Raw genomic sequence first — 51,849 nt, 5'->3', positions numbered from 1 at the left:
GTACGGCGGTGAAAACCCGCCGATGAAACGCCTGGTCTGGCCGCTTATGCTGGCGGCATTGCTTGCAGGGTGCGCGGGCGAAAAAGGCATTGTCGATCGCGGCGATTATAAAGTGGATACCCGTCGGCAGGCGCAGGCGGCTTATCCTCGCGTGAAAGTGCTGGTGATCCACTACACAGCGGATGATTTTGACGCTTCGCTTGCCACGCTCACCGACCGCAACGTGAGTTCGCACTATCTTATTCCCGCCATTCCGCCGGAAAAAGGCGGCAAGCCGGTTATCTGGCAACTGGTGCCGGAGCGGGATCTTGCCTGGCATGCGGGCATCAGCTACTGGCGGGGCGCGACGCGTATCAACGATACCTCCGTCGGCATTGAGCTGGAAAACCGCGGCTGGCAAAACGTGGCGGGGCAAAAACGCTTTGCGCCTTTTAGCGCGCCGCAGATTGACGTGCTGGCGAAACTTGCCCGCGACATTATCCAGCGCTACCAGATCAAACCCGCGAACGTGGTGGCCCATTCGGACGTAGCGCCGCAGCGTAAAGACGACCCGGGGCCGCTCTTCCCCTGGCGGGCGCTTGCCGCGCAAGGCATTGGCGCATGGCCGGAGCCTGACCGCGTCGCGTTTTATCTGGCGGGACGCAGCGCTTACGCGCCGGTAGAAGAAGGTTCGCTGCTGACGTTGCTTGAACGTTACGGTTACGAAGTAAAACCGGAGATGACGGATGTGCAGCGCAAGCGGGTGATCAGCGCTTTTCAGATGCATTTCCGCCCGACGCGCTACGACGGGATAGCCGATGCTGAAACCGAAGCGATAGCGCAGGCGCTGCTGGAGAAATATGGCCAGGGGTGAGGGCCTGTTAACGATATGAGAAAGGCGGGTAAGCGCAGCGCCAGCGATCTGGCGCGCCCGCTACAGGGCTTATCCGCGGTGCAGCCTGCCGTGGTCCCGCAGCCAGAATGCGGTGCGCTCAATCCCTTCATCCAGCGAAACCACAGGCTGATAGCCCAGCTCCGCTTCAGCGCGGCTGATATCCACCGTAAAGTCAAAATTAAGCTTTGAGACGCCATAGTGCGTCAGCACCGGTTCTTTGGCCGCTTTGTTGCCCATGCGCTCCAGGCTTCTGGCGACTAAATCCAGCATCGGGTAAGGCACGGAGCGGATCCGACACGGGATGCCCAGCGAGTCAATAAGCTTCTGCACAATAGCGCGCAGCGGACGCGGCTCGCCGTTGGCAATGTTATAAGCCCGGCCGGAGGCAAGCTTGTCGCATTCGCTGCTGCTGGCGAGCCACATGGCGTGCACGGCATTTTCGTAATAGGTCATGTCTACCAGCGCTTCGCCGCCGCGCGGCAGCAGCACGCTGCCGTAATGGCGCATCATCTGCACCAGACGAGGAAAGAAGACGGTATCGTGCGGGCCAAACAGGCTTTGCGGGCGCAGAATAGTAAAGCGCGTCTGCGGGTTAGCCTGCGCCAGCAATTGAATGACTTCTTCGCTTGCCGCTTTGCTGCGGGCAAATTCGTTGGCGTAGCGCGCCGGACGGAAATCTTCCTGAATCGCCAGATGGTGGTGATAGTCGAAATAGAGCGCGGGAGAAGAGAGGTGCACAAAGTTGCGCACGCCCCAGGCGACCGCCCACTCGCCCAGACGGCGGGTAGCGCGCACGTTAGCAAGGTCAAACACCTCCTGGGTGCCCCAGGGCGCGGTGAAGCTGGAACAGTGCCAGAGCGTGTCGATGTCGGCCAGCATCACTTTCGCCTGCGAAGAGACCAGGTCTGTGAGATCCGCATGGACAAACTCTGCGCCCATTTTGGTCAGCAGTTTACCCATCGCTTCGTTGTTACCGGTAGCACGGACGGTGAGGCCTTTACGACGTAAAAACTCGACCGCGTTTCGGCCTAAACCGCTGGTGGCGCCCGTAACCAGTACCTTCATGTTAACTCACTGTGACGAAAAGATTGTGCCGCGCATTCTTCCGTTAAATGCGCTGCTATGCAATGGGATAAGCGCAAGAATCCGCGCGCAAGGCTATATTTCAGAAGTTATTCGCTCAGCCCGCCGCGCAATCTGCTGCGCCATGCCGCGAAAAATAAACAGGTGCGCCGGAAACATCGCCAGCCAGTATAGCAACCCTGCCATGCCGTGCGGGTGCCACCAGGCGCGTACGTCCAGCGTGCGGTAGCTGCCCTTATCGCGAAGCGTAAACACCAGTCGCCCCAGCCCGGGCGCTTTCATGCCAAAAAGCAACGTCAACTGGGCTTGCGGCTCCGCCACCAGCACCCGCCAGCTGTCAACGGCGTCGCCAACCTGTAAATAAGGACGCGAAGGACGCCCTCTGGCAAGCCGGTGTCCTGCCAGGCGATCCATCGCGGCGCGGATGCGCCAGAGCACGTTAGCAAAAAAGTAGCCCTCTTGCCCGCCGAGGCGGTTAACCACTTCCCACAAGGCGCTAAGGCTTGCGGCAGTATGCACCGTATGGCCCGCCTGTTTCGGGTAATAGCCATAGTCCGGGCGCCAGCGGGCGAACGCCTGCGGGTCGTTGCCCCAGTCGTCGCGGTTGGCCAGCTCCGCTTCTTTTTCGAGGGTGGCGCGCACGGCGTCGTCAAAGCTGATTAACGGCTGGGGTATTAACTCGCGCAGCGTCCGGTCATCCGCCAGCAGGTCATGTTTCAACCCCTGGATCAGCGCCCGGGCGACAGAGGGCGGAACGGAAGTTATGGCGTTGAGAAACCAGACGGAGATCCAGCTTGTCGGCAGCGGCAGGGGGATCAGCGGGCGACGCTTGCCGCTTAATGCCATAAAGCGTTCGAACTGTTGTTGATAACTCAGCACTTCCGGCCCGGCGGCTTCAAAAACCCGGTGGACAGCGGTGGGATGATGTAAAAGCTCAAGCAGATAGTGAAGCAGGTTCTCCAGCGCGATGGGCGTGGTGCGCGAACGAACCCAGCGCGGCGGCGTCAGTACCGGCAGGTTGTTAACCATATCGCGCATCACTTCAAAGGCGGCTGAACCCGCGCCGACGATAATGCCCGCGCGCAATTCCGTTACCGGCACGTCCGAATCGCGCAGAATGTCCGCCGTCATCTGGCGGGCGCGCAGGTGATCGGAAGGTATTGCGCCTGGCGGCGTTTGCAAAGCGCTTAAATAAATGACCTGGCGCACCGGCGTTTCGCGTAACGCATCGCGCACGTTCAGCGCCGCCTGGCGTTCATGGGCGATAAAAGCGTCGCCTTCGCCCATGCTGTGCACCAGATAGTAGAGCGTGTCGACGCCCGAGAGCAGGGCGGGAAGCCCTTCCGGCCACTGCAAATCCAGTGAGCGGCAGACGACGCCTGGCAGCGCGAGCTTCTCAAGCGGTTCGATATGCCGGGCCGCAGCGCGCACCGGATAGCCCGCCGCGCTCAGGCGGCGAGTCAGATGCTGGCCGACATAGCCGCTGGCGCCCAGCACCAGCACAGGCTGCGGCTCATGCATAGCGTTTCCTTAGCGGCTAAAAAAAGCCTGCCAGAGACGGACCACTTCGGCGAGCTGGTCGCGGTTGACATCAAGATGGGTCACCAGGCGTGTGACGGGCGCCGCGCTAATCAGCACGTCATGCGCTTTCATATACTGGCCCAGCTCCGCCGCTTTTTCCTGCGGCACGCGCACGAAAAGCATGTTGGTATCCTGACGACGCACGTCCGCGCCCGCTTCGCGCAACGCGCCGGCAAGCCAGGCGGCGTTGTCGTGATCCTCTTTCAGCCGCGCCACGTTGTGCTCCAGCGCATAGAGGCCCGCGGCGGCCAGAATGCCCGCCTGCCGCATGCCGCCGCCGGTCATTTTGCGCCAGCGGGTCGCGCGCTTGATGTAGTCACGGCTGCCAAGCAGCAGCGAACCTACCGGCGTGCCAAGACCTTTAGACAGGCAGATAGTAAACGTGTCGCAGTAGCGCGTAACTTCTTCCAGCGTACAGCCGTAATCCACAACGGCATTGAAAATACGGGCGCCGTCGACGTGCATCGCCAGGTTACGCTCGCGCGTAAATTCCCATGCCTGCTTCAGGTATTCACGGGGCAGCACTTTGCCGTTGTGGGTGTTCTCAAGGCTTAATAGCTTTGTGCGGGCGAAATGAATATCGTCCGGCTTGATTTTCATCGCCACTTTCTCCAGCGGCAATGTGCCGTCCGGGTCGGCTTCGATGGGTTGCGGCTGAATGCTGCCAAGCACCGCCGCGCCGCCCGCTTCATAAAGGTAATTATGGGCGAGCTGGCCGACAATGTACTCTTCGCCGCGCTCGCAATGGCTCAGCAGCGCCACCAGGTTGGCCTGGGTGCCGGTGGGCAAAAACAGCGCCGCCTCTTTGCCACTTAAACGCGCGGCATAATCCTGAAGTTCGTTAACGGTAGGGTCATCGCCATAAACGTCGTCCCCGACCGGAGCGGCCAGCATACGCTCCAGCATGGCGCGGCCCGGACGGGTGACGGTATCACTGCGTAAATCAATCACGGCATTTCCTTTTTAATGCAAGGGAGATGCCTCTCTTTTACCGGAACCAGTTGGTTTTAGCCAGTTCGACCACTTCATCGCCGCGACCGTTGATAATGGCGCGCAGCATGTAAAGGCTGAAGCCTTTGGCCTGCTCAAGCTTGATTTGCGGCGGCATAGCCAGCTCTTCTTTAGCGACGACCACGTCTACCAGCACAGGCCCATCGGTGGCGAACGCGCGTTGCAGGGCGTCGTCCACGTCTGCGGCTTTCTCAACGCGAATGCCGGTGATCCCGCAGGCCTCGGCGATGCGCGCGAAGTTTGTGCTGTGCAGTTCGGTGCCGTCCGTAAGATAGCCGCCCGCCTTCATTTCCATCGCGACAAACCCCAGCACGCTGTTGTTGAACACCACAATTTTTACCGGCAGGTTAAGCTGCGCCAGGGTAAGGAAGTCGCCCATCAGCATGCTGAAGCCGCCGTCGCCGCACATCGCCACTACCTGGCGGCCCGGCGCGGCGGCCTGGGCGCCAATGGACTGCGGCATCGCGTTGGCCATTGAGCCGTGGTTAAACGAACCGAGCAGGCGTCGCTTGCCGTTCATTTGCAGGTAGCGCGCCGCCCAGACCGTCGGCGTGCCGACGTCGCAGGTAAAAATAGCGTCGTCCGAAGCGTAATGGCTTATTTGCTGCGCCAGATATTGCGGGTGAATCGCTTTGTCGCCGGGTTTCGCCAGGTCATCAAGCCCTTCGCGCGCTTTACGATAATCTTCCAGCGCTTTGTCGAGGAAGCTGCGGTCTGTTTTCTCTTCCAGCAGCGGCAACAGCGCATTTAACGTCGCTTTTACGTCGCCCACCAGCGCCATGTCCACTTTGCTGTGGGCGCCGATGCTGCCGGGGTTGATGTCTATCTGGATAATTTTGGCGTCTGTCGGATAGAAAGCACGATAGGGGAACTGCGTGCCGAGCAGCACCAGCGTGTCGGCGTTCATCATGGTGTGAAAGCCAGAGGAGAAGCCGATAAGCCCGGTCATGCCCACATCATAAGGGTTGTCGTACTCGACATGCTCTTTGCCGCGTAGCGCGTGAACGATGGGCGCTTTCAGCGTTGAAGCAAACTGCACTAACTCCTGATGCGCGCCGGCACAGCCGCTGCCGCACATCAGCGCGATATTGCTGGAATAACGCAGCAGTTGCGCAAGCTTTTTCAGCTCGGTTTCTTCCGGCACGATAACCGGCTGCGGCGCGCTGTACCAGTGGGTGCTGGCGCCTTCAGGCGCGGGCTTGAGCGCCACGTCGCCCGGCAGCACCACCACCGACACGCCGCGGTTGATGATCGCTTTGCGCATGGCGATGGCAAGCACCTGCGGGATCTGCTCCGGCGTGCTTACCAGCTCGCAATAGTGGCTGCATTCACGAAATAACTCTTGCGGGTGCGTCTCCTGGAAATAACCGCTGCCGATTTCGCTTGAAGGAATATGGGCAGCGATGGCAAGCACCGGCACATGGTTACGCTGGCAGTCAAACAGGCCGTTTATCAAATGCAGGTTGCCGGGGCCGCAGGAGCCCGCGCAAACCGCCAGTTCGCCCGTCAACTGCGCTTCGGCGCCTGCCGCGAAGGCCGCGACCTCTTCATGGCGGGTGGGCATCCACTCGATAGTTTTCATACGGTTAAGGCTGTCGCTTAAGCCATTCAGCGAGTCGCCCGTTACGCCCCAGATACGTTTCACGCCCGCCTGTTCAAGCGTTTTTGCAATGTATGCAGCCACTGTCTGTTTCATCGTTACTCCCTGAAATGAATGTGATACCGCCTGAAAGCTTAGTTCATTTCGCTGGTAACTTTGGAATTAAAGCCTTATTTTTGCTGTGGTTATTCACAGCAATCGATTTGATAATGATAAATAAATTCAGGGGGATATATGTCTTCAGCGCTGGCGGCCTTTAACCGGGCCATGGATAAAAACGACGCGGGAAAGCTGCTGCTTCGCCTGGCGGTCGGCGGGCTTATGCTGTTTCACGGCTTGCATAAATTGTTTGACGGGGTCGGCGGCATTCAACATTTACTGGCGGCGCACGGTCTGCCGGAATTTATCGCTTACGGCACGCTCGCAGGCGAGGTCGTGGCGCCGCTGCTGATCGTCTTAGGCATCCTGACGCGTCCGGCAGCGTTGCTGGTGGCGTTTACCATGATTGTGGCCTGGCTGCTGGTGGGGATTGATAAAACCTGGATGCTGGATAAAACCGGCGCCTGGGCGATAGAAAACATCGTCTATTTCTTTATCGGGGCGCTGGCGGTGGCCTGTCTCGGCGCGGGGCGCTATTCAGTGGCGGGAAGTGCATGGCGGTAAAGAAAAGGCTCCTGACGGAGCCTTTTTATTCGCTATGGCGCGCTTTTGCCTCACCTTTCACACTCATTTGTTTACAGAGCGGGTAAGCGTTAGCGCTGCCCGCTCAACGTTACCCCTCAGGCCAGCACCAAATCGCTTTCAGGGTGACAAGAGCAGGCCAGCACATACCCCTCGGCAATTTCCGCCTCGGTGAGCGTCATGGTGCTTGTCACGCTGTAGTCGCCCGACATAACGCGCGTTTTGCAACAGCCGCAGACGCCTGCGCGGCAGGCAACGTTAACCGGCACCTTGTTGCTTTCCATCGCCTCAAGCAGCGTAGTGCCGACCGGGCCGTAAAACTCGCGCGCAGGCGTCAGCGTGGTGAACTTCAGCCCGCTGGTAGCGGCTTCGGCAACCGGCGTAAAGAATTTCTCTTTAAAGAACCGCGTTACGCCGAGCGCTTTCACCTGCTGCTCGACAAAATCCATATAGGGCGCCGGGCCGCAGGTCATTACCGTGCGCGAAGCGAGATCGGGCACCTGTTGCAGTATTTCCCGCGTCAGGCGTCCTTCGACAAAGCCCGGCACGCCTGCGCTTTCTGCAATCAGCGTCACCGGGTAATCGCGCCATTCATCAGCGAAAATCACATCCTGCGGCGTACGCACGTTATAAATGACGCGCACATCGGCATTCGGGCGGTATTTCGCCAGCCAGCGGCGCATCGACATAATCGGCGTTACGCCGCAGCCGCCCGCCAGCAGCAGGAAACGATCCTCCGCTTTGTCGGCGCAGGTAAATTCGCCCTGCGCGTCAGAGAGCCACAGGTAATCGCCGCGCTTCACTTCCCGCGTCAGCCAGTTTGAACCTTCGCCCTCGTGAATACGGCGCACCGTAAGCGTAATAAACGGGCTGACGCCAGGCGTTGACGAAATGGTATAGGCGCGAAGCTGGTCCGCGCGGTTGCGAATGCTCACCAGCGCGTACTGTCCGGCCTGATACGGGTAAAAATCATGGCACAGCAGCGACAGCGTCCAGACATCAGGCGTTTCCTGACGAATATGGTGCACCTGCATCCGCCATGGGCACTGAGGTGTTGGCATAGTCATTCTGTCTCCTCCTTATGCGCCCAACAGCGCGCGCATATCCTGCTCAACGGTCGTTACCTGGCGCAGGCCAAATTTCTCGTTCAGCACCGCCAGCAGGTCCGGCGTGAGGAAGCCCGGCGCGGTAGGCCCGGTGACAATATTGGTTACGCCAAGCGACAGCAGCGTCAGCAGAATAACAATCGCTTTCTGCTCAAACCAGGAGAGCACCAGCGACAGCGGCAGGTCGTTTACGCCGCAGCCCAGTTTTTCCGCCAGCGTCACGGCGAGAATAATCGCGGAGTAGGCGTCGTTGCACTGGCCTGCATCGATCAGACGCGGCAGCCCTTCGATGTTGCCGAAATCAAGTTTGTTGAAACGGTATTTACCGCAGGCGAGGGTGAGGATGAGGCAATCCTGCGGCACGCTGGCGGCGAAATCGGTGAAGTAGCTGCGTTCGCCGCGCGCGCCGTCACAGCCGCCCACAAGGAAAATGTGACGCAGCTTTTCCCGGCTTACCAGGTCTATCAGCGTATCGGCGGCGCCAAGCAGCGTCTGTCGTCCAAAGCCCACGGTGATAAGGTGCTCAATTTCGCTGTACGGGAAACCTGCCATTTGCTGCGCCTGAGCAATCACGGGCGCAAAATTATCCCCTTCCAGATGGCTTACGCCTGGCCAGCCGACAATGCTGCGGGTCCAGATGCGATCGTCGTAGCTGCCGACCGTCGGGTCGATAATGCAGTTAGACGTCATGACGATGGGGCCGGGGAAGCGGGCGAATTCCACCTGCTGGTTTTGCCAGCCGCTGCCATAGTTGCCCACCAGATGTGTAAACTTCCGCAGCTCCGGGTAACCATGCGCGGGCAACATTTCGCCGTGCGTGTAAACGTTCACGCCGGTGCCTTCGGTCTGCTCCAGCAGGTTATAAAGATCTTTCAGATCGTGACCGGAAATGAGTATGCATTTGCCGGCGACGGCTTTTACATTTACCTGGGTTGGCGTCGGGTGGCCATATTTGCTGGTTTCCCCCGCATCCAGAATGCTCATTACCTTGAAGTTCATCTGGCCGATTTCCATCGCGCATTCCAGCAGCGCATTCATGTCGGCAGGCCAGGTGCCAAGCCAGGCCATGATTTTGTGATACTGCCCGTAGATAGCGTTATCGTACTGGCCCAGCACATGGGCGTGTTCCATGTAAGCCGCCGCGCCTTTCAGGCCATACAGGCAGAGCAGGCGCAGCCCGAGAATATTTTCGCCAATCACGGCTTTGTCGACATTCGGGGCGAACGCGGCCGCCTGGCGCTGAAGGTCGCCCAGGTCGTCGCTGATAAGCTGCACATCCGCCATGGGGTTTTCCACGCAGGCGCTGGCGTCCAGGTTCAGGCATTGCTGTTTCAGCGCTTCGCGCAGGGCGATGGCTTCACGGGCGTAGCCGACAATGCGCGGGGAATCGAAGTTAACGTTGGTCAGAGTAGAGAAAAAGGCGCGCGGCGCGAAGCTGTCTACGTGATGGTCGATAATGCCAAGCTCCCGCGCTTTCACAGCCCATGCCGACAGCCCTTGCAGCGCGGCAATAAGCAGATCCTGTAAGTCTGAAGTCTGGGCGGTTTTCCCGCAGACGCCCTGCGCATAAGCGCAGCCGTTGCCTGCCGGAGTACGAATGGTTTGTTCACATTGCACGCAAAACATGGGTCACACCTTAAAGTTATATTTAATATGCATGTTTAAGGTTAGGCGTGTCCTACCGGGCTGAAAAGCGCTTTCTACGGCAACTTACAGGGAGATTGATTTAGCGCAATTTTGAAGATGAAAGGCTAACGCTTAAGAGGTAACTGAGGGTGAAAAGCGTCGTCGATCGCAAGAAGAGGCCCGGGAAACCCCGGGCCTGAAGAGCATTAATCCTGTTTTTCCAGCAGCGCGCGGTAAACAAAACCGCCCAGCACGCCGCCGATGGCTGGCATTAGCCAGAATAACCACAGCTGTTGCAGCGCCCAGCCGCCCTGGAAAATCGCAACGGCAGTGCTTCTCGCCGGGTTAACGGAAGTATTGGTCACCGGGATGCTGATCAGGTGAATTAACGTCAGCGCCAGGCCAATCGCAACAGGCGCAAAACCCGCCGCAGCGTTTTTATCCGTTGCGCCATGAATAATTAACAGGAAGAAAGCGGTAAGAATAATTTCGATAAGCGCGGCGGAAAGTAAAGAATAACCGTCCGGGGAGTGTTCACCATAGCCGTTAGAAGCAAAGCCGCTTATTTCAGCATCGAACCCTGTGTTGCCGCTGGCGATAATATAAAGCGCCGCCGCAGCCACAATACCGCCAATAACCTGTGCGGCGATATAGCCTGCGATCTCTTTAGCAGGAAAACGCCCGCCAGCCCACAATCCCAGCGTCACCGCCGGGTTAAAATGACCGCCGGAAATATGTCCTACGGCATAAGCCATCGTCAGTACGGTTAAACCGAACGCCAGCGAGACGCCGACAAAACCGATCCCCAGTTCCGGAAAGCCAGCCGCCAGCACGGCGCTGCCGCACCCGCCAAAGACCAGCCAGAACGTGCCGAAAAATTCGGCGGCTAATTTTTTATGCATAATTCCCTCTATATAAACTGAACACTAACTTTATTTATGATGAAACTAAATTAACTCGAAAACGCCTGGAAATGATAAGGCGCGTTATTCTAGGGATATTCTCTGCGGGAAACTATATGGATTAATTTGGCGGTAATGTTTTAAGAAAAGAGCTTTATTTATGTTGCTTATACAACTGGTTTAATTGTGTAAATATCACCAAATATTTTACAGACTAATCAGAAATGGAGTTATTGCTCCGTTTTATAGACAGAGAGTTATTTTTATTTAAGCATTGCGGCACGTTTCGCAAGAACAAAAATCTCAGGTCTGCCTGCCGTCTGGATTACCGCTATAATGCGGGTAGTCTGAAGGAAGCGCTGCAAAAGTCTGGAGGAGTCATGTTTCTTGAGCGGGTAGAAATTGTCGGTTTTCGCGGAATCAATCGCCTGTCGTTGATGCTCGAACATAATAACGTGCTGATAGGCGAAAATGCCTGGGGAAAATCGAGCCTGCTTGATGCGCTTACGCTTATTCTTTCGCCTGAAAACGCCCTCTATTCCTTCACCCGTAACGATTTCTGGTTTCCGGCTGGCGATATCAATGGCCGTGAGCGTCATTTACATATCATTCTCACTTTTTGCGAGTCGGCGCCTGGCCATCATCAGGGGCGGCGTTACCGCGCGCTTAATGGGCTATGGGTAAAAGGCGACGATGATTATCAGCGCATTTTTTACCGGCTGGAAGGCAGCCTGGCTGACGACGGAGCTGTGCTTACTTTACGCAGTTTTCTCAACGCGCAGGGTCAGGAGCTTGAGCTCGGCGATATCGACGAGCTTGCTCATCAGCTCACCCGGCTGATGCCCGTGCTGCGTCTGCGCGACGCCCGCTTCATGCGCCGTATTCGCGATAACGGGATACCGCCCGGGCCGGAAGTGGAGGCCACGGCGAGGCAACTTGATTTTCTGGCCCGCGAGCTGGTCGCCAGCCCGCAAAACCTGACAGACTCTCAGCTGCGCCAGGGGCTTACGGCGATGGTGCAACTGCTCGAGCACTACTTTTCAGAACAAAGCAGCGCCCAGGCGCGCCAGCGGTTGATGCGCCGACGCTCCCACGACGAGCAGCGCGGCTGGCGCTACCTCGACGTCATTAACCGTATGATCGACCGTCCCGGGACGCGCGCTTCACGAATCATTCTGCTGGGGCTGTTTTCCACGCTCTTGCAGGCCAAAGGCAGCGCGCCGCTTTCCCGCGACGCCCGTCCGCTCTTGCTGGTGGAAGATCCTGAAACGCGTCTGCACCCGATTATGCTTTCAGTGGCCTGGAATTTACTGAACCTGTTGCCGCTGCAAAAAGTGACCACCACCAACTCCGGCGAATTGCTTTCGCTTACGCCTGTTGAGCAAATCTGCCGACTGGTTCGCGATGGAGGCAAAGTCGCCGCGTGGCGGCTCGGCCCCGCTGGCATGAATGCGGAAGAGAGCCGGCGCATTGCGTTTCATATTCGCTTCAACCGTCCCTCTGCGCTGTTCGCTCGCTGCTGGCTGCTGGTGGAAGGCGAGACGGAAGTCTGGGTGATGAATGCGCTGGCGCGCCAGTGCGGCCACCATTTCGATGCCGAAGGGATAAAAATCATTGAGTTTGCGCAGACAGGCTTAAAGCCTTTAATTAAATTCGCCAGACGTATGGGCATTGAATGGCACGTGCTGGTGGATGGCGATGAAGCTGGAAAAAAATATGCCGCCACGGTGCGAAGCCTGGTGAATAACGACAGCGCGCAGGAGCGCGATCATTTAACCGCGCTGCCCGCGCCGGATATGGAACATTTTATGTATCGCGAAGGGTTTGCCGATGTCTACCACCGGGTCGCGCAACTGCCGGAAAATATTCATATGAAGCCGAGGCGCGTGATAATTAAAGCAATCCACCGCGCCTCTAAACCCGATCTGGCGATTGAAATAGCCATGGAAGCCCAACATCGCGGGGTGGAATCCATTCCGCCATTGCTGCGAAAAATGTTTTCCCGCGTCATCTGGCTGGCGCGCGGGCGGGCTGATTAGTTCTGCAACTGCGCTTCCAGGCTATCGAGCAGTTCATAGCGGCGACGGTATTCGGCGCGCTTTTTGCTGGCGATATCTTCCATCGGTTTACGTGGAATAGCCCCCGGCAGCCTGAAAAAACCTGAGCTCTCCTGCTGTGCGCCCAGCGAAAGCCAGAAGCTATCGTAGTCGGCATGCAGCTTCTCTTTTTTCTTTTTCTCATAGCGCCAGCTGCGGTAAACATGCGTGCTGTTGCCTACGGCAAGGCATTGTTCAACGTCCCACTTTTGCGCCAGCTGGCAGACGCTCTCCAGCAACAGTCGTTTGGGAAAGAGCCCGTGGCAGGCCTTGGTTGCCTGCTGAATAAGATCATGCTCGACCCAGGCTTTAGCGCCCTGCAAGCCGCCAATAAATATCGTTTTTTTGCCTTTGTATAAACACAGCGTGAAGGTGAGCTCGGCCAGGGTTACGTTCTGCTCATTACGAAACAGCAGGGTGGCTTCGCCTTCTTTATCCAGATCCGCCACGGCGCCCAGATAAATGCTATACAGCTCGCCGTTTTTGCCGGACAGCGTCGCCAGCAGCGCGCTCTGGCGCGACATGCAAGCGGCGAAGCGCGTGGGCGTCAAAAGGCTGGAAAGCGATGCGTAATGGAACGTAATGGCTTGCAGCGCATCACGGCGGGAAAAAGCCGGCGTCAGCCAGGGCCGGTGCAGGCGGCACGGCAACCCTGGCTGAGCGTGCAAAAGCGATTCCAGCTGCGGCTGGCGCGCCAGCGCGCTAAGCAATTGCCAGGTACGAAATGGCGTAGCCAGCGAGCGTGCCATAAACTTCCGGCGGTAGCGCGGGTTTTCCCAGGCGCGGCCTGGCGTCCAGCGGCCGCGTGAAAGTTGCTGGAAAAGTTGCCAGGCGTTGCGCGGCCGGGCTTCGGCGGTAAATTCGGCGAGTGCGGACATAATTAAGGCCCCTGTATGACATAGCCTTTATTTCACCCCGCGCTCCCTCAACGTAATATCAATGCGCCAGCAACCTGATTAAGCAGGTAGGGTTTCGTTGAGATTCTGTTTAAAATTACACGGCAAAGTGCGATAGCCCGTTCAGACGATCAGGACGCTTATGAAAATTAAGGGAAAAGTAAAAAAACGCTATCTGCTGCTGGTGCTGGCATTGCTGATCGCAGGCATCTGGCTCTGGCGGACGCTCAACGCGCCGCTGCCGCAGTACCAGACCATGATTGTGCGCAAGGGCGATCTGGCGCAGAGCGTGCTTGCTACCGGCAAGCTGGATGCGTTGCGTAAAGTGGATGTCGGCGCGCAGGTCAGCGGGCAGCTCAAAACGCTGTCGGTCAGCATTGGCGATAAAGTGAAAAAGGATCAGTTGCTGGGCGTTATCGACCCGGAACAGGCGGAGAACCAGATTAAGGAAGTGGAAGCGACCCTGATGGAGCTGCGCGCGCAGCGGCGCCAGGCTGCGGCGGAACTGAAGCTTGCGCAAGTGACGCTTGCCCGCCAGCGGCGTCTGGCCCAGACGCAGGCGGTTTCACAACAGGATTTGGATACGGCGGCAACGGAACTGGCGGTTAAAGAAGCGCAGGCCGGCACCATCGACGCGCAAATTAAGCGCAACCAGGCTTCGCTGGATACCGCGAAAACCAACCTCGACTATACGCGTATTACCGCGCCTATCACGGGTGAAGTGACCCAGATAACCACGTTACAGGGCCAGACGGTTATTGCAGCGCAGCAGGCACCAAACATTCTTACCCTGGCCGATCTCAGCACGATGCTGGTAAAAGCGCAGGTTTCTGAAGCAGACGTTATTCATCTCAGGCCCGGGCAGAAGGCCTGGTTTACCGTGCTGGGCGACCCGCTAACCCGTTATGAAGGCACGCTGAAAGATATTCTGCCGACGCCGGAAAAAATCAACGACGCCATTTTCTACTATGCCCGCTTCGAAGTACCGAACCCGCAGGGCGTGCTGCGCCTTGAGATGACCGCGCAGGTGCATATTCAACTGGGCGGCGTTAAAAACGTGCTGACTATTCCGCTGGCGGCGCTGGGCGATCCGACAGGCGATAATCGCTATAAAGTTACGCTGCTGCGTAATGGCGAAACCCGGGAGCGCGAGGTGACCATCGGCGCCCGCAACGATACGCAAGTGGAAGTGGCGAAAGGCCTGGAGGAAGGGGATGAGGTCGTTACCGGCCGCGCCGCCGAAGGGAGTGCGCCATGAGCGCATTGCTTGAGCTAAATGGCATTCGCCGAAGCTACCCTTCCGCAGAAGAGCAGGTTGAAGTGCTGAAAGGGATCTCTCTTTCTATTGAAGCAGGCGAAATGGTGGCGATTGTCGGCGCTTCCGGTTCCGGCAAGTCGACGCTAATGAATATTCTCGGCTGTCTTGATAACCCCACCAGCGGCAGCTATCGGGTTGCAGGCGTTGATGTATCGACCTTAAGCGGCGATGAGCTGGCGCGGCTGCGGCGCGAACATTTTGGTTTTATCTTCCAGCGTTATCATTTGCTTTCACACCTGACGGCGACGCAAAACGTAGAAGTGCCGGCGATTTATGCCGGCATTGGGCGCAAACAGCGCCAGCAGCGCGCCCGGGACCTGCTCGCCCGGCTGGGTCTTGCTGAGCGTGTGGATTATCAGCCTTCGCAGCTCTCCGGCGGGCAGCAGCAGCGCGTGAGTATTGCCCGCGCGCTGATGAACGGCGGCCAGGTTATCCTGGCCGATGAGCCTACCGGCGCCCTCGACAGCCATTCCGGCGAAGAGGTAATGGCGACGCTGAAACAACTGCGCGATCGCGGCCATACGGTGATTATCGTCACGCATGACCCAACCGTCGCCGCGCAGGCAGAGCGCGTTATTGAAATTCGCGACGGCGAAATCATCAGCAACCCGCCGCCGCGCCAGACTGGCACGCGTCATAAAGCGCTGAACGAAGCGGCTCAGGCAAGCGGCGCATGGCAGCAGTTCGTCAGCAGCTTTCGCGAGGCGTTAACCATGGCCTGGCTTGCGATGGCCGCCAATAAAATGCGCACGCTGCTTACTATGCTCGGCATCATCATCGGCATCGCCTCGGTGGTGTCCATTGTGGTGGTGGGCGATGCGGCCAAACAGCTTGTACTTCAGGATATCCGCTCGATAGGGACGAACACGATTGATGTCTATCCCGGGAAAGATTTTGGCGATGACGACCCGCAGTATCAGCAAGCGCTGAAATATGAAGATTTAACGGCGATAGAGAAACAGCCCTGGGTGCGCTCCGCAACGCCTGCACTTTCACAAAACCTGCGCCTGCGTTATGGCAATGTCGATGTGGCGGCCAGCGCTAACGGCGTAAGCGGGCAATATTTTAATGTCTACGGCATGACCTTCAGCGAAGGCAACACATTTAATGATGAACAACTAAAAGGACGCGCTCAGGTTGTGGTGCTGGATCAAAACGCCCGCCGCCAGCTTTTTCCCAATAAAGTGAATGTGGTAGGGGAAATTATCCTGGTCGGCAATATGCCAGCGACAGTGATTGGCGTAGCGCAAGAGAAGCAGTCTATGTTCGGCAGCAGCAAAATCCTGCGCGCCTGGTTGCCCTATAACACCATGGCCGGGCGCATGATGGGGCAGTCTTGGCTGAACTCGATTACCGTTCGGGTAAATGAAGGCTATGACAGCACGCAGGCGGAGCAGCAGCTCACCCGCTTGCTGGCGTTGCGCCACGGCAAGAAAGATTTTTTCACCATGAATATGGATGGGCTGTTGAAAACGGCGGAAAAGACCACACGTACTCTTCAGCTCTTTCTTACGCTGGTCGCGGTCATTTCTTTGCTGGTGGGCGGCATTGGCGTTATGAATATCATGCTGGTATCGGTAACCGAGCGCACGCGTGAAATCGGGATTCGCATGGCGGTCGGGGCGAGAGCGGCCGATGTCTTGCAGCAATTTCTGATAGAAGCGGTGTTGGTTTGTCTTGTTGGCGGCGCGCTCGGCATCGCGCTTTCGCTCTTAATCGCGTTTCTGCTGCAACTGGTTTTACCCGGCTGGGAAATTGGTTTTTCGCCGCTTGCGCTGGCGACCGCTTTTCTTTGCTCTACCGCGACGGGCGTAATATTTGGTTGGTTGCCGGCGCGTAACGCCGCACGGCTTAACCCTGTCGACGCTCTGGCAAGAGAGTAAAGAAAAATGCCAGTCATCCGGACTGGCATTTTAAGAGCGGGATGTACACAATGAAACAGAAGAGTTACGCAACCGATTCTGCTTCGTAGGGCACGATCAGGCTGGCATGGTTGCCTTTTGGGCCCTGATGTACATCAAACCTGACCATTTGTCCGGCTTTAAGCGTTCTGTAACCGTCCATCTGAATAGTGGAATAATGCGCGAAGATATCTTCGCCGCCGCCTTCAGGACAGATGAAACCAAAGCCTTTGGCGTTATTGAACCATTTAACTGTACCCGTCTCCATGCTTCGACATCCTTCATAAGTCTTATTGAGTAAGATGGAATGAACCGGTGGGTAAGGGCGGGCTGTTCAAAACCTCGCCAACTCACGCTTGTACAATTTAGAGAAATCAACCATCGCGTCAAGCGTATGCAGGGGTGAGCCGGGCAAAAATGAGTCAAAAATTTGAAGCAGTTAACGCTATTTCCGTTAATGTGACAGAGCTCGCGAATAGCAGTAATAGGGGATTATTATCGGGCTGCTAAGGTAGATTCGGGGTGCGTATTCCCTCCACCAGAACCGTCAGGCAACGCCTGGCAAACCGTAACCACATCATGACGACTGGCAATGGGTAAAGCGAAAGGTTGGTTGGATTTTTACCAGTTGGCGGAAGATGAACTGCGCGAAGCGCTAAAACCGCCATCTATGTATAAAGTTATATTAATGAACGATGATTACACGCCAATGGAATTTGTTATTGACGTGCTACAAAAGTTCTTTTCTTATGATGTAGAACGTGCAACGCAACTGATGCTGACAGTTCACTATCAGGGAAAAGCCATCTGCGGCGTTTTCACCGCAGAAGTCGCGGAGACGAAAGTGGCCTTGGTGAACGATTATGCGAGGGAGAACGAGCATCCGTTGCTGTGTACGCTGGAAAAAGCCTGAATAAGGCAGACAATTGAGGGGGGTGCCTATGCTCAACCAAGAACTGGAACTCAGTTTAAATATGGCTTTCGCCAGAGCGCGCGAGCACCGACATGAGTTTATGACCGTCGAGCATCTGTTACTGGCTTTGCTCAGTAACCCATCGGCTCGCGAGGCGCTGGAAGCGTGCTCTGTGGATCTGGTGGCGCTTCGTCAGGAACTTGAGGCCTTCATCGAACAAACCACACCCGTCCTGCCCGTGAGCGAAGAAGAGCGCGATACCCAACCCACGCTCAGCTTCCAGCGCGTGTTGCAGCGTGCGGTGTTCCACGTTCAGTCTTCTGGTCGCAGCGAAGTGACCGGCGCTAACGTCTTAGTGGCGATTTTCAGCGAGCAGGAGTCCCAGGCGGCATACCTGCTGCGTAAGCATGAAGTGAGCCGGCTCGACGTGGTGAACTTTATCTCTCACGGAACCCGGAAAGACGAGCCTAACCAGGCCTCCGATCACACCAATCCAGTTAATGAAGAGCAAGCAGGCGGGGAGGAGCGTATGGAAAACTTCACCACCAATCTTAACCAGCTTGCTCGTGTAGGCGGCATCGACCCGCTGATTGGGCGTGACAAAGAGCTGGAGCGGACCATTCAGGTGCTCTGCCGCCGCCGTAAAAATAACCCGCTGCTGGTTGGCGAATCGGGCGTGGGGAAAACGGCGATTGCGGAAGGGCTCGCCTGGCGTATTGTGCAGGGCGACGTGCCGGAAGTAATGGCCGACTGCACTATCTATGCGCTGGATATCGGCTCGCTGCTGGCGGGAACGAAATACCGCGGTGATTTTGAAAAACGGTTCAAGGCGCTGCTTAAACAGCTGGAGCAGGATAACAACAGCATCCTGTTTATTGACGAAATCCACACTATCATCGGCGCGGGCGCCGCGTCCGGCGGACAAGTGGATGCCGCCAACCTGATTAAGCCGCTGCTTTCAAGCGGTAAAATCCGCGTGATGGGGTCGACGACCTATCAGGAGTTCAGCAATATTTTCGAAAAAGACCGCGCGCTGGCGCGTCGCTTCCAGAAAATTGATATTACTGAACCGAGCGTGGAAGAAACGGTACAGATTATTAACGGCCTGAAGCCGAAGTACGAAGCGCATCATGATGTGCGTTACACCGCGAAAGCGGTACGTGCCGCGGTGGAACTGGCGGTGAAATACATCAACGACCGCCATCTGCCTGATAAAGCTATTGACGTCATTGATGAAGCGGGCGCGCGGGCGCGTCTCATGCCGGTCAGCAAGCGTAAGAAAACGATCAACGTCGCAGATATCGAATCTGTTGTGGCCCGTATTGCCCGTATTCCGGAGAAAAGCGTTTCGGCAAGCGATCGCGATACGCTCAAGAGCCTGGGCGATCGTCTGAAAATGCTGGTCTTTGGCCAGGATAAAGCCATCGAGGCGTTAACCGAAGCGATCAAGATGAGCCGCGCCGGGCTGGGGCATGACCGTAAACCGGTAGGTTCCTTCCTCTTCGCCGGTCCAACCGGGGTAGGGAAAACCGAGGTAACGGTGCAGCTCTCTAAAGCGCTGGGCATCGAGCTGTTGCGCTTTGATATGTCTGAGTATATGGAGCGCCACACGGTGAGCCGCCTGATTGGCGCGCCTCCGGGGTATGTCGGGTTCGATCAGGGCGGGCTGTTAACCGACGCGGTGATCAAACATCCGCATGCGGTTCTGCTGCTTGATGAAATCGAAAAGGCGCATCCGGATGTCTTTAACCTGCTGTTGCAGGTAATGGATAACGGCACGCTGACCGATAACAACGGCCGCAAAGCGGATTTCCGTAACGTTATTCTGGTGATGACCACTAACGCTGGCGTGCGGGAAACCGAGCGTAAGTCGATTGGCCTTATTCACCAGGACAACAGCACCGACGCGATGGAAGAGATCAAGAAGGTGTTTACGCCGGAGTTCCGCAACCGTCTGGACAATATTATCTGGTTCAACCACCTCTCAACCGAGGTGATTCATCAGGTAGTCGACAAGTTTATTGTCGAGCTTCAGGCGCAGCTGGACCAGAAAGGCGTGTCGCTTGAGGTTAGTCAGGAAGCGCGCGACTGGCTGGCGGATAAAGGCTATGACCGTGCCATGGGCGCGCGTCCGATGTCCCGTGTTATTCAGGACAACCTGAAAAAACCGCTGGCGAACGAACTGCTGTTCGGCTCGCTGGTGGATGGCGGGCAGGTCATTGTGGCGCTGGATAAAGAAAAAGACCAGCTGACCTACAATTTCCACGGCGCGCAAAAACACAAGCCGGAAACGGCGCACTGACAGCGCGTAAGCCAATAAAAAAGGCCGGGATAATCCCGGCCTTTTTGTTTTCTGGCGTCGCCGCAAGGTGCGGCGAACGGAAATGCTTAGCGACTACGGAAGACAATGCGGCCTTTGCTCAGGTCGTACGGGGTCAGCTCAACAGTCACTTTGTCGCCCGTCAGAATGCGGATGTAGTTTTTACGCATTTTACCGGAGATATGGGCCGTTACCACATGACCGTTTTCCAGCTCAACGCGGAACATGGTGTTCGGTAACGTTTCCAGAACGGTACCCTGCATTTCAATATTGTCTTCTTTGGCCATCTAATCCTCTGGGGTATCACTACCGTAGTTTGAACCGGCAAGATAATGCCGAAGTTCACCTGTTAAGTAAAGATTTTGCGGGCAAATACACCGCAAGGTTAATTCCGAATGCTGTACACAACACTTCCTCGCGCGCGCGGCGCTGGCGTAAATGAGGCGATGAGATAAACGATGAGGGCGTTACCTGATGCGTGCCAGTCCCAAACGGCGGAGGGAGAATGCGCTGAATAATTCTGCGTGCTGTAGTATAACACCCTGACAAAAAATGTGCCGAAAACATTGCTTAACGCAGGCTGTTAAAGAGTGTTTTAGGTACCCAGCACGCCCCGGAGAGAGGGATCTGGCGCATTTCATCAAGATAAGCGAGATAGCTGCGCCGGGAAATTTCGATGGCGCCAAGCGAGGCGGTATGGGCATTCAGCACCTGGCAATCTATCAGCTTGCCGCCTTGTTGAGCAAAGTAATCGCAAAAGACCAGCAGCGCGGTTTTCGAACTGTTTTCCTGGCGGCTGAACATAGATTCGCCGCAAAACAGCGCCCCCTGGGCAACGCCGTACATACCGCCGACCAGTTCCTTTTCCCGCCACACTTCAATGGAATGCGCATGCCCAAGCTCATGGAGACGCTGCCAGGCAACCACGACTTCAGGGGTGATCCAGGTTCCGTCGCTGCGATCTTCCGCGCAGCCTTCGATCACGCGATCGAAAGCGTAATTTAGCGTTACGCTATAGGGCGACTGGCGATGAAAACGCTTCATGCTCCGGCTTAAGTGAAACGCTTCGGGAAAAAGCACGGCGCGCGGGTCGGGCGACCACCATAAGATAGGGTCGCCCGGCGAAAACCAGGGAAAGATGCCGCGCTGATAGGCCATTAACAGTCGCGCCGGGCTTAAATCGCCTCCTAACGCCAGCAGCCCGTTGGGCTCGCGCAGCGCGCCTTCAGGCGAGGGGAAGGCGATAGAATGACGAGAAAGCTGCACCAGACGCATGACGTCGTGTCTCCATACTACGCGGCAAGTTATCGTTCAATCATAGTCTACAGGCGCTGGTGAAACTGGTAATAACGCCCCTTTGAGGCCATTAATTCAGCGTGCTTACCTTGCTCAATTATTTCGCCGTTGTCCATCACAATTATTCGGTCAAAACGCATTAAGCCTTGCAGTCGATGCGTCACCATCAGCATTGTTTTTTCTTTTGCCACTTCTGTCAGCAAATCAAGGATCTGCTTCTCTGTTTCGGCATCCAGGCCTTCTGTCGGCTCATCAAGCAGCAGCAGCGGGGCGTTGTGCAGCAACGCGCGCGCGATGGCCAGACGGCGCAGCTCGCCGCCGGAGAGCTGGCGGCCGCCTTCGCCGAGCCAGGCGTTCAGGCCGCTGCCTTCAAGCAGCTTTTCCAGCCCCACACGCTCAAGCACGGCGCGCAACGCCTCGTCCCGGGCCTCAGGCGCGGCAAGAAGTAAATTATCGCGAAGCGTGGCGCTGAACAGGTGCACGCGCTGCGGAACGACGCTCATGGCGGCGCGCAAGGCGGCTTCGCTGAAGGTTTCGATCCGCTCGCCGTTTAGGGTAATGGCGCCGGTTGAAACGTCCCAGGCGCGCGTCAGTAGCTGCAAAAGGGTGGATTTACCGCAGCCGGTGCGGCCCAGCAGCGCGATATGTTCCCCTGCACTGATATCAAGCGTAATACCGCGAAGCGCAGGCTCGGTTTGTCCGGGATAGCGAAAAGCGACGTCGTTCAGCGCTAACGCGACGTTTTCCGGCGCGCTCTGCGAGGCATCAGGAAAAGTCACGTCCGGTTTCTGTTCAACGACCTGAGTCACGCGTCGGGCCGAGGCGATAACCTGTCCCAGATGCTGAAAAGCCCCGGTAACTGGCGCCAGCGCCTCAAAAGCCGCCAGCGCGCAAAATACGAAAAGGGCGATCAGCGCGCCGGGAGCATCGTTACCGCCGACGCCGCCTGCGGCCATCCAGAGCATCAGCACAACCGCAACGCCGCTGATAAGCAGCATCACCGCCTGCGACAATGCCGTCAGGCCAGCCTGCCGGCGCTGCGCCTCATGCCAGGCGAGTTCGCTGGCTTCCATCTCACCCCGGTAGCGATCGCTGGCGCCAAACAGGGTTAACTCCGCTTGCCCTTGCAGCCAGGCCGTAAGCTGTTGACGGTAGCTGGCGCGGTAGTGGGTTAGCGCTTCACCGGTAGGTTTGCCTGCGCGGTAGAAGAGGGGAGGCAGAAGAAGCAGCGTGCCCAGCATAATGCCGCCCAGCGTTAACGCCAGCGTGACATCAAGCCAGCTTAAGCCCAGCGTAACCACCGCGATGACCACCAGCGCGCCCACCAGCGGTGAGATCACCCGCAAATAGAGATGATCAAGGGTGTCTACATCAGCCACTAAACGGTTAAGCAATTCACCCTGACGAAAACGCGCCAGCCCTGCGGGAGAAAGGGGGAGCAGTTTACTGAAAGCAAATACCCGCAAGTGCTCCAGCACGCGAAAGGTGGCGTCGTGGCTGACCAGTCGTTCAAAATAGCGGCCAGCAGTGCGGATAATAGCCGCGCCGCGCACGCCTGCGGCAGGCAGCATATAGTTGAAACTGTAAACGCCCGCCACGCCCACGACAGCGGAAGCGGAAAGAAACCAACCGGAGAGCGTCAATAAACCGATGCTCGCCAGCAGCGTGACAATGGCGAGGGCAACGCCTAACGTCAGCAGCCACTTATGGCGTTTATAAAGCGCCAGATAAGGCAACAAAGCGCGCATTTAAATCTCCTCCTGACGATGGGCCAGCAGCGCGGCGAAAGGCCCCTGCGCGGCGGCAAGCGTTGCAAAATCGCCTTGCTCGATAATCTGTCCATCGCGCATAACCCAGATAGCGTCCCACGCCGCGAGGTGATCAAGCTGATGTGTCACCATGAGCGTAGTTTGCTGGGTAGAGGCGGCATCCAGCGCTTGCATGACGCGCTGTTCGCTGTGGGCATCAAGGCTGGCGGCAGGTTCGTCAAGCAGCAACAGGCCGCACGGAGAAAGCAATGCGCGGGCGACAGCCACCCGCTGCGCCTGGCCGACAGAGAGGCGAGAAGCCTGATCGCCGAGCGGGGTATCAATACCTTCAGGCAGCATCGGCAAAAACTCTTTTACCCAGGCCTTATCCAGGGCGGCATCGAGCGCGGCATCGCTTGCATCGGGGTTAGAAAGCAACACGTTTTCCCGAAGCGTGGCGGCGGGCAACTGCGGGTTCTGTCCGACCCAGCTAAGCTGACGCCGCCAGCTCTCAGGCGCCAGCTCCCGTAGCTCTGTACCATTTACCAGTACAGAACCTTCATAAGGCAGGAAGCCGGACAGTAAGTTGAGCAGCGAGCTTTTACCCGCGCCGCTCTGGCCTACCAGTACGGCGCGTTGGCCTGCCGGCAGGGAAAAGGTCAGCGGACCGGCCAGACGTTTTCCTTCCGGCGAAAGGATAATCAATTCCTTTGCTTCCAGCGCAATGGCGCCGCCTGGAGAGAGTTCAACGCTGCCGCGTTCGGGATGCTGCAAAGGCGTTTCAAGGAACGTCTTCAGGCTGTCGGCCGCGCCAGTAGCCTGCGCTTTGGCATGGTAAAAGGTGCCCAGATCGCGCAGCGGCTGGAAAAACTCAGGCGCCAGAATCAGCGCAAGAAAACCGGAAGCCAGGGTCACGCCTGCGCCATAATGGCCAAAGTTGAGTTCGCCGAGATAAGAGAAGCCAAAGTAGACCGCCACCAGCGCAATAGACAGCGAGGTAAAAAACTCCAGCACCCCCGATGAAAGAAATGCCAGACGCAACACTTCCATGGTTCGCTGGCGAAAATCTTGCGAAGCGCGACGAATTTGTTCGGTTTCCGCCGCGCCGCGGTGAAACAGACGCAGGGTTTCCATGCCGCGCAGACGGTCAAGAAAGTTGCCGCTCAGACGAGCCAGCGCCTGGAAGTTACGGCGGTTAGCGTCCGCCGCGCCCATCCCCACCATCGCCATAAACAGCGGAATGAGCGGTGCGGTGGCGAGCAAAATCAATGCCGCCGCCCAGTTTGAGGGGAATATCGCCAGTACAATTAACAACGGCACGCTGGCGGCCAGCGCCATTTGCGGCAGGTAACGGGCATAAAAGTCATGCATGTCGTCTACCTGTTCAAGGATAAGCGTGGCCCAACTGCCTGCGGGTTTTCCCTGGATCCATGCCGGCCCCGCCTGTTGCAGACGGTCGAGCACCAGGCTTCGGATATGCGCGCGAATATGCTGACCGGCGCGAAAGCCGATCTTCTCCCGCAGCCACACCACCCAGGCGCGCAGAACAAAAACGATAATCAGCAGCGCAAAGGGCAGCAGCAGCGCCTCGCGAGGGATCGCCTGCATGATCATGCTGTTCAGAAGATAAGCCAGCAGCCAGGCCTGGGCGACGATAAGCACGCCGCTGATGACGCCGGTCAGGCGCGACAGATTAAGCCAGCGACGGGAAATCACACTTTGCTGTTTTAACCAGCGGGTCAGTTCTTGTTGACGGGTTTTATTCATGGCGTGCAGTAAACAGATGAAGTCCATTAAGCTCGCCGGGCGGCGAAGGTGCACGCAATGTTACAACGGGGCAAAAAGAAAGGCGACTGATTCGTCGCCCTGGTCAACTTGCAGAATTAGCTGTTGTTTTCAGCAAGGCCGTCAAGATAGCGTTCTGCATCCAGCGCCGCCATACAGCCGGTGCCGGCGGAGGTAATCGCCTGACGATAGATATGATCCATAACGTCGCCCGCGGCAAAAACGCCCGGTACGCTGGTCTGAGTCGCGTTGCCATGAATGCCGGACTGCACTTTAATGTAGCCGTTTTCCAGCGCCAGCTGACCTTCGAAGATAGCGGTGTTCGGGCTGTGGCCGATAGCCACGAAAAGACCGGCCACTTCCAGCGATTCAACATGATCCGGGTTTTGCGTATCGCGGATACGCAGGCCCGCAACGCCCATTTGATCGCCCGTCACTTCTTCAAGTGTGCGGTTGGTATGCAGCACGATATTGCCGCTTTCCACTTTATCCATCAGGCGCTTGATAAGAATTTTTTCTGCGCGGAACGTTTCGCGACGGTGAATCAGATGCACCTCGGAAGCGATATTCGCCAGATACAGCGCTTCTTCCACTGCCGTGTTGCCGCCGCCGATAACCGCCACTTTCTGGTTACGGTAGAAAAAGCCGTCGCAGGTTGCACAGGCGGAAACGCCGCGGCCTTTAAACGCTTCTTCCGAGGGCAGGCCCAGGTAACGCGCCGAAGCGCCGGTTGCGATGATAAGCGCGTCGCAAGTGTACTCGCCGTTGTCGCCGGTCAGGCGGAACGGACGGTTTTGCAAATCCACTTTGTTGATATGATCGAACAGAATTTCTGTCTCGAACTTTGCCGCATGCTCGTGCATACGTTCCATCAGCAACGGCCCGGTGAGATCATGCGGGTCGCCCGGCCAGTTTTCCACTTCGGTAGTGGTAGTGAGCTGGCCGCCTTTTTCCATACCGGTGATTAAGACCGGGTTCAGGTTGGCGCGCGCAGCATAGACCGCCGCGGTGTATCCCGCAGGGCCAGAGCCAAGAATAAGCAGCTTACTGTGTTTAGCCGTGCCCATGAGATCCTCATTGTTGTTGGCAGACAATGGGCTGGATTGTAGGGAATTTAAGAAAGTAAAAAAAGGGCGCAGCAATTTTGTTAACGATGTGTGTAATAGAAAAGGCCGATGAATGAGTAAAATTCACCCGTTTTGATTATTAAATTTACTTCTAATTATCGTCACGCTATCAGGTGATAAAATGAGGAATAATCGCTGGTCGTTATCAGTGTCTGGCACGTTCTACTAAAAAAAGATGTTTTGCTTTGACAATCCCCTGCGCTTTTGCGAAAACATTCGAGGAAGAAAATAGCATTTACTCTGGCTTAAGCGCATTCGCGCATAAAGAGCGTGCAATTTATCCGTGTCATTGAAATCTACGCATGGTGTGGACAGACGCCATGCGTGATGTCGACGACTGCCTGTGGGCAACGGTCTTCTTACATTAGACCCTGAACAGTGAAGTGAACAGGGTAGTGGCAGGTGTAGGGAAGGAATACAGAGAGACAATAATAATGGTAGATAGCAAGAAGCGCCCTGGCAAAGATCTCGACCGTATCGATCGTAACATTCTTAATGAGCTGCAAAAGGATGGGCGTATTTCTAACGTCGAGCTTTCAAAAAGAGTGGGACTTTCACCGACGCCGTGCCTTGAGCGCGTTCGTCGACTGGAAAGACAAGGGTTTATCCAGGGCTATACGGCGCTGCTGAACCCGCATTATCTGGATGCATCACTGCTGGTGTTTGTTGAGATTACTCTGAATCGCGGCGCGCCCGATGTATTTGAGCAATTTAACGCCGCAGTGCAAAAACTGGAAGAAATTCAGGAGTGTCATCTGGTTTCCGGTGATTTCGACTACTTGTTGAAAACGCGCGTGCCTGATATGTCCGCTTACCGTAAATTACTCGGTGAGACCTTACTGCGTCTGCCTGGCGTGAACGACACGCGCACTTACGTGGTAATGGAAGAGGTTAAACAGAGCAATCGTCTGGTTATCAAGACTCGCTAACGCACAAGTGGTGCAAATCGGGCGCAGTTTGAGTACACTCCTGTTAATCCATACAGCAACAGTGTCGGGGTAACCCGGCGCTGTTGTCCGTTTTAGTTACAAGGACCTGGAGAGCCTTTCTTGAGCCAGGAATACACCGAAGACAAAGAAGTCACACTGACCAAATTAAGCAGCGGTCGCCGTTTGCTGGAGGCGATGCTGATCCTCGTCGTGCTGTTTGCCGTCTGGCTGATGGCCGCGCTTTTGAGTTTCAACCCCTCTGATCCCAGCTGGTCGCAAACCGCCTGGCATGAGCCTATTCATAATCTTGGCGGCGCCCCTGGCGCATGGCTCGCCGACACGCTGTTCTTTATCTTCGGCGTGATGGCTTACACCATCCCGGTGATTATCGTAGGCGGCTGCTGGTTTGCCTGGCGTCATCGCAGCAACGAAGACTATATCGACTATTTTGCGGTCTCGCTGCGGCTGATCGGCGTGATTGCCCTCATTCTTACCTCCTGCGGTCTGGCGGCAATCAACGTCGACGATATCTGGTATTTCGCCTCCGGCGGCGTTATCGGCAGCCTCCTTAGCACCGCCATGATGCCTTTGCTTAACAGCAGCGGCGGCACTATCGCGCTTTTATGCGTCTGGGGCGCCGGGCTGACGCTATTTACCGGCTGGTCATGGGTCAGCATCGCTGAGAAAATCGGCAGCGTTGTCCTGAGCGTACTGACGTTCGCCAGCAATCGCACTCGTCGCGATGACACCTGGCAGGATGACGAATACGAATACGATGATGAAGACGAAGAGCACGACGAATATGAAGAGGAAGCGCGCGAACCTGTTAAGGCAAAAGGAGAGTCCCGCCGCGCACGTATTCTTCGTGGTGCTTTAGCGCGCCGTCAGCGCCTTGCTGAAAAATTCGCCAATCCTGTGGGGCGCAAAACCGATGCGGCGCTCTTTTCAGGCAAGCGCATGGACGATGAAGATGACGTTCTTTATACGGCGCGAGGCGTTGCAGCCGATCCTGATGATGTGCTTTTTTCCGGCCACAGGGTTACGCAAGAGTATGTGGATGAAAACGATCCGCTGTTAAAAGGCTATCCAGTGACAGAACCGGTTGCCGCAGCGGCGGCGGCCACGACCGCGGCGCAGGCCTGGGCTGCGCCTGAAGAGGCGGTGATGTCCGCTGAGCCGGTCGCAACGCCTGCGCCACAGGCTGCAATGGATACGCCCGCTGTCGCCTGGCAGCATGCGCCAACCGTGCAAGGACCCGATCCGGTTATCGCCCCTGCGCCGGATAACTATCTGACTCAGCCGGGCGCCATGCAGCCCCAGATGCCAGCGTCTCAACAGGCGTGGGCAGATAATACGCCGGGATACGCTTCTCCTGAGCCGTATCAACAACCCGTATCGCCTGCGCCACCTCAACCCCATTCGCATCCCTGGGATGAACAGTCTCATTCTCAGGATAATACCCGGCAGTGGGCAGCGCCTGCGCAGGATCCGGTTAACCCGGCCTGGGAAGCGCCCGCCGCGCCGGAACCCGTTATCGAGCCGCAGGAAGTGAAACCCGCCAGGCCGCCGCTTTATCATTTTGAAGAAGTGGAGGCGCAACGCGCCCGCGAGCGTGAGCAACTGGCTGCCTGGTATCAACCCGTTCCGGAACCCGTTCAACAGCACGAAACGCCTGCGCCAGCCGCTAAGCCTGCTTTTGATGCTTCATCCTCTGCCTTACCATTCGGTTTGCCAGATGCATCATCAACAGGCATCTCCGCGGCCTCTGCGGCGCCGGTTGTTAAAGAAGCGGTTAAAGCGGCAGGCGTCGCCGCAGCCGTAACTGCGCCTGTCTTTAGCGTTGCTGGCGATGCGCCTCGTCCGCAGGTAAAAGAGGGGATTGGCCCGCAGTTGCCGCGACCGAATCGCGTTCGCGTACCAACGCGCCGCGAGTTGGCTTCTTATGGCATTAAATTGCCTTCGCAACGCATGGCGGAAGAACAGGCCCGCGAGGCGGAGCGGCGTCAGGCTGAACAGGCTTACATGTCAGATGAAGAAGCTGAAGCGCAGCAGCAGGATGAGTTGGCTCGCCAGTTTGCCTCTTCCCAGCAACAGCGCTACGGCGAGACCTATGCGCCAGACCAGCATCACGCTCCTGAAGATGAAGAGGCTGCCGAGCAGGCAGAGCTGGCGCGTCAGTTCGCTTCAGCCCAGCAGCAACGCTATGCTGCGCAGCAGCCTGCGGGCGCTTCGCCTTTCTCGCTGGACGATTTCGACTTTTCCCCGACAAAGGCGCTATTAGACGACGGCCCGAGCGAACCGTTATTTACCCCCGGCTTTAGTGAACCCGCTGTCGAGGCTCGTCAGCCGCAGCCGCAGCAGCCGGTTCAGCCGCCTGCCTATCAGGCGCAGCAGCAGCCGGTTCAGCCGCCTGCGTATCAGACGCAGCCGCAACAGCCGGTTCAGCCGCCTGCCTATCAGGCGCAGCAGCAGCCGGTTCAGCCGCCTGCTTATCAGACGCAGCCGCAACAGCCGGTTCAGCCGCCTGCGTATCAGGCGCAGCCGGTTCAGCAGTCTGCTCCGCCTTCGTCTGGCGGGCTTATTCATCCGCTGTTGATGCGCAATGGCGAAGAACGCCCGGCTCATAAACCGACTACGCCGCTGCCATCGCTGGATCTTCTCTCATCGCCGCCTGCCGAGGTGGAGCCGGTTGATACGTTCGCGCTGGAGCAAATGGCGCGTCTGGTAGAAGCGCGTCTGGCAGATTTTCGTATTAAAGCCGATGTGGTGAATTACTCTCCGGGGCCGGTTATCACCCGTTTTGAGTTGAACCTTGCACCCGGCGTCAAAGCAGCGCGCATTTCTAACCTCTCACGGGATCTTGCTCGTTCGCTTTCCACCGTAGCGGTACGTGTTGTTGAGGTTATCCCTGGCAAACCTTATGTGGGTCTTGAACTGCCCAACAAGAAGCGTCAGACGGTATACCTGCGTGAGGTACTGGATTGCGATAAATTCCGCGATAATCCGTCTCCGCTTTCGGTCGTGCTGGGTAAAGATATCGCTGGCGAACCTGTTGTTGCTGACCTGGCGAAAATGCCGCACCTTCTGGTGGCGGGCACCACTGGCTCAGGTAAGTCAGTTGGCGTAAACGCCATGATCCTCAGCATGCTCTATAAAGCGACGCCGGAAGAGGTGCGCTTTATCATGATCGACCCGAAAATGCTTGAGCTGTCTGTATATGAGGGGATCCCGCACCTGTTGACGGAAGTTGTCACCGACATGAAAGATGCCGCCAATGCGTTGCGCTGGAGCGTCAACGAAATGGAGCGTCGTTATAAGCTGATGTCGGCGCTGGGTGTGCGAAATCTTGCGGGCTACAACGAGAAGATAATGGAAGCGGAACGTATGGGCCGCCCCATCCCCGATCCTTACTGGAAGCCGGGCGACAGCATGGATGCTACGCACCCGGTGCTGGAAAAACTGCCTTACATCGTAGTGATGGTAGATGAATTTGCCGATCTGATGATGACGGTGGGTAAAAAAGTCGAAGAGCTTATCGCACGCCTTGCGCAAAAGGCGCGTGCGGCAGGTATCCACCTGGTGCTGGCGACACAGCGTCCTTCCGTGGATGTTATTACTGGCTTGATCAAAGCCAACATCCCCACGCGTATCGCTTTTACCGTATCCAGCAAAATCGACTCCCGCACTATTCTCGACCAGGGCGGCGCGGAGTCGCTGCTCGGCATGGGGGATATGCTTTATTCCGGCCCGAACTCTTCTATTCCGGTGCGTGTGCATGGCGCGTTTGTCCGCGATCAGGAAGTTCACGCTGTGGTGCAAGACTGGAAAGCTCGCGGCCGTCCGCAATACGTTGAAGGCATCACCTCAGATGGCGACAGCGAAGGCGGTGGCGGCGGCTTCGACGGCGGCGAGGAGCTTGATCCGCTGTTCGATCAGGCCGTGGCTTTTGTGGTTGAAAAACGCAAGGCCTCCATTTCAGGCGTTCAGCGTCAGTTCCGTATTGGCTACAACCGTGCGGCGCGAATTATTGAGCAAATGGAGATGCAGGGCATCGTCAGCGAACAAGGCCATAACGGCAACCGCGAAGTTCTGGCTCCGCCGCCTTTTGAGTAATACCGGTACGCCTCGTTTTCACTGCTGAGGACGGGGCGTTTCTCACCACCTTCTTGTCTGGTTTTTGCAAAGATGGGTAAACAAGTCAAAAATCAGCATTTTCTTCTGTCGGCCGTCGCGCTTATCTGGCTACAGTTATCGACAGAAAGTTCTCCCGTCTCGGGAACTAGCGAATCTGAGGAATAACAATGAAAAAAATCGCCATGACTTGTGCTTTGCTTTCTGCTTTTACCGTGAGCAGCGTCTGGGCGGATGCCGCCAGCGATCTGAAATCCCGTCTCGACAAAGTAAGCAGCTTCCACGCCAGCTTTACTCAGAAAGTCACCGACGGCAGCGGGGCGGCAGTACAGGAAGGCCAGGGCGATTTATGGGTAAAACGTCCTAATCTTTTCAACTGGCATATGACCCAGCCTGATGAAAGCGTGTTGGTTTCAGATGGTAAAACGCTTTGGTTCTATAATCCTTTTGTAGAGCAGGCGAGCGCCACCTGGCTTAAAGATGCCACCAGTAATACGCCGTTTATGCTGATTGCCCGTAATCAAACGAATGACTGGCAGCAATATAATATCAAGCAGAACGGCGATGACTTTGTGCTGACGCCAAAGAACGCCAGCGGCAATCTGAAGCAGTTTACGATTAACGTTGGGCGCGACGGCACTATTCACCAGTTCAGCGCCGTTGAGCAGGACGACCAGCGCAGTAGCTATCAGCTTAAATCCCAGCAGAATGGCGCTGTGGACATGAGCAAGTTTACCTTTACGCCGCCGCAAGGCGTTACCGTTGACGATCAGCGAAAGTAAAGAGGTGCGGGTGAGCAATCTGTCGCTCGATTTTTCTGATAACGCTTTTCAGCCTCTGGCCGCTCGCATGCGGCCAGAAAATTTAGCGCAATACATCGGCCAACAGCATTTGCTGGCGCCGGGCAAACCGCTGCCCAGAGCAATCGAAGCCGGTCATCTGCACTCCATGATCCTGTGGGGGCCGCCAGGTACCGGCAAGACCACCCTTGCCGAAGTAATAGCCCGTTATGCGAACGCTGATGTAGAACGCATTTCGGCTGTCACTTCGGGCGTAAAAGAGATTCGCGAAGCAATAGAGCGTGCGCGCCAAAACCGTAACGCGGGGCGTCGCACTATCCTCTTTGTCGATGAAGTTCACCGCTTCAATAAAAGCCAGCAGGACGCTTTTTTACCGCATATTGAAGATGGCACCATCACCTTTATTGGCGCCACGACGGAAAACCCTTCATTCGAGCTAAATTCGGCGTTGCTCTCCCGTGCTCGCGTTTATCTGCTGAAATCGCTTACGACCGAAGATATCGAGCAGGTTCTTGACCAGGCAATGAACGATCGTAACCGCGGCTATGGCGGCCAGGATATTATTTTGCCTGAAGAGACGCGCCGGGCTATAGCAGAACTGGTGAACGGCGACGCCCGACGGGCGCTTAATACGCTGGAAATGATGGCGGATATGGCAGAAGCGGACGACACAGGGAAACGCCTCCTTAAGCCTGAGCTTTTGACCGAAATCGCTGGCGAACGTAGCGCTCGCTTTGATAATAAAGGCGACCGGTTTTACGATCTGATCTCCGCTTTGCACAAATCGGTACGCGGTTCAGCGCCAGACGCGGCGCTTTACTGGTATGCCAGGATCATCAGCGCAGGCGGTGACCCGCTGTATGTGGCGCGCCGCTGTCTGGCTATTGCTTCAGAAGATGTCGGCAACGCCGATCCCCGCGCTATGCAAGTCGCGCTTTCGGCCTGGGACTGCTTTACCCGCGTAGGCCCAGCAGAAGGCGAACGGGCAATCGCCCAGGCCATTGTTTATCTGGCCTGTGCGCCCAAAAGCAATGCTGTTTATACCGCTTTCAAAGCCGCGATGCGGGATGCCCGTGAACGTCCTGATTACGACGTTCCCGTGCATTTAAGAAATGCGCCCACCAAATTGATGAAAGAAATGGGGTACGGCCAGGAATATCGCTATGCCCACGACGAGCCTAATGCGTATGCCGCAGGCGAAGAGTATTTCCCCAGCGAAATGACACAAACTCGCTATTATCACCCGACAAACAGAGGTCTTGAGGGCAAGATTGGCGAAAAGCTCGCCTGGCTTGCTGAACAGGATCAGAAAAGCCCCACAAAACGCTACCGCTAGCGCGGGCGTTGCGGTAAGGTTATCCCTCTATTTCTGCGCGACCGCAGGCTGCGGTCGCCTTCCTTTTCAATTCGATAAGCACAGGATAAGCATGCTCGATCCCAATCTGCTGCGTACCGAGCCAGACGCAGTCGCTGAAAAACTGGCACGCCGGGGCTTTAAGCTGGACGTAGATAAGCTGCGCGCTCTCGAAGAGCGTCGTAAGGTTTTACAGGTTAAAACTGAGAACCTACAGGCAGAGCGTAACTCGCGATCGAAATCCATCGGCCAGGCGAAAGCGCGCGGGGAAGATATCGAGCCGTTACGTCTTGAAGTCAACAAGCTGGGCGAAGAGCTGGATGCAGCGAAAACCGAGCTGGATGCGCTGCAAGCGGAAATTCGCGACATCGCGCTGACTATTCCGAACCTTCCGGACGACAGCGTGCCGGTAGGCAAAGATGAAAACGATAATGTGGAAGTCAGTCGTTGGGGAACTCCTCGCCAATTCGACTTTGAAGTGCGCGATCACGTTACGCTTGGCGAAATGCATGGCGGACTGGATTTCGCCAGCGCGGTTAAACTCACGGGTTCGCGTTTTGTGGTTATGAAAGGGCAGATTGCGCGTTTGCACCGCGCGTTGGCTCAGTTCATGCTGGATCTGCACACTGAAGAGCACGGCTATAGCGAAAACTATGTGCCTTACCTGGTTAACCACGATACGCTCTATGGCACTGGCCAGTTGCCAAAATTCGCAGGCGACCTTTTCCATACCCGTCCGCTGGAAGAAGAAGCGGACAGCAGCAATTATGCGTTGATCCCGACCGCTGAAGTGCCGCTGACGAACCTGGTGCGCGACGAAATTCTGGAAGAGGAGTCGCTGCCAATTAAAATGACGGCGCATACACCTTGCTTCCGTTCAGAAGCTGGCTCCTACGGTCGCGATACCCGTGGTCTTATTCGTATGCACCAGTTCGATAAAGTAGAAATGGTGCAAGTCGTTCGTCCGGAAGATTCCATGGACGCACTGGAAGAGATGACGGGGCACGCAGAAAAAGTGCTGCAACTGCTTGGTTTGCCGTACCGTAAGGTGCTGTTGTGTACTGGCGATATGGGCTTTGGCGCCTGTAAAACTTACGACCTTGAAGTCTGGGTGCCAGCACAGAACACCTATCGTGAGATTTCTTCCTGCTCCAACGTCTGGGATTTCCAGGCGCGCCGCATGCAGGCTCGCTGTCGCAGCAAGTCCGACAAGAAAACGCGTCTCGTGCATACGCTTAACGGCTCCGGCCTGGCGGTAGGCCGTACGCTCGTCGCGCTGCTGGAAAACTATCAGCAAGCGGATGGGCGAATTGAGATCCCGGAAGTGCTGCGTCCTTATATGAAAGGTCTCGAGTATATCGGTTGATTAACCGACAGAATAAAAAGCGCCTGCGGGCGCTTTTTTTACGCCCCTCACGCTTCCAAATACATCGTTTCGTTCGATGAATTTTTTCTTCTGTTTTTTTACTTCGCTTTTCATATAAACCTATTAATTACAAAGCATTAAGCCTGTGGCGCCTCGCTAAAGCCAAAGGCAGAATCAATACCGTTCATCGTTGATAAACAAATTGTGTGAATGGGCCGTGGCGGCACATTGACTTTAATTATGCCAGTGGCATGATGCGCACGAATTTCTTTTGATCCTCACGGTTTAGCCCCAATGTCCATCTATACCCGGCCAGTGCTGCTTCTGCTCTGTGGCCTGCTTTTGTTGACCCTGGCAATAGCGGTTTTAAATACGCTGGTGCCGCTTTGGCTCGCCCATGAAAACCTGCCTACCTGGCAAGTGGGTATGGTCAGCTCTTCTTATTTCACCGGCAACTTACTCGGCACGCTGATTACGGGCGCGCTGATTAAAAAGCTCGGCTTTAATCGCAGCTATTACATTGCCTCGCTTATTTTTGCTGTAGGATGCGCCGGCCTTGGGCTGATGATGGGCTTCTGGAGCTGGTTCGCATGGCGCTTTATTGCCGGGGTGGGTTGCGCGATGATCTGGGTGGTGGTCGAAAGCGCTCTGATGTGTAGCGGAACATCACGCAATCGCGGACGCCTGCTTGCTGCCTATATGATGGTTTATTATGTTGGCACCGTTGTCGGGCAATTGCTTGTCAGCAAGGTTTCAACAGAGCTGATGAATGTATTGCCGTGGGTAACGGGAATGATTATCGCGGGCATTCTGCCGCTTGTCTTTACCCGCATCGTAAACACCCATAGCGAGCATCAAGAGACAACTCACGTCTGGCCTATGCTGCGTCTGCGTCAGGCTCGCCTTGGCGTTAACGGCTGTATTATTTCCGGTATTGTTCTGGGTTCGCTTTATGGTCTGATGCCGCTTTATCTCAATCACCAGGGCGTCAGCGATTCCGGCATCGGTTTCTGGATGGCGGTTATGGTCAGCGCAGGCATTGTCGGCCAGTGGCCGATTGGTAAACTGGCGGACCGTTTTGGACGTCTGCTGGTGCTGCGTGTTCAGGTGTTCGTCGTCATCATGGGCTGTATGGCCATGTTGAGCAACGCAGCAATGGGGCCGACGTTGTTTGTACTGGGAGCGGCAGGGTTTACGCTTTATCCTGTCGCCATGGCGTGGGCCTGCGAGAAAGTAGCGCCGCATCAGTTGGTTGCAATGAACCAGGCGCTGCTGCTGAGTTATACCATCGGCAGCTTACTTGGCCCAACGTTGACTGCCTCGCTGATGCAGAGCTATTCAGACAGTCTGCTTTTTGTCATGATCGCCAGCGTGTCATTTATTTATCTGATGATGTTGCTGCGTAAAGCAGGCGAACATCCTACGCCAGTGGCACATGCCTGATACTAAAATGCCCGCTATATGCGGGCATTTTGCTGTTTAAGCGTTGTTAGTACATGACTTTGTGACCGTACTGCTCAAGAATGCCCTTAACGCGTTCCATGGTCTCTTTCTTAGGCGGCTTAACGCCATCGAGCTTGTACTCTTCGCCCATAGCGACCCACTTATGCTTTCCTAATTCGTGATAGGGCAGCAGTTCGATTTTTTCAATGTTACCCATGTCGCGTGTAAACTCGCCCAGGCGATGCGCAGAGTCGTCGTCGTCCGACCAGCCGGGCACCACAACGTAACGAATCCAGGTTCTGATGCCTTTATTAGCAATATAACGTGCGAACTCAAGCGTACGATGATTAGAGACGCCCACAAGATTCTGGTGGATTTCATCATTCATCTGTTTGAGATCCAGCATCACCAGATCGGTGACTTCAAGCAGTTCATCAATAACCGGATCGTAGCGGCGAACAAAGCCGTTAGTGTCAAGACATGTATGAATGCCTTCTTTTTTACACGCGCGAAACCAGTCGCGCACGAACTCCGCCTGAAGAATCGCTTCACCACCGGAAGCGGTGACGCCGCCGCCAGACGCATTCATAAAATGACGATAGGTCACCACCTCGTTCATTAACTCTTCTACCGTCACTTCTTTACCGCCATGCGTGTCCCAGGTATCCCGGTTGTGGCAGTAGAGGCAACGCATCAGGCAGCCCTGAAAGAAAGTGATAAAACGGATCCCCGGGCCATCGACAGTGCCACAGGATTCAAAGGAGTGAATGCGACCATTTACTGACATTGCGGTGTTTCTCCAGTTCTGGCCTTGATGTCAGGCCTTGTGAGCGCGGTCTCGTTGCCGCGTCGAGTCTCTTTTGCCAGATAACTCAATTATAAGCGATCTGCAAAAACGGCTCGCAGGGGAGCGGGGGGTATAAGAAAGGCCCCACAAAGGTGGAGCCTTCATTGTACGCCTTTTCAGTCAAACCTTAAATTACATAGTCTGAGTGAAAGTACGGGTAATCACGTCCTGCTGCTGCTCTTTAGTCAGAGAGTTAAAGCGCACAGCGTAACCGGAAACGCGGATGGTCAACTGCGGATATTTCTCCGGGTGTTCCATTGCGTCGAGCAGCATTTCACGGTTCATCACGTTCACGTTGAGGTGCTGACCGCCTTCGATGGAGGCTTCATGGTGGAAGTAACCATCCATCAAACCTGCAAGGTTGGTTTTACGCACTTCGTCGTCTTTACCCAGCGCGTTCGGAACGATGGAGAAGGTATAGGAGATACCATCTTTCGCATAGGCGAACGGCAGTTTTGCAACGGAGGTCAGAGAAGCGACAGCGCCTTTCTGGTCACGGCCGTGCATCGGGTTTGCGCCCGGTCCAAACGGCGCGCCAGCGCGACGGCCATCCGGGGTATTACCGGTTTTCTTACCATAAACCACGTTAGAGGTGATGGTCAGAACAGACTGCGTCGGGATAGCGTTGCGATAGGTGGTCAGTTTCTGAATTTTCTTCATGAAACGTTCAACCAGGTCAACCGCCAGGTCATCCACGCGAGCATCGTTGTTACCGAACTGCGGATATTCACCTTCGATTTCGAAGTCGACAGCCAGGCCGTCTGCGTCACGAACCGGTTTCACTTTTGCATATTTGATAGCAGACAGGGAGTCCGCCGCAACTGACAGACCTGCGATACCACAAGCCATAGTGCGGATAACGTCGCGGTCATGCAGCGCCATCAGTGAAGCTTCATAGCTGTATTTATCATGCATGTAGTGAATGATGTTCAGCGCAGTGACGTACTGTTTAGCCAGCCAGTCCATGAAGTGATCCATACGTTCCATCACTTCATCAAAGTTCAGGACATCGCCTTTGATCGGTTCAGATTTCGGACCAACCTGCATTTTCAGTTTTTCATCCACGCCGCCGTTGATGGCGTACAGCATGGTTTTGGCGAGGTTTGCACGCGCGCCGAAGAACTGCATCTGCTTACCAACAACCATCGGGCTTACGCAGCAAGCGATAGCGTAGTCATCGTTGTTGAAGTCCGGACGCATCAAATCATCGTTCTCATACTGCAAAGAAGAGGTGTCGATGGAGACTTTCGCCGCGAATTTTTTAAAGTTCAGAGGCAGTTTTTCAGACCACAGGATGGTGATGTTCGGCTCCGGAGACGGCCCCATGGTGTACAGGGTGTTCAGGAAGCGGAAGCTGTTCTTGGTCACCAGAGTACGGCCGTCAACGCCCATACCGCCGATGGATTCGGTTGCCCAAATCGGGTCGCCGGAGAACAGTTCGTCATATTCCGGGGTACGCAGGAAGCGAACCATACGCAGTTTCATGACCAGATGGTCAATCATTTCCTGGGCGTCTTGCTCGGTGATTTTGCCCGCTTTCAGGTCGCGTTCAATGTAAACGTCGAGGAAAGTGGAAACACGACCAAAGGACATTGCCGCGCCGTTCTGGGATTTCACGGCAGCCAGGTAGCCGAAGTAGGTCCACTGTACCGCTTCCTGAGCGTTAGTTGCCGGGCCGGAGATATCGCAGCCATATTTCGCCGCCATCTCTTTAATTTGACCCAGCGCACGGTGCTGTTCAGCAATTTCTTCACGCAGGCGGATAGTGGCTTCCAGGTTCACGCCGTTTTCCAGGTCCTGTTGCAGAGAAGCAAACTGCGCGAACTTGTCTTTCATCAGGTAGTCGATGCCGTACAGCGCAACGCGACGGTAGTCACCGATGATGCGGCCACGGCCATAGGCGTCTGGCAGACCAGTCAGCACGCCAGATTTACGGCAGCGCAGAATGTCCGGCGTATAAACGTCAAACACGCCCTGGTTGTGAGTTTTACGGTATTCGGTGAAGATTTTTTTCAGCGCAGGATCCAGCTCGCGGTTATACGCTTTGCAGGAACCTTCGACCATTTTGATGCCGCCAAAGGGGATAATGGCGCGTTTCAGCGGCGCTTCCGTTTGCAGACCGACGATTTTCTCAAGGGACTTGTTAATATAGCCCGCGTCGTGCGAAGTGATGGTAGAAGCGACGGAAGTGTCGAAATCAACTGGCGCGTGAGTGCGGTTTTCCAGTTTAACGCCTTCCATTACGCTGTCCCACAGCTTGGTGGTTGCATCAGTTGCACCAGCCAGGAAGGATTCGTCGCCTTCATACGGGGTGTAGTTTTTCTGGATGAAGTCACGTACGTTTACTTCATTCTGCCAGTCGCCTTTAGCAAAACCTTCCCAGGCTGTGGCTAACTTTTCATTAAGCTCGGACATGTAACACCTACCTTCTTAAGTGGATTTTTTATTTACTGCCTGGAACGATCGTTAATGATGATCGTCGCCACGCAGGTAAATGACCCAGTACGTCAATCCGACTAATAAACCACCACCGATAATATTACCGATTGTCACCGGGATCAGGTTATCAATGATGAAATTCACAACAGTCAGATGAGAAAATTGGTCCGGAGAAGAACCGACGGCGGTCCAGAATTCCGGGCTGGCGAAGTCGCGGATAACAATGCCCATCGGGATCATGAACATATTCGCGATACTGTGTTCGAAGCCGCTGGCAACGAACATGGCAACCGGCAAAATCATAATGAACGCTTTATCGACAAGGCTGCGACCGGAATAGCTCATCCAGACCGCGAGACAGACCATCAGGTTCGCCAGAATGCCGAGGCACACGGCCTCAATAAAAGTGTGATGCAGCTTGTGGTCTGCCGTTTGCAGGACATTCATGCCCCATGCGCCATTAGCGGTCATATACTCGCCCGACAGCCACATCAGCAGAACAAAGAGGAGCGCCCCTATCAGGTTGCCGATATAGACATTCAACCAGTTGCGCGCCAGTTGCCCCCAGGTAATACGCCCGCTGGCTTTAGCTACCACAATCAGAACGGTTGAAGTAAAGAGATCGGCGCCGCAAATAACGCAAAGAATCAAGCCAAGCGAGAAACAGATACCACCGATAAGTTTCGCTATCCCAAAGGGTATCGTGGCGGTGCCGGTTGTCGCGGTGATATAGAAAACAAAAGCAATGGAAATGAAGACACCAGCCGTAATCGCCAGATAGAAGGTTTTCAGCGGATGTTTCGTCGCTTTATAAACGCCAGCTTCCTCGGCAACTTTCGCCATCGCAGCTGGAAGTAATAGATCAAAAGGGTTGTCAGCTTTCACACTAACTCTCTCTTTATTCAGTCGGCGAGGAGATACTAACAAAGCAGTATAGAGTAAAATTTGATATGGATCATAACTCGCCAGGTTTATAGGCCTGGAAACCGCGTGGTAATAGCGTATATCCAGATTAACTAGTTGATTATCCTTATGAAAATTTATTTTAAATTTTATTATAAGAGTTGAATTATTTTTTCTGGCCTCCTTTTTTATCGTTAATTATTGTGAAGTATTGACGTAAAAAGGTAACAAAGGAGGATAATAGTAATTTAATGATTTACCTTAATTTAACTTAATAATTACAATTAAATTAATTTTTATAATAATAAAAAACGGGGCAATCAAATTGCCCCGTCTTATTAATGAAACATACGCTTATGAAAGCGCCAGCGATATGCGTTATATCAATTAATGCCCCAGTAAGAAGCTTTAGCGCGCTGCAATTTTTCATAGGCGGCCAGTAAAGCCTGATGCGCAGGAAAAGCATGTAAATCGGCGTCTACAGGCTGCAAACCATAGAAGGGCGCTTCGCCGCTTACCGCTGCGCTTGCAGCTTCAACAGCCTCTTTGCCATACATGCGTTCAAATGCATGCAGATACTGCAACGGTTCACGTTCTTCTTCCTGAGCCAGCAGCAGCAGGGTTTGCAGGCAACGATAGTAATTCGCGCGCTCAGCGGTGAAAACCGAAGCGTTAAACTCCATGGTCCACTCAGTCCAGATCAACGCCTGATCCAGATCGCCGCCCGCCAGCGCCAGCATCGCTTTCAGTTCGCCGATGCGCAAGGTATACCAGCCGTTATCTTTGCCTGTCGCAAGGCCAAGCAGCTCGCGCACTCGGGTAAAATCATCATGGCCTTCTTCATCAAGCTGCGCGATGAGATTCAGATAGTCTTCTTTTTCCCATTCGCTGCCTGGCAGGGCGAGCAAGGTTTCGCGCAGGTGCGCGCCCATGCTGTTATTCGCAAGCAGCAAATCTTCCGCCGGATAGATATCAGACATGCCTGGCACCAGAATACGGCAAGCGTAAACGCCCAGGTGTTCATAGTCAGCGATATAAACTTCTTTATCTTCCGCCTGGAAAATGGCCATCAGGGTGGCGAACTCTTCTTCAGTCGTGCCGGCGAAGCTCCAGTCAACAAAGGGATAATCGGCATCTTGCTTAAACATATCCCAGGAAATCAGGCCGCTTGAATCAATGAAGTGCGTTTCAAGGTTGGCATGTTCAGCCACTTCTTCGTCGTCGAAAGTAGGCGGTGTGAAGACATCCAAATCTTTCAGGCTGCGGCCCTGCAACAGTTCGGTAACGGTACGTTCAAGCGCCACGCCGAAATCAGGATGCGCGCCGAACGAGGCGAAGCAGGTGCCGTTCGCCGGGTTAAACAGCACGACGCAGATAACCGGATACTGACCGCCCAGCGAGCCGTCGTAGGCGAAAATCGGGAAGCCTTCAGCTTCAAGTTTCTCAATAGACGCCACCACGCCCGGATAGCGCGCCAGCACCTCGGCAGGGATTTCCGGCAGGCTGATGCTCTCTGCGATAATGCGGTTTTTGATATGGCGTTCGAAGACTTCGGAAAGCCCTTGCACGCGCGCTTCGTTGCGGGTGTTGCCTGCCGACATGCCGTTAGACACATACAGGTTGCCCACAATATTCATCGGAATATAAACAGTTTGCTCATCGGACTGGCGCGTGAAGGGCAAAGCGCAGATCCCACGTTCTTCATTACCCGATTGCAGATCAATCAGCATGCTGGCGGTCAGTTCGTTTTCCGGATCGTAAAACTCACGCAGGCGTGCATCAAGAATGCCTTCCGGCAGGCTGTCATCCTGAGGAATGGCAAACCACTTTTCGTTCGGATAATGCACGAAAGGGCCGTTGGCGATGGTTTCACCCAGCCAGAAATCAGCAAAAAAATAGTTAGTGGAAAGGCGCTCGAAGTATTCGCCAAGCGCGGAGGCCAGCGCGGCTTTTTTGGTCGCCCCTTTGCCATTGGTGAAGCACAGCGCGCTGTCTTTATCGCGAATATGCACAGACCAGACATTCGGCACGGGGTTAAGCCAGGAGGCTTCTTCAATATTAAAACCCAGATCGGTGAGTTTTTGCTGGAAGCGAGCGATGGAGTCTTCCAGAGCGGCGTCTTTGCCGGGGATGAAGGTTTGAGTCATGGGGATCCACTTTTATCGTACGCAAAGCGCGCAATGATACGGGTTTTACCTTACTTGCGCTATCGCAGGCCGTCGCGAGGCAAAAATAAATCCTCGCGCTATGCTTAAATAAGTTAACTAACTGTTATGGCTAAAAAATATGAAAGCTTTTGATTTGCACAGGATGGCGCTGGATAAAGTCCCGCTGGAGTTTCTGGGCGAGGTGGCGTTGCGTAGCCTCTATACCTTCGTACTGGTTTTCATCTTCCTGAAACTCACTGGCCGGCGCGGCGTGCGTCAGATGTCGCTATTTGAAGTCTTGATCATTCTGACGCTTGGCTCGGCGGCAGGCGACGTGGCGTTTTATGATGATGTGCCGATGGTGCCGGTTTTCGTGGTTTTCGTCACGCTGGCGTTGCTCTATCGTCTGGCGATGTGGCTGATGGCGCACAGCGAGAAAATGGAAGATTTGCTCGAAGGTAAACCGCGCAACATCATTGAAGAAGGGGAGCTCGCCTGGGAAAAACTCAAACATGAAAATATGACGGAATTTGAGTTTTTTATGGAGTTGCGCCTGCGGGGCGTGGAGCATTTAGGCCAGGTCCGGCTCGCTATTCTTGAAACGAACGGGCAGATAAGCGTCTATTTCTATCCTGATGACGAAGTGCGCCCCGGGCTTTCTATTCTTCCCGACTATTGCCGCGAGCGGTTTGCCATCATCCCTGAAACGGGTCATTACGCTTGCCTGCGTTGCAGTGAAGTCATGGAATTTCACGCAGGCGACCGCGAGCCATGCCCGCGTTGTAAGCATCAGGTATGGGTTAAAGCGAGCAAGGCCACTCGCATTACCTGACAGCGGATTTGTCCGTTATTTTTCAACGCGGCGGAGCAATCTGTTGTGTGATTAAGCGCACATTTGCCTCCCGGCCGGGATTACCCGTTGCAGCGCCTGCGCCTGAGTGATAAAACCGATATCCACAGGAAAAACGTATTGCTTTATATGTGGTGAGGGGAAATGAGTCAGGTCTACAATTTTAGTTCTGGTCCGGCAATGTTACCGGCTGAAGTGCTTAAACAGGCTCAACAGGAGCTGGTCGACTGGCAGGGTTTAGGCACGTCGGTAATGGAAATCAGCCACCGCGGTAAAGAATTTATTGGTGTGGCGGAAGAGGCGGAAAAAGATTTACGCGATCTGCTGCAAATTCCCTCTAATTATAAAGTTTTGTTCTGCCATGGCGGCGGGCGCGGTCAGTTTGCCGGCGTACCGCTAAACCTGCTTGGCGACAAAACGACTGCCGATTATGTCGACGGGGGTTACTGGGCGGCAAGCGCGGTAAAAGAAGCGAAAAAATACTGCACGCCGAATGTGATTGACGCCAAAGTGACTGTCAACGGCCTGCGCGGTCTTAAGCCGATGCGCGAATGGCAGCTTTCAGATAATGCAGCTTATTTGCATTACTGCCCGAACGAAACTATCGACGGTATCGCTATTGAAGAAACGCCCGATTTTGGCGATGTCGTTGTCGCGGCGGATTTCTCATCAACCATTCTTTCTCGTCCCCTCGACATCAGCCGTTATGGCGTGATTTATGCGGGCGCGCAGAAAAATATTGGCCCGGCGGGCCTGACGCTGGTTATCGTACGAGAAGACTTGCTGGGTAAAGCGCATGTCTCTTGTCCCTCAGTTTTAGATTACACCGTGCTGAACGATAACGACTCCATGTTCAATACGCCGCCGACTTTCGCCTGGTATCTGGCGGGGCTGGTTTTCAAATGGCTGAAAAAACAGGGCGGCGTTGCGGCAGTCGATAAGATCAATCAGCAAAAAGCGGATCTGCTTTATGGCGTTATCGATAAAAGCGACTTCTACCGCAACGATGTTGCGCCAGCTAACCGCTCGCGGATGAATGTGCCGTTTCAGCTTGCCGATAGCGCGCTGGATAAGCGCTTCCTGGAAGAGTCTTTTGCCGCCGGGCTGCATGCGCTTAAAGGCCACCGCGTCGTAGGGGGCATGCGTGCTTCTATTTATAACGCGATGCCGCTGGCAGGCGTTCAGGCATTGACGGACTTCATGGTGGATTTCGAACGTCGTCACGGTTAATTCCTGGTTTCGATTATCTTCCCCGCGGCTTTCCGCGGGGTTTTTGTTCTGTTTTAAGTGAGAGTTTGCAACGCATGCAGGAATCCCTGACCTTACAACCCATCGCGCTGGTGGATGGCGCGATTAATCTTCCCGGCTCCAAGAGCGTCTCTAACCGCGCTTTGCTGCTGGCGGCGCTGGCGCAGGGCACAACGGTGTTAACCAATCTGCTGGATAGCGACGATGTCCGCCACATGCTCAACGCGCTTAAAACGCTGGGCGTGGCTTATACCTTGTCTGAAGACCGCACTCGCTGTGAAGTGGTGGGGCAGGGCGGCGCGCTGAAAGCCGGGAACGAACTTGAGCTGTTTTTGGGGAATGCCGGCACCGCCATGCGTCCGCTCGCTGCTGCGCTATGCCTCGGCGCGAATAATATCGTACTGACCGGGGAGCCGCGCATGAAAGAGCGTCCCATCGGCCATTTAGTTGACGCGCTGCGTCAGGGCGGCGCGCAAATCGACTATCTGGAACAAGAAAACTATCCTCCGCTGCGACTGCGCGGCGGCTTCAGGGGTGGGCAGGTTGAGGTGGACGGCTCGGTTTCCAGCCAGTTCCTGACCGCGCTTCTGATGACGGCGCCGTTGGCGTCTGAAGACACAAGCATCACCATCAAAGGCGACCTGGTGTCGAAACCTTATATCGATATCACGCTGCACATGATGAAAACCTTCGGCGTTGACGTTGAAAACCAACATTACCAGCGTTTCGTTGTGCGCGGCGGCCAGCAATATCAGTCGCCAGGCGAATATCTGGTTGAGGGCGATGCTTCTTCAGCCTCTTATTTCCTCGCGGCTGCGGCGATTAAGGGCGGGACGGTTAAAGTCACCGGCATTGGACGCAACAGCGTGCAGGGCGATATCCGCTTCGCCGATGTGCTGGAAAAAATGGGCGCCAAAATTTGTTGGGGCGATGATTACATTGCCTGTAGCCGTGGCGAATTAAACGCTATCGATATGGACATGAACCACATTCCTGATGCGGCGATGACCATCGCGACGACGGCGCTGTTCGCTAAAGGCACCACGACGCTGCGTAATATTTATAACTGGCGTGTGAAAGAAACGGACCGCCTGGCGGCCATGGCGACGGAGCTGCGCAAAGTCGGCGCGGTAGTGGATGAAGGGCATGACTACATCAGCATAACGCCGCCAGCTAAGCTTCAGATTGCGGAAATTGGCACTTATAACGATCACCGTATGGCGATGTGTTTCTCTCTGGTGGCGCTCTCCGATACGCCAGTGACCATCCTTGATCCGAAATGCACTGCTAAAACCTTCCCGGACTATTTCGTGCAACTTGCCCGCATTAGCACACCAGCCTGACAGCCAAACCGCATCCCAGGATGCGGTTTCTTTTCATGACATATCCTTACAGCGCGTTTGCCCAATTCTTCTACACTCAGCGTCAATAACGATGATATTTCGTCGCAAAGATAACAGTCTGTTGCGCACGGGCGTATAATGCGCGCCGTTCACGTTGCAGGCCTGCCATTTATTGAAGGAGAAAAAGATGACGGCATCCGCCCCGGTAATTACCATTGACGGCCCAAGCGGCGCTGGCAAGGGCACGCTGTGTAAAGCCATGGCTGAAGCCTTGCAGTGGCATCTGCTGGATTCAGGCGCTATCTACCGCGTTCTGGCGCTGGCGGCATTGCATCATCATGTCGATGTAACTTCCGAAGAAGCACTGGTGCCGTTGGCTGCTCATCTGGATGTGCGTTTTATCGCCCAGAACGGCGAGCTGGAAGTCGTGCTTGAAGGAGAAGACGTCAGTGGTGAGATTCGTACCCAGGAAGTAGCGAACGCCGCCTCGCAGGTTGCCGCTTTTCCGCGCGTGCGCGAAGCATTGCTGCGCCGCCAACGCGCTTTTCGCGAAAACCCCGGTTTGATTGCCGACGGACGCGACATGGGAACCGTGGTATTCCCTGATGCGCCAGTAAAAATTTTCCTCGATGCTTCCTCGGAAGAGCGCGCGCATCGCCGTATGCTACAGTTGCAGGAAAAGGGGTTTAGTGTTAACTTTGAACGCCTTTTGGCCGAGATAAAAGAGCGCGATGAGCGCGATCGTAACCGGCCAGTAGCGCCGCTGGTGCCTGCTGAAGATGCTTTAGTGCTGGACTCAACCCGCCTGAGTATTGAGCAAGTCATTGAAAAAGCGCTGAATTACGCCCGCGAAAAGCTGGCGCTCGCGAAATAACGCGACAGAATTTGCAGTACCCCCGCTGCAATGGAGTGACAGCGGGTATGTGAAACAACCCCATCCAGCACGATGCCAGGTGGACGTTAATTTAAACTCTGAAGATTAAACATGACTGAATCTTTTGCTCAACTTTTTGAAGAATCCCTGAAAGAAATCGAAACCCGCCCGGGTTCTATCGTTCGTGGTGTTGTTGTTGCTATCGACAAAGACGTAGTACTGGTTGACGCCGGTCTGAAATCTGAGTCCGCCATTCCGGCAGAGCAGTTCAAAAACGCCCAGGGCGAAATTGAAATCCAGGTTGGTGACGAAGTTGACGTTGCTCTGGATGCAGTAGAAGACGGTTTCGGCGAAACCCTGCTGTCTCGTGAGAAAGCTAAACGTCACGAAGCGTGGCTGATGCTGGAAAAAGCTTACGAAGAAGCTGCAACCGTTACTGGTGTTATCAATGGCAAAGTCAAGGGCGGCTTCACTGTTGAGCTGAACGGTATTCGTGCGTTCCTGCCGGGTTCTCTGGTAGACGTGCGTCCGGTTCGTGACACCCTGCACCTTGAAGGCAAAGAGCTTGAGTTCAAAGTCATCAAGCTGGACCAGAAGCGCAACAACGTTGTGGTTTCCCGTCGTGCCGTTATCGAATCTGAAAACAGCGCAGAGCGCGATCAGCTGCTGGAAAACCTCCAGGAAGGCATGGAAGTTAAAGGTATCGTTAAGAACCTCACTGACTACGGTGCATTCGTTGATCTGGGCGGCGTTGACGGCCTGCTGCACATCACTGACATGGCCTGGAAACGCGTTAAGCATCCGAGCGAAATCGTCAATGTGGGCGACGAAATCACTGTTAAAGTGCTGAAGTTCGACCGCGAGCGTACCCGTGTTTCTCTGGGTCTGAAACAGCTGGGCGAAGATCCGTGGGTCGCTATCGCTAAGCGCTACCCGGAAGGCACCAAGCTGACTGGCCGCGTGACCAACCTGACCGACTACGGCTGCTTCGTTGAAATCGAAGAAGGCGTTGAAGGCCTGGTGCACGTTTCCGAAATGGACTGGACCAACAAAAACATCCACCCGTCCAAAGTTGTTAACGTGGGCGACGTAGTGGAAGTTATGGTTCTGGATATCGACGAAGAACGTCGTCGTATCTCCCTGGGCCTGAAGCAGTGCAAAGCCAACCCGTGGCAGCAGTTCGCTGAAACCCACAACAAAGGCGACCGCGTTGAAGGTAAAATCAAGTCTATCACTGACTTCGGTATCTTCATCGGCCTGGACGGCGGTATCGACGGCCTGGTTCACCTGTCTGACATCTCCTGGAACGTTGCAGGCGAAGAAGCAGTTCGTGAATACAAAAAAGGCGACGAAATCGCAGCCGTTGTTCTGCAGGTTGACGCAGAGCGCGAGCGTATCTCCCTGGGCGTTAAGCAGCTGGCGGAAGATCCGTTCAACAACTACGTTGCGCTGAACAAGAAAGGCGCTATCGTTACTGGTAAAGTAACGGCAGTTGACGCGAAAGGTGCTACAGTTGAATTAGCAGACGGCGTTGAAGGTTACCTGCGCGCTTCTGAAGCTTCTCGTGACCGCGTAGAAGACGCTACTCTGGTTCTGAACGTAGGCGACGACGTTGAAGCTAAATTCACTGGCGTTGACCGTAAGAACCGCGTAGTAAGCCTGTCTGTTCGTGCTAAAGACGAAGCAGACGAGAAAGATGCAATCGCTTCTGTTAACAACAAACAGGAAGAAGGCAACTTCTCTAACGCAATGGCTGAAGCGTTCAAAGCAGCTAAAGGCGAGTAATCGTCCGGGCGCTAAATCAGGGCGGCTTCGGCCGCCCTTGTTCGATGATAGCTGTAATAATTTTCCGTAATGGAAGAAAACCGGAGGAAACATGACCAAGTCAGAACTCATAGAAAGACTTGCAAGCCAGCACTCCCATATCCCGGCGAAAGCGGTGGAAGATGCGGTAAAAGAGATGCTGGAACATATGGCCTCTACTCTTGCCCAGGGCGAGCGTATTGAAATCCGGGGTTTCGGCAGCTTCTCCTTACACTATCGCGCTCCTCGCACCGGACGTAATCCCAAAACCGGCGACAAAGTGGAACTGGAAGGTAAATACGTTCCGCACTTTAAACCAGGTAAAGAGTTACGTGACCGCGCCAACATTTATGGTTAAGCCTCAGGCTTGAACAGTAAAAATCGGCACCTTTCAGGGTGCCGATTTTTTTTGTGTTTTTTTAAGATGCGAGCCTGCTCGTACTGCTTAACGCAAGCGCTGCAACTACAGCAATATCTCTCGCTGCGCCTCGCAACACGGTTGTTCTGTCGCTGACAACGTTAAGCCAGATAAGCAAACTGTCTCCTGACAAGGAGGTCGTCATGCTTACTCTTCCGGCTCTCTGCCTGTGCGTAATTTTTGGAGCGCTACCGTTGTTGTTCCTTCCGGCGCTTCCTGCCGAAGGCATAACCCTATTTGTTGCTCTACTGGCTTGCAGTGGTTGCCGATGGCTGAAAGGCAGTCAGAAGCACTTTGCCTGCACAGTACTCTTTTTTTGTTGGTCAGTGCTGGCTGCCAGAGAACTTGGCTGGCCTTTTAACTCGCTTTTATCAGGTAACCAGCGCGTGGAAGCGGTGGTTATCCGCACCGATGGCGCGACGGAACATCAAATCAATATCACCAGAATTAATAACCGCTGGGTTTTTCCCGCCATCGGCGTGGTGTTGCGAGGGAGCTATCTACCCGAGCATGTTTGTGTCGGGCAGCGCATGGATATGACGCTGCGGTTGCGCCCGGTGCACGGGCAATTAAACGAAGGCGGATTTGATAACCAGCGCTATGCGCTGTCGCAGCGTATGCCGCTTACGGGCAGAATAATCGAGGCGCGGATTAAGGGCGGCGACTGCAACTGGCGCTCACGTTATATCGCGTCTGTTAGCGCATCGCTTACGCCGTTTGCCTGGCGGGATGTCATCCTGGCACTGGGTTTTGGCGAGCGGCTTAAGCTTAGCCCTGAAATTAAAATGCTGCTGCGCAACACTGGCACTGCGCATCTGATGGCGATATCCGGACTGCATATCGGACTTGCCGGATCGCTTGGTTGGCTTCTGGCGCGCTTATTACAGCTTTCGTTACCGGCACACCGTATCGGTTATCGCTTTCCGTTACTGACAATGCTGATAAGCGCCTCAGTTTATACATGGCTTGCTGGCAGTAACCCTCCCGCGGTGCGGACACTGGTCGCTATTTTTCTCTGGAGCCTGCTGCGCCTTAGCGGTCGAAACTGGACCCCCTGGCAAGTCTGGCTCTGCTGCGTGGCAGGCATACTCTTTATTGAACCAACGGCCATACTTTCTGAAAGTCTGTGGTTATCTGCATTCGCTGTCGCTGCGCTTATTTTCTGGTACCAGTGGGTTCCCTTTCCTTTTAAGCAGGCAAAAGTCTGGTGGCGATTTCCCCTGAAATTAGCGCACTTACAAGCCGGCATAACACTGCTGCTAATGCCTGTTCAGCTCGTGCTTTTTCATGGCGTGAGCCTGACTTCGCTTGCAGCGAATCTGGTTGCCGTGCCTGCCATTACCTTTTTGGCCGTGCCGCTTATCCTTACGGGGATGCTCCTTAACCTTACCGGATGGCAGTGGGCGGAACAGGGTGTATGGGGGCTTGCAGATAACTTACTTGAAACCCTGTTTGCCTTCCTGCGTAATCTGCCTGAAGGGTGGCTCGACGTTGATGAACGTTATTGCTGGCTGGCGTTTGCGCCCTGGTTTGGCATCGTGCTCTGGCGGCTGCGCTTTCATTTTTTCTCGCCTGCGCTTGCTGTCATCATCATTGGGTTGCTGGCGACGCCGCTTTGGTTGCTACAAAAAAAAGTAGGGTGGTCGCTGCATATGCTGGATGTCGGACACGGCCTTGCGGTGGTGATTGAGCGTAACGGCAGGGCAATGCTGTATGACACGGGCAACGCCTGGCCCGGCGGCGACAGCGGTCAGCAGACCATCATTCCCTGGCTGCGCTGGCGCAACCTGCAACCTGACGGGGTTATCCTTAGTCATGAACACCTTGACCATCGCGGCGGGCTGGAGAGCGTATTACGCGCCTGGCCACACCTTACGGTCCGCAGTGCGTTGGGCTGGGCGCACCATCAGCCTTGTCTACGAGGCGAAAACTGGCGTTGGCAAGGGTTGAGCTTCACAGCGCACTGGCCTCTTGCCGGGGCGGTAAAGGCTGGCAATAACGGCTCCTGTGTTGTGAGGGTGAACGACGGGCGAAACAGCGTGTTGCTTACAGGCGACATTGAAGCGCCAGCTGAGCTGACTATGTTAAAAAATTACCGGCAGGCGCTACGATCGGAATTGCTGATTGTTCCTCATCATGGCAGCCGCACCTCTTCCAGCGAACAGCTGTTGTCGCAGGTCGACGGGAGAGCCGCCCTGGCTTCGGTATCGCGTTATAACGCCTGGCGCTTGCCTTCTGTGAAAGTCACCCGACGTTATGGCAGGCATGGCTATCGCTGGTACGACACGGCGCAGTCAGGACAGTTAACGGTGGATTTTTCACCAGAAGGCTGGCAAATAAAAGGGTTACGCGAGCAAATTTTGCCCCGCTGGTATCATCAGTGGTTTGGCGCACCTGCGGATAACAGGTAGAATATGCGGCTATTTCAACAAATGCTGGTTTTATGAATGCATAACGATAAAGATCTTTCCACGTGGCAGACCTTCCGCCGTCTCTGGCCTATTATCGCCCCTTTTAAAGCCGGGCTGATAGTGGCAGCGGTAGCGTTAATCCTCAACGCGGCCAGCGACACTTATATGCTGTCGCTGCTTAAGCCTCTGCTGGATGAAGGTTTTGGCAAAACAGACCGCTCTGTTTTGCTATGGATGCCGCTGGTAGTGATAGGATTGATGGTTCTGCGTGGCATCACCAGTTATGTTTCAAGCTACTGCATTTCATGGGTGTCAGGCAAAGTAGTCATGACCATGCGTCGTCGCCTGTTTAATCACATGATGGGCATGCCTGTCGCCTTCTTTGATAAACAGTCCACCGGTACGCTGCTTTCCCGTATTACTTACGATTCTGAACAGGTTGCCTCTTCCTCATCCAGCGCGCTTATCACCGTAGTGCGCGAAGGCGCGTCGATTATCGGCCTGTTCATTATGATGTTTTATTACAGCTGGCAGCTTTCCCTGATTTTGATTGTCCTGGCGCCCATCGTCTCTGTTGCCATCCGTATCGTCTCAAAGCGCTTTCGCAGCATCAGTAAAAATATGCAGAACACGATGGGGCAGGTGACCACGAGTGCGGAACAGATGCTGAAAGGGCATA

Annotated in this window: 39 protein-coding genes (1 of these 39 running past the window's edge); 21 read left to right on the top strand and 18 right to left on the bottom strand. The window is 55.2% G+C overall.

The window, feature by feature from the left end; all coding sequences use genetic code 11:
• Window positions 1–22 precede the first annotated feature (22 nt).
• Window positions 23–853 (top strand): N-acetylmuramoyl-L-alanine amidase, encoded by an 831-nt coding sequence (locus tag DW56_RS08275; RefSeq protein ID WP_024555261.1) that lies wholly within the window; start codon window positions 23–25, stop codon window positions 851–853.
• Between the two features lie 69 nt (window positions 854–922).
• Here the strand turns inward: DW56_RS08275 and DW56_RS08270 are convergent, their stop codons facing one another.
• The 4 genes from DW56_RS08270 to poxB form a co-directional block, all read right to left on the bottom strand.
• Window positions 923–1,939 carry an NAD-dependent epimerase/dehydratase family protein gene (locus DW56_RS08270; RefSeq protein ID WP_024555262.1) on the bottom strand — a complete coding sequence of 339 codons (1,017 nt, stop codon included), beginning with the start codon at window positions 1,937–1,939 and terminating at the stop codon, window positions 923–925.
• 93 nt (window positions 1,940–2,032) lie between these two features.
• Window positions 2,033–3,478 (bottom strand): DUF2867 domain-containing protein, encoded by a 1,446-nt coding sequence (locus DW56_RS08265; protein WP_024555263.1) that lies wholly within the window; start codon window positions 3,476–3,478, stop codon window positions 2,033–2,035.
• Between the two features lie 9 nt (window positions 3,479–3,487).
• Window positions 3,488–4,489, bottom strand: a complete 1,002-nt coding sequence (gene ltaE, locus DW56_RS08260; RefSeq protein WP_024555264.1) for a low-specificity L-threonine aldolase — start codon at window positions 4,487–4,489, stop codon at window positions 3,488–3,490.
• A 37-nt stretch (window positions 4,490–4,526) separates the two neighbouring features.
• Window positions 4,527–6,245: a ubiquinone-dependent pyruvate dehydrogenase gene (poxB, locus tag DW56_RS08255; protein WP_024555265.1), complete on the bottom strand. Its 1,719-nt coding sequence runs from the start codon at window positions 6,243–6,245 to the stop codon at window positions 4,527–4,529.
• A gap of 138 nt (window positions 6,246–6,383) precedes the next feature.
• On the opposite strand from poxB, the gene DW56_RS08250 reads away from it, so the two are divergent.
• Window positions 6,384–6,812: a DoxX family protein gene (locus DW56_RS08250; RefSeq protein WP_024555266.1), complete on the top strand. Its 429-nt coding sequence runs from the start codon at window positions 6,384–6,386 to the stop codon at window positions 6,810–6,812.
• A gap of 116 nt (window positions 6,813–6,928) precedes the next feature.
• Here the strand turns inward: DW56_RS08250 and hcr are convergent, their stop codons facing one another.
• The 3 genes from hcr to aqpZ form a co-directional block, all read right to left on the bottom strand.
• On the bottom strand, window positions 6,929–7,897 hold the full coding sequence (hcr, locus tag DW56_RS08245) for an NADH oxidoreductase (protein ID WP_024561999.1): 969 nt from the start codon (window positions 7,895–7,897) through the stop codon (window positions 6,929–6,931).
• A gap of 12 nt (window positions 7,898–7,909) precedes the next feature.
• Complete coding sequence (gene hcp / locus DW56_RS08240) at window positions 7,910–9,562, bottom strand: hydroxylamine reductase (RefSeq protein ID WP_024554831.1); 1,653 nt, start codon at window positions 9,560–9,562, stop codon at window positions 7,910–7,912.
• 206 nt (window positions 9,563–9,768) lie between these two features.
• Window positions 9,769–10,464 carry an aquaporin Z gene (gene aqpZ / locus DW56_RS08235; protein ID WP_024554832.1) on the bottom strand — a complete coding sequence of 232 codons (696 nt, stop codon included), beginning with the start codon at window positions 10,462–10,464 and terminating at the stop codon, window positions 9,769–9,771.
• A gap of 380 nt (window positions 10,465–10,844) precedes the next feature.
• Between aqpZ and DW56_RS08230 the strand changes: the two genes are divergently transcribed.
• Window positions 10,845–12,503: an ATP-dependent endonuclease gene (locus DW56_RS08230; protein ID WP_024554833.1), complete on the top strand. Its 1,659-nt coding sequence runs from the start codon at window positions 10,845–10,847 to the stop codon at window positions 12,501–12,503.
• Here the strand turns inward: DW56_RS08230 and DW56_RS08225 are convergent.
• Complete coding sequence (locus DW56_RS08225; protein WP_024554834.1) at window positions 12,500–13,438, bottom strand: VirK/YbjX family protein; 939 nt, start codon at window positions 13,436–13,438, stop codon at window positions 12,500–12,502. The genes DW56_RS08230 and DW56_RS08225 overlap by 4 nt on opposite strands.
• 160 nt (window positions 13,439–13,598) lie before the next feature.
• On the opposite strand from DW56_RS08225, the gene macA reads away from it, so the two are divergent.
• Window positions 13,599–14,714 (top strand): macrolide transporter subunit MacA, encoded by a 1,116-nt coding sequence (gene macA, locus DW56_RS08220; protein ID WP_024561998.1) that lies wholly within the window; start codon window positions 13,599–13,601, stop codon window positions 14,712–14,714.
• Window positions 14,711–16,657 carry a macrolide ABC transporter ATP-binding protein/permease MacB gene (gene macB, locus DW56_RS08215; protein WP_024554080.1) on the top strand — a complete coding sequence of 649 codons (1,947 nt, stop codon included), beginning with the start codon at window positions 14,711–14,713 and terminating at the stop codon, window positions 16,655–16,657. The genes macA and macB overlap by 4 nt, the downstream gene beginning before the upstream one ends.
• 64 nt (window positions 16,658–16,721) lie before the next feature.
• On the opposite strand, the gene cspD is transcribed toward macB, so the two are convergent.
• On the bottom strand, window positions 16,722–16,943 hold the full coding sequence (gene cspD / locus DW56_RS08210) for a cold shock-like protein CspD (RefSeq protein WP_024561997.1): 222 nt from the start codon (window positions 16,941–16,943) through the stop codon (window positions 16,722–16,724).
• Window positions 16,944–17,267: 324 nt separating this feature from the next.
• Between cspD and clpS the strand changes: the two genes are divergently transcribed.
• Both clpS and clpA read left to right on the top strand, forming a co-directional pair.
• The gene (gene clpS / locus DW56_RS08205; protein WP_024554078.1) at window positions 17,268–17,588 is read left to right on the top strand and encodes an ATP-dependent Clp protease adapter ClpS; all 321 of its coding nucleotides are present in this window, start codon (window positions 17,268–17,270) and stop codon (window positions 17,586–17,588) included.
• Between the two features lie 28 nt (window positions 17,589–17,616).
• On the top strand, window positions 17,617–19,890 hold the full coding sequence (gene clpA, locus DW56_RS08200; protein WP_024554077.1) for an ATP-dependent Clp protease ATP-binding subunit ClpA: 2,274 nt from the start codon (window positions 17,617–17,619) through the stop codon (window positions 19,888–19,890).
• A gap of 86 nt (window positions 19,891–19,976) precedes the next feature.
• Here clpA and infA read toward each other — a convergent pair whose 3' ends face one another.
• From infA to trxB, 5 genes are all read right to left on the bottom strand, one after another.
• Window positions 19,977–20,195 (bottom strand): translation initiation factor IF-1, encoded by a 219-nt coding sequence (gene infA, locus DW56_RS08195; protein ID WP_001040187.1) that lies wholly within the window; start codon window positions 20,193–20,195, stop codon window positions 19,977–19,979.
• 283 nt (window positions 20,196–20,478) lie between these two features.
• A complete protein-coding gene (gene aat, locus DW56_RS08190) occupies window positions 20,479–21,183 on the bottom strand; it encodes a leucyl/phenylalanyl-tRNA--protein transferase (RefSeq protein WP_024554076.1) in 705 nt (234 codons plus the stop codon).
• A gap of 47 nt (window positions 21,184–21,230) precedes the next feature.
• Complete coding sequence (gene cydC, locus DW56_RS08185; RefSeq protein ID WP_024561996.1) at window positions 21,231–22,952, bottom strand: heme ABC transporter ATP-binding protein/permease CydC; 1,722 nt, start codon at window positions 22,950–22,952, stop codon at window positions 21,231–21,233.
• Window positions 22,953–24,719: a heme ABC transporter permease/ATP-binding protein CydD gene (cydD, locus tag DW56_RS08180; protein ID WP_024553851.1), complete on the bottom strand. Its 1,767-nt coding sequence runs from the start codon at window positions 24,717–24,719 to the stop codon at window positions 22,953–22,955.
• 116 nt (window positions 24,720–24,835) lie between these two features.
• Window positions 24,836–25,804, bottom strand: coding sequence for a thioredoxin-disulfide reductase (gene trxB / locus DW56_RS08175; protein WP_024553850.1), 969 nt, complete (start codon window positions 25,802–25,804; stop codon window positions 24,836–24,838).
• 494 nt (window positions 25,805–26,298) lie between these two features.
• Between trxB and lrp the strand changes: the two genes are divergently transcribed.
• The 6 genes from lrp to DW56_RS08145 all read left to right on the top strand — a co-directional run bounded on the left by lrp (window position 26,299) and on the right by DW56_RS08145 (window position 35,887).
• Entirely contained in the window at window positions 26,299–26,793 is a 495-nt protein-coding gene (lrp, locus tag DW56_RS08170) for a leucine-responsive transcriptional regulator Lrp (RefSeq protein WP_000228469.1), read from the top strand.
• A gap of 120 nt (window positions 26,794–26,913) precedes the next feature.
• The gene (ftsK, locus tag DW56_RS08165; protein WP_029589756.1) at window positions 26,914–30,906 is read left to right on the top strand and encodes a DNA translocase FtsK; all 3,993 of its coding nucleotides are present in this window, start codon (window positions 26,914–26,916) and stop codon (window positions 30,904–30,906) included.
• A 188-nt stretch (window positions 30,907–31,094) separates the two neighbouring features.
• Window positions 31,095–31,706: an outer membrane lipoprotein chaperone LolA gene (lolA, locus tag DW56_RS08160; RefSeq protein WP_024551237.1), complete on the top strand. Its 612-nt coding sequence runs from the start codon at window positions 31,095–31,097 to the stop codon at window positions 31,704–31,706.
• A gap of 10 nt (window positions 31,707–31,716) precedes the next feature.
• A complete protein-coding gene (gene rarA, locus DW56_RS08155; protein WP_024551238.1) occupies window positions 31,717–33,060 on the top strand; it encodes a replication-associated recombination protein RarA in 1,344 nt (447 codons plus the stop codon).
• A 91-nt stretch (window positions 33,061–33,151) separates the two neighbouring features.
• A complete protein-coding gene (gene serS / locus DW56_RS08150) occupies window positions 33,152–34,444 on the top strand; it encodes a serine--tRNA ligase (RefSeq protein ID WP_024551239.1) in 1,293 nt (430 codons plus the stop codon).
• A gap of 294 nt (window positions 34,445–34,738) precedes the next feature.
• Entirely contained in the window at window positions 34,739–35,887 is a 1,149-nt protein-coding gene (locus DW56_RS08145) for an MFS transporter (protein WP_024551240.1), read from the top strand.
• Between the two features lie 46 nt (window positions 35,888–35,933).
• Here the strand turns inward: DW56_RS08145 and pflA are convergent, their stop codons facing one another.
• From pflA to ycaO, 4 genes are all read right to left on the bottom strand, one after another.
• A complete protein-coding gene (pflA, locus tag DW56_RS08140; protein WP_024551241.1) occupies window positions 35,934–36,674 on the bottom strand; it encodes a pyruvate formate lyase 1-activating protein in 741 nt (246 codons plus the stop codon).
• Between the two features lie 192 nt (window positions 36,675–36,866).
• Window positions 36,867–39,149 (bottom strand): formate C-acetyltransferase, encoded by a 2,283-nt coding sequence (pflB, locus tag DW56_RS08135; protein WP_024551242.1) that lies wholly within the window; start codon window positions 39,147–39,149, stop codon window positions 36,867–36,869.
• Window positions 39,150–39,200: 51 nt separating this feature from the next.
• The gene (gene focA, locus DW56_RS08130) at window positions 39,201–40,058 is read right to left on the bottom strand and encodes a formate transporter FocA (RefSeq protein ID WP_024551243.1); all 858 of its coding nucleotides are present in this window, start codon (window positions 40,056–40,058) and stop codon (window positions 39,201–39,203) included.
• 401 nt (window positions 40,059–40,459) lie between these two features.
• Window positions 40,460–42,223: a 30S ribosomal protein S12 methylthiotransferase accessory factor YcaO gene (gene ycaO, locus DW56_RS08125; RefSeq protein ID WP_029697267.1), complete on the bottom strand. Its 1,764-nt coding sequence runs from the start codon at window positions 42,221–42,223 to the stop codon at window positions 40,460–40,462.
• Window positions 42,224–42,362: 139 nt separating this feature from the next.
• Here ycaO and DW56_RS08120 point away from each other — a divergent pair, with 139 nt between their 5' ends.
• The 8 genes from DW56_RS08120 to msbA form a co-directional block, all read left to right on the top strand.
• Complete coding sequence (locus tag DW56_RS08120; protein ID WP_024551244.1) at window positions 42,363–43,055, top strand: DUF421 domain-containing protein; 693 nt, start codon at window positions 42,363–42,365, stop codon at window positions 43,053–43,055.
• A 162-nt stretch (window positions 43,056–43,217) separates the two neighbouring features.
• A complete protein-coding gene (gene serC / locus DW56_RS08115; protein WP_024551245.1) occupies window positions 43,218–44,303 on the top strand; it encodes a 3-phosphoserine/phosphohydroxythreonine transaminase in 1,086 nt (361 codons plus the stop codon).
• 74 nt (window positions 44,304–44,377) lie between these two features.
• Window positions 44,378–45,664, top strand: a complete 1,287-nt coding sequence (aroA, locus tag DW56_RS08110; protein WP_024551246.1) for a 3-phosphoshikimate 1-carboxyvinyltransferase — start codon at window positions 44,378–44,380, stop codon at window positions 45,662–45,664.
• Between the two features lie 187 nt (window positions 45,665–45,851).
• On the top strand, window positions 45,852–46,538 hold the full coding sequence (cmk, locus tag DW56_RS08105; RefSeq protein WP_024551247.1) for a (d)CMP kinase: 687 nt from the start codon (window positions 45,852–45,854) through the stop codon (window positions 46,536–46,538).
• Window positions 46,539–46,649: 111 nt separating this feature from the next.
• Window positions 46,650–48,323 carry a 30S ribosomal protein S1 gene (gene rpsA / locus DW56_RS08100; RefSeq protein WP_024551248.1) on the top strand — a complete coding sequence of 558 codons (1,674 nt, stop codon included), beginning with the start codon at window positions 46,650–46,652 and terminating at the stop codon, window positions 48,321–48,323.
• 91 nt (window positions 48,324–48,414) lie between these two features.
• Window positions 48,415–48,699 carry an integration host factor subunit beta gene (ihfB, locus tag DW56_RS08095; RefSeq protein ID WP_004387353.1) on the top strand — a complete coding sequence of 95 codons (285 nt, stop codon included), beginning with the start codon at window positions 48,415–48,417 and terminating at the stop codon, window positions 48,697–48,699.
• 203 nt (window positions 48,700–48,902) lie between these two features.
• The gene (locus tag DW56_RS08090) at window positions 48,903–51,170 is read left to right on the top strand and encodes a ComEC family protein (RefSeq protein ID WP_024551249.1); all 2,268 of its coding nucleotides are present in this window, start codon (window positions 48,903–48,905) and stop codon (window positions 51,168–51,170) included.
• A gap of 36 nt (window positions 51,171–51,206) precedes the next feature.
• Window positions 51,207–51,849 carry the 5' end (the start) of a lipid A ABC transporter ATP-binding protein/permease MsbA gene (gene msbA, locus DW56_RS08085; RefSeq protein WP_024551250.1) on the top strand. 1,106 nt of this gene lie beyond the right edge of the window, so the window shows 643 of its 1,749 coding nt (coding positions 1–643); it begins with the start codon at window positions 51,207–51,209; the stop codon falls past the right edge of the window.

The organism is Franconibacter helveticus LMG 23732, assembly GCF_000463115.2.
GTDB lineage: Bacteria > Pseudomonadota > Gammaproteobacteria > Enterobacterales > Enterobacteriaceae > Franconibacter > Franconibacter helveticus.
The sequence above is the reverse complement of the archived record's forward strand: the minus strand, read 5'-3'. Positions and strand labels throughout refer to the sequence as shown.

Coding starts and splice junctions, on each gene's coding strand:
- DW56_RS08265 (WP_024555263.1), bottom strand. CDS start 3,478: ATGCATGAGCCGCAGCCTGTGCTGGTGCTGGGCGCCAGCGGCTATGTC.
- cmk (WP_024551247.1), top strand. CDS start 45,852: ATGACGGCATCCGCCCCGGTAATTACCATTGACGGCCCAAGCGGCGCT.
- poxB (WP_024555265.1), bottom strand. CDS start 6,245: ATGAAACAGACAGTGGCTGCATACATTGCAAAAACGCTTGAACAGGCG.
- trxB (WP_024553850.1), bottom strand. CDS start 25,804: ATGGGCACGGCTAAACACAGTAAGCTGCTTATTCTTGGCTCTGGCCCT.
- serC (WP_024551245.1), top strand. CDS start 43,218: ATGAGTCAGGTCTACAATTTTAGTTCTGGTCCGGCAATGTTACCGGCT.
- aqpZ (WP_024554832.1), bottom strand. CDS start 10,464: ATGCATAAAAAATTAGCCGCCGAATTTTTCGGCACGTTCTGGCTGGTC.
- lolA (WP_024551237.1), top strand. CDS start 31,095: ATGAAAAAAATCGCCATGACTTGTGCTTTGCTTTCTGCTTTTACCGTG.
- pflA (WP_024551241.1), bottom strand. CDS start 36,674: ATGTCAGTAAATGGTCGCATTCACTCCTTTGAATCCTGTGGCACTGTC.
- DW56_RS08090 (WP_024551249.1), top strand. CDS start 48,903: ATGCTTACTCTTCCGGCTCTCTGCCTGTGCGTAATTTTTGGAGCGCTA.
- DW56_RS08145 (WP_024551240.1), top strand. CDS start 34,739: ATGTCCATCTATACCCGGCCAGTGCTGCTTCTGCTCTGTGGCCTGCTT.
- DW56_RS08270 (WP_024555262.1), bottom strand. CDS start 1,939: ATGAAGGTACTGGTTACGGGCGCCACCAGCGGTTTAGGCCGAAACGCG.
- rpsA (WP_024551248.1), top strand. CDS start 46,650: ATGACTGAATCTTTTGCTCAACTTTTTGAAGAATCCCTGAAAGAAATC.
- cspD (WP_024561997.1), bottom strand. CDS start 16,943: ATGGAGACGGGTACAGTTAAATGGTTCAATAACGCCAAAGGCTTTGGT.
- DW56_RS08230 (WP_024554833.1), top strand. CDS start 10,845: ATGTTTCTTGAGCGGGTAGAAATTGTCGGTTTTCGCGGAATCAATCGC.
- DW56_RS08225 (WP_024554834.1), bottom strand. CDS start 13,438: ATGTCCGCACTCGCCGAATTTACCGCCGAAGCCCGGCCGCGCAACGCC.
- clpS (WP_024554078.1), top strand. CDS start 17,268: ATGGGTAAAGCGAAAGGTTGGTTGGATTTTTACCAGTTGGCGGAAGAT.
- macB (WP_024554080.1), top strand. CDS start 14,711: ATGAGCGCATTGCTTGAGCTAAATGGCATTCGCCGAAGCTACCCTTCC.
- ycaO (WP_029697267.1), bottom strand. CDS start 42,223: ATGACTCAAACCTTCATCCCCGGCAAAGACGCCGCTCTGGAAGACTCC.
- DW56_RS08275 (WP_024555261.1), top strand. CDS start 23: ATGAAACGCCTGGTCTGGCCGCTTATGCTGGCGGCATTGCTTGCAGGG.
- cydC (WP_024561996.1), bottom strand. CDS start 22,952: ATGCGCGCTTTGTTGCCTTATCTGGCGCTTTATAAACGCCATAAGTGG.
- aroA (WP_024551246.1), top strand. CDS start 44,378: ATGCAGGAATCCCTGACCTTACAACCCATCGCGCTGGTGGATGGCGCG.
- cydD (WP_024553851.1), bottom strand. CDS start 24,719: ATGAATAAAACCCGTCAACAAGAACTGACCCGCTGGTTAAAACAGCAA.
- aat (WP_024554076.1), bottom strand. CDS start 21,183: ATGCGTCTGGTGCAGCTTTCTCGTCATTCTATCGCCTTCCCCTCGCCT.
- lrp (WP_000228469.1), top strand. CDS start 26,299: ATGGTAGATAGCAAGAAGCGCCCTGGCAAAGATCTCGACCGTATCGAT.
- hcp (WP_024554831.1), bottom strand. CDS start 9,562: ATGTTTTGCGTGCAATGTGAACAAACCATTCGTACTCCGGCAGGCAAC.
- hcr (WP_024561999.1), bottom strand. CDS start 7,897: ATGACTATGCCAACACCTCAGTGCCCATGGCGGATGCAGGTGCACCAT.
- ihfB (WP_004387353.1), top strand. CDS start 48,415: ATGACCAAGTCAGAACTCATAGAAAGACTTGCAAGCCAGCACTCCCAT.
- macA (WP_024561998.1), top strand. CDS start 13,599: ATGAAAATTAAGGGAAAAGTAAAAAAACGCTATCTGCTGCTGGTGCTG.
- clpA (WP_024554077.1), top strand. CDS start 17,617: ATGCTCAACCAAGAACTGGAACTCAGTTTAAATATGGCTTTCGCCAGA.
- serS (WP_024551239.1), top strand. CDS start 33,152: ATGCTCGATCCCAATCTGCTGCGTACCGAGCCAGACGCAGTCGCTGAA.
- DW56_RS08120 (WP_024551244.1), top strand. CDS start 42,363: ATGAAAGCTTTTGATTTGCACAGGATGGCGCTGGATAAAGTCCCGCTG.
- DW56_RS08250 (WP_024555266.1), top strand. CDS start 6,384: ATGTCTTCAGCGCTGGCGGCCTTTAACCGGGCCATGGATAAAAACGAC.
- infA (WP_001040187.1), bottom strand. CDS start 20,195: ATGGCCAAAGAAGACAATATTGAAATGCAGGGTACCGTTCTGGAAACG.
- pflB (WP_024551242.1), bottom strand. CDS start 39,149: ATGTCCGAGCTTAATGAAAAGTTAGCCACAGCCTGGGAAGGTTTTGCT.